The 55,254-nt window shown below is 41.4% G+C and carries 68 protein-coding genes and 2 tRNA genes (2 of these 70 only partly in view); 37 read left to right on the top strand and 33 right to left on the bottom strand.

What is annotated here, in order from left to right; genetic code table 11:
• Positions 1 to 235, bottom strand: the beginning of a protein-coding gene (gene tmk, locus HM003_01680) for a dTMP kinase (protein ID MBX5328053.1). Its footprint begins 368 nt before the window's first position; 235 of the gene's 603 nt are visible here — the first part of the coding sequence; the start codon lies at positions 233 to 235; its stop codon lies beyond the left edge, outside the window.
• Between the two features lie 86 nt (positions 236 to 321).
• Between tmk and HM003_01675 the strand changes: the two genes are divergently transcribed.
• The 5 genes from HM003_01675 (at position 322) to HM003_01655 (ending at position 4,061) form a co-directional block, all read left to right on the top strand.
• Positions 322 to 1,602 carry an HD domain-containing protein gene (locus HM003_01675; GenBank protein MBX5328052.1) on the top strand — a complete coding sequence of 427 codons (1,281 nt, stop codon included), beginning with the start codon at positions 322 to 324 and terminating at the stop codon, positions 1,600 to 1,602.
• 10 nt (positions 1,603 to 1,612) lie between these two features.
• Positions 1,613 to 2,041: a DUF126 domain-containing protein gene (locus HM003_01670; GenBank protein ID MBX5328051.1), complete on the top strand. Its 429-nt coding sequence runs from the start codon at positions 1,613 to 1,615 to the stop codon at positions 2,039 to 2,041.
• Positions 2,032 to 3,204, top strand: a complete 1,173-nt coding sequence (locus HM003_01665; protein ID MBX5328050.1) for a DUF521 domain-containing protein — start codon at positions 2,032 to 2,034, stop codon at positions 3,202 to 3,204. Before HM003_01670 ends, HM003_01665 begins: the two co-directional genes overlap by 10 nt.
• An 82-nt stretch (positions 3,205 to 3,286) precedes the next feature.
• Complete coding sequence (locus HM003_01660) at positions 3,287 to 3,853, top strand: glycoside hydrolase family 1 protein (protein MBX5328049.1); 567 nt, start codon at positions 3,287 to 3,289, stop codon at positions 3,851 to 3,853.
• A gap of 133 nt (positions 3,854 to 3,986) precedes the next feature.
• Positions 3,987 to 4,061, top strand: a tRNA-Glu gene (locus HM003_01655).
• 139 nt (positions 4,062 to 4,200) lie between these two features.
• Here HM003_01655 and HM003_01650 read toward each other — a convergent pair.
• Together HM003_01650 and HM003_01645 are read right to left on the bottom strand one after the other, a co-directional pair.
• A complete protein-coding gene (locus HM003_01650) occupies positions 4,201 to 4,452 on the bottom strand; it encodes a type II toxin-antitoxin system RelE/ParE family toxin (protein ID MBX5328048.1) in 252 nt (83 codons plus the stop codon).
• A complete protein-coding gene (locus HM003_01645) occupies positions 4,436 to 4,636 on the bottom strand; it encodes a hypothetical protein (protein ID MBX5328047.1) in 201 nt (66 codons plus the stop codon). The genes HM003_01650 and HM003_01645 overlap by 17 nt, the downstream gene beginning before the upstream one ends.
• 191 nt (positions 4,637 to 4,827) lie before the next feature.
• On the opposite strand from HM003_01645, the gene HM003_01640 reads away from it, so the two are divergent.
• Complete coding sequence (locus HM003_01640) at positions 4,828 to 6,363, top strand: carboxypeptidase M32 (GenBank protein MBX5328046.1); 1,536 nt, start codon at positions 4,828 to 4,830, stop codon at positions 6,361 to 6,363.
• Here HM003_01640 and HM003_01635 read toward each other — a convergent pair whose 3' ends face one another.
• The gene (locus HM003_01635; protein MBX5328045.1) at positions 6,364 to 6,567 is read right to left on the bottom strand and encodes a hypothetical protein; all 204 of its coding nucleotides are present in this window, start codon (positions 6,565 to 6,567) and stop codon (positions 6,364 to 6,366) included. It abuts the gene before it with no gap.
• 254 nt (positions 6,568 to 6,821) lie between these two features.
• On the opposite strand from HM003_01635, the gene HM003_01630 reads away from it, so the two are divergent.
• Entirely contained in the window at positions 6,822 to 8,228 is a 1,407-nt protein-coding gene (locus HM003_01630) for a bifunctional 5,6,7,8-tetrahydromethanopterin hydro-lyase/3-hexulose-6-phosphate synthase (GenBank protein MBX5328044.1), read from the top strand.
• A 31-nt stretch (positions 8,229 to 8,259) separates the two neighbouring features.
• On the opposite strand, the gene HM003_01625 is transcribed toward HM003_01630, so the two are convergent.
• A complete protein-coding gene (locus tag HM003_01625; GenBank protein MBX5328043.1) occupies positions 8,260 to 9,474 on the bottom strand; it encodes an MFS transporter in 1,215 nt (404 codons plus the stop codon).
• A 105-nt stretch (positions 9,475 to 9,579) separates the two neighbouring features.
• On the opposite strand from HM003_01625, the gene HM003_01620 reads away from it, so the two are divergent.
• From HM003_01620 to HM003_01580, 9 genes are all read left to right on the top strand, one after another.
• Positions 9,580 to 10,026, top strand: coding sequence for a 30S ribosomal protein S6e (locus tag HM003_01620; GenBank protein MBX5328042.1), 447 nt, complete (start codon positions 9,580 to 9,582; stop codon positions 10,024 to 10,026).
• Positions 10,027 to 10,101: 75 nt separating this feature from the next.
• Positions 10,102 to 11,352, top strand: a complete 1,251-nt coding sequence (locus HM003_01615) for a translation initiation factor IF-2 subunit gamma (protein ID MBX5328041.1) — start codon at positions 10,102 to 10,104, stop codon at positions 11,350 to 11,352.
• Between the two features lie 23 nt (positions 11,353 to 11,375).
• Complete coding sequence (locus HM003_01610) at positions 11,376 to 11,798, top strand: DNA-binding protein (GenBank protein ID MBX5328040.1); 423 nt, start codon at positions 11,376 to 11,378, stop codon at positions 11,796 to 11,798.
• Between the two features lie 4 nt (positions 11,799 to 11,802).
• Positions 11,803 to 12,402, top strand: coding sequence for a DNA-directed RNA polymerase (locus HM003_01605; GenBank protein ID MBX5328039.1), 600 nt, complete (start codon positions 11,803 to 11,805; stop codon positions 12,400 to 12,402).
• 11 nt (positions 12,403 to 12,413) lie between these two features.
• The gene (locus tag HM003_01600; protein ID MBX5328038.1) at positions 12,414 to 12,599 is read left to right on the top strand and encodes a DNA-directed RNA polymerase subunit E''; all 186 of its coding nucleotides are present in this window, start codon (positions 12,414 to 12,416) and stop codon (positions 12,597 to 12,599) included.
• The gene (locus tag HM003_01595) at positions 12,599 to 13,135 is read left to right on the top strand and encodes a DUF359 domain-containing protein (protein MBX5328037.1); all 537 of its coding nucleotides are present in this window, start codon (positions 12,599 to 12,601) and stop codon (positions 13,133 to 13,135) included. The genes HM003_01600 and HM003_01595 overlap by 1 nt, the downstream gene beginning before the upstream one ends.
• Before the next feature lie 40 nt (positions 13,136 to 13,175).
• Positions 13,176 to 13,487, top strand: coding sequence for a 30S ribosomal protein S24e (gene rps24e, locus HM003_01590; protein ID MBX5328036.1), 312 nt, complete (start codon positions 13,176 to 13,178; stop codon positions 13,485 to 13,487).
• Between the two features lie 2 nt (positions 13,488 to 13,489).
• A complete protein-coding gene (locus HM003_01585; protein MBX5328035.1) occupies positions 13,490 to 13,726 on the top strand; it encodes a 30S ribosomal protein S27ae in 237 nt (78 codons plus the stop codon).
• A gap of 45 nt (positions 13,727 to 13,771) precedes the next feature.
• Positions 13,772 to 14,197 (top strand): hypothetical protein, encoded by a 426-nt coding sequence (locus HM003_01580; protein ID MBX5328034.1) that lies wholly within the window; start codon positions 13,772 to 13,774, stop codon positions 14,195 to 14,197.
• Between the two features lie 16 nt (positions 14,198 to 14,213).
• On the opposite strand, the gene HM003_01575 is transcribed toward HM003_01580, so the two are convergent.
• Genes HM003_01575 through HM003_01555 form a run of 5 tightly spaced genes read right to left on the bottom strand, consistent with a single transcriptional unit; the run spans position 14,214 to position 17,507 of the window.
• The gene (locus HM003_01575) at positions 14,214 to 14,618 is read right to left on the bottom strand and encodes a 30S ribosomal protein S19 (GenBank protein ID MBX5328033.1); all 405 of its coding nucleotides are present in this window, start codon (positions 14,616 to 14,618) and stop codon (positions 14,214 to 14,216) included.
• Between the two features lie 49 nt (positions 14,619 to 14,667).
• Positions 14,668 to 15,408, bottom strand: a complete 741-nt coding sequence (locus HM003_01570; protein ID MBX5328032.1) for a 50S ribosomal protein L2 — start codon at positions 15,406 to 15,408, stop codon at positions 14,668 to 14,670.
• 20 nt (positions 15,409 to 15,428) lie between these two features.
• Complete coding sequence (locus HM003_01565) at positions 15,429 to 15,689, bottom strand: 50S ribosomal protein L23 (protein MBX5328031.1); 261 nt, start codon at positions 15,687 to 15,689, stop codon at positions 15,429 to 15,431.
• Positions 15,689 to 16,480 carry a 50S ribosomal protein L4 gene (locus tag HM003_01560; protein MBX5328030.1) on the bottom strand — a complete coding sequence of 264 codons (792 nt, stop codon included), beginning with the start codon at positions 16,478 to 16,480 and terminating at the stop codon, positions 15,689 to 15,691. Before HM003_01560 ends, HM003_01565 begins: the two co-directional genes overlap by 1 nt.
• A gap of 13 nt (positions 16,481 to 16,493) precedes the next feature.
• A complete protein-coding gene (locus HM003_01555) occupies positions 16,494 to 17,507 on the bottom strand; it encodes a 50S ribosomal protein L3 (GenBank protein MBX5328029.1) in 1,014 nt (337 codons plus the stop codon).
• Positions 17,508 to 17,704: 197 nt separating this feature from the next.
• On the opposite strand from HM003_01555, the gene pyrE reads away from it, so the two are divergent.
• Complete coding sequence (gene pyrE / locus HM003_01550; protein MBX5328028.1) at positions 17,705 to 18,328, top strand: orotate phosphoribosyltransferase; 624 nt, start codon at positions 17,705 to 17,707, stop codon at positions 18,326 to 18,328.
• A 117-nt stretch (positions 18,329 to 18,445) separates the two neighbouring features.
• Here pyrE and HM003_01545 read toward each other — a convergent pair whose 3' ends face one another.
• The 4 genes from HM003_01545 to HM003_01530 all read right to left on the bottom strand — a co-directional run bounded on the left by HM003_01545 (position 18,446) and on the right by HM003_01530 (position 21,631).
• Complete coding sequence (locus HM003_01545; GenBank protein MBX5328027.1) at positions 18,446 to 19,267, bottom strand: Fpg/Nei family DNA glycosylase; 822 nt, start codon at positions 19,265 to 19,267, stop codon at positions 18,446 to 18,448.
• 98 nt (positions 19,268 to 19,365) lie between these two features.
• Positions 19,366 to 19,917, bottom strand: coding sequence for an adenylyl-sulfate kinase (locus HM003_01540; GenBank protein ID MBX5328026.1), 552 nt, complete (start codon positions 19,915 to 19,917; stop codon positions 19,366 to 19,368).
• A 17-nt stretch (positions 19,918 to 19,934) separates the two neighbouring features.
• Complete coding sequence (locus HM003_01535) at positions 19,935 to 20,327, bottom strand: GIY-YIG nuclease family protein (protein MBX5328025.1); 393 nt, start codon at positions 20,325 to 20,327, stop codon at positions 19,935 to 19,937.
• 215 nt (positions 20,328 to 20,542) lie between these two features.
• A complete protein-coding gene (locus HM003_01530; GenBank protein ID MBX5328024.1) occupies positions 20,543 to 21,631 on the bottom strand; it encodes a phosphotransferase in 1,089 nt (362 codons plus the stop codon).
• Positions 21,632 to 21,713: 82 nt separating this feature from the next.
• On the opposite strand from HM003_01530, the gene HM003_01525 reads away from it, so the two are divergent.
• The 3 genes from HM003_01525 (at position 21,714) to HM003_01515 (ending at position 24,810) form a co-directional block, all read left to right on the top strand.
• Positions 21,714 to 23,069 carry an amidohydrolase gene (locus tag HM003_01525; protein MBX5328023.1) on the top strand — a complete coding sequence of 452 codons (1,356 nt, stop codon included), beginning with the start codon at positions 21,714 to 21,716 and terminating at the stop codon, positions 23,067 to 23,069.
• Between the two features lie 38 nt (positions 23,070 to 23,107).
• Positions 23,108 to 24,364 carry an adenosylhomocysteinase gene (locus HM003_01520; GenBank protein ID MBX5328022.1) on the top strand — a complete coding sequence of 419 codons (1,257 nt, stop codon included), beginning with the start codon at positions 23,108 to 23,110 and terminating at the stop codon, positions 24,362 to 24,364.
• Positions 24,365 to 24,438: 74 nt separating this feature from the next.
• Positions 24,439 to 24,810, top strand: a complete 372-nt coding sequence (locus HM003_01515) for a hypothetical protein (GenBank protein MBX5328021.1) — start codon at positions 24,439 to 24,441, stop codon at positions 24,808 to 24,810.
• A gap of 87 nt (positions 24,811 to 24,897) precedes the next feature.
• Here HM003_01515 and HM003_01510 read toward each other — a convergent pair whose 3' ends face one another.
• The 5 genes from HM003_01510 to HM003_01490 all read right to left on the bottom strand — a co-directional run bounded on the left by HM003_01510 (position 24,898) and on the right by HM003_01490 (position 28,532).
• Complete coding sequence (locus HM003_01510; GenBank protein MBX5328020.1) at positions 24,898 to 25,269, bottom strand: hypothetical protein; 372 nt, start codon at positions 25,267 to 25,269, stop codon at positions 24,898 to 24,900.
• A 78-nt stretch (positions 25,270 to 25,347) separates the two neighbouring features.
• Positions 25,348 to 25,635 carry a hypothetical protein gene (locus HM003_01505; protein MBX5328019.1) on the bottom strand — a complete coding sequence of 96 codons (288 nt, stop codon included), beginning with the start codon at positions 25,633 to 25,635 and terminating at the stop codon, positions 25,348 to 25,350.
• 198 nt (positions 25,636 to 25,833) lie between these two features.
• Positions 25,834 to 27,024 carry a hypothetical protein gene (locus HM003_01500; GenBank protein MBX5328018.1) on the bottom strand — a complete coding sequence of 397 codons (1,191 nt, stop codon included), beginning with the start codon at positions 27,022 to 27,024 and terminating at the stop codon, positions 25,834 to 25,836.
• A 50-nt stretch (positions 27,025 to 27,074) separates the two neighbouring features.
• Positions 27,075 to 28,292: a hypothetical protein gene (locus HM003_01495; GenBank protein MBX5328017.1), complete on the bottom strand. Its 1,218-nt coding sequence runs from the start codon at positions 28,290 to 28,292 to the stop codon at positions 27,075 to 27,077.
• Between the two features lie 54 nt (positions 28,293 to 28,346).
• The gene (locus HM003_01490; GenBank protein ID MBX5328016.1) at positions 28,347 to 28,532 is read right to left on the bottom strand and encodes a hypothetical protein; all 186 of its coding nucleotides are present in this window, start codon (positions 28,530 to 28,532) and stop codon (positions 28,347 to 28,349) included.
• A gap of 135 nt (positions 28,533 to 28,667) precedes the next feature.
• Here HM003_01490 and HM003_01485 point away from each other — a divergent pair, with 135 nt between their 5' ends.
• Positions 28,668 to 28,865, top strand: a complete 198-nt coding sequence (locus tag HM003_01485) for a hypothetical protein (protein ID MBX5328015.1) — start codon at positions 28,668 to 28,670, stop codon at positions 28,863 to 28,865.
• Positions 28,866 to 28,921: 56 nt separating this feature from the next.
• Here the strand turns inward: HM003_01485 and mvaD are convergent, their stop codons facing one another.
• The 3 genes from mvaD to HM003_01470 form a co-directional block, all read right to left on the bottom strand.
• On the bottom strand, positions 28,922 to 29,887 hold the full coding sequence (gene mvaD / locus HM003_01480) for a diphosphomevalonate decarboxylase (GenBank protein ID MBX5328014.1): 966 nt from the start codon (positions 29,885 to 29,887) through the stop codon (positions 28,922 to 28,924).
• A 36-nt stretch (positions 29,888 to 29,923) separates the two neighbouring features.
• A tRNA-Ser gene (locus HM003_01475) sits at positions 29,924 to 30,058 on the bottom strand.
• 41 nt (positions 30,059 to 30,099) lie between these two features.
• Positions 30,100 to 30,906: a nucleoside phosphorylase gene (locus HM003_01470; protein ID MBX5328013.1), complete on the bottom strand. Its 807-nt coding sequence runs from the start codon at positions 30,904 to 30,906 to the stop codon at positions 30,100 to 30,102.
• Positions 30,907 to 30,973: 67 nt separating this feature from the next.
• Between HM003_01470 and HM003_01465 the strand changes: the two genes are divergently transcribed.
• From HM003_01465 to HM003_01455, 3 genes are all read left to right on the top strand, one after another.
• On the top strand, positions 30,974 to 31,252 hold the full coding sequence (locus HM003_01465; protein MBX5328012.1) for a hypothetical protein: 279 nt from the start codon (positions 30,974 to 30,976) through the stop codon (positions 31,250 to 31,252).
• Between the two features lie 129 nt (positions 31,253 to 31,381).
• Positions 31,382 to 31,576 carry a hypothetical protein gene (locus tag HM003_01460; GenBank protein ID MBX5328011.1) on the top strand — a complete coding sequence of 65 codons (195 nt, stop codon included), beginning with the start codon at positions 31,382 to 31,384 and terminating at the stop codon, positions 31,574 to 31,576.
• Between the two features lie 71 nt (positions 31,577 to 31,647).
• Positions 31,648 to 32,868, top strand: coding sequence for a polymer-forming cytoskeletal protein (locus HM003_01455; protein MBX5328010.1), 1,221 nt, complete (start codon positions 31,648 to 31,650; stop codon positions 32,866 to 32,868).
• Positions 32,869 to 32,880: 12 nt separating this feature from the next.
• On the opposite strand, the gene HM003_01450 is transcribed toward HM003_01455, so the two are convergent.
• Positions 32,881 to 33,861 (bottom strand): phosphate uptake regulator PhoU, encoded by a 981-nt coding sequence (locus HM003_01450; GenBank protein MBX5328009.1) that lies wholly within the window; start codon positions 33,859 to 33,861, stop codon positions 32,881 to 32,883.
• A 96-nt stretch (positions 33,862 to 33,957) separates the two neighbouring features.
• Here HM003_01450 and HM003_01445 point away from each other — a divergent pair, with 96 nt between their 5' ends.
• Both HM003_01445 and HM003_01440 read left to right on the top strand, forming a co-directional pair.
• Complete coding sequence (locus HM003_01445; GenBank protein ID MBX5328008.1) at positions 33,958 to 34,545, top strand: DUF429 domain-containing protein; 588 nt, start codon at positions 33,958 to 33,960, stop codon at positions 34,543 to 34,545.
• On the top strand, positions 34,542 to 36,098 hold the full coding sequence (locus HM003_01440) for a DNA-directed DNA polymerase II small subunit (protein ID MBX5328007.1): 1,557 nt from the start codon (positions 34,542 to 34,544) through the stop codon (positions 36,096 to 36,098). The genes HM003_01445 and HM003_01440 overlap by 4 nt, the downstream gene beginning before the upstream one ends.
• Here the strand turns inward: HM003_01440 and HM003_01435 are convergent.
• Both HM003_01435 and HM003_01430 read right to left on the bottom strand, forming a co-directional pair.
• Positions 36,095 to 36,628 (bottom strand): DUF99 family protein, encoded by a 534-nt coding sequence (locus HM003_01435; protein MBX5328006.1) that lies wholly within the window; start codon positions 36,626 to 36,628, stop codon positions 36,095 to 36,097. The two genes, HM003_01440 and HM003_01435, sit on opposite strands and share 4 nt — an antisense overlap.
• On the bottom strand, positions 36,609 to 37,859 hold the full coding sequence (locus HM003_01430) for an ORC1-type DNA replication protein (GenBank protein MBX5328005.1): 1,251 nt from the start codon (positions 37,857 to 37,859) through the stop codon (positions 36,609 to 36,611). Before HM003_01430 ends, HM003_01435 begins: the two co-directional genes overlap by 20 nt.
• Positions 37,860 to 38,646: 787 nt before the next feature.
• On the opposite strand from HM003_01430, the gene HM003_01425 reads away from it, so the two are divergent.
• The 3 genes from HM003_01425 (at position 38,647) to HM003_01415 (ending at position 41,729) form a co-directional block, all read left to right on the top strand.
• Entirely contained in the window at positions 38,647 to 39,078 is a 432-nt protein-coding gene (locus HM003_01425) for a hypothetical protein (protein ID MBX5328004.1), read from the top strand.
• Between the two features lie 100 nt (positions 39,079 to 39,178).
• Positions 39,179 to 40,198 carry a hypothetical protein gene (locus HM003_01420; protein ID MBX5328003.1) on the top strand — a complete coding sequence of 340 codons (1,020 nt, stop codon included), beginning with the start codon at positions 39,179 to 39,181 and terminating at the stop codon, positions 40,196 to 40,198.
• The gene (locus HM003_01415) at positions 40,185 to 41,729 is read left to right on the top strand and encodes an ATP-binding protein (protein ID MBX5328002.1); all 1,545 of its coding nucleotides are present in this window, start codon (positions 40,185 to 40,187) and stop codon (positions 41,727 to 41,729) included. Before HM003_01420 ends, HM003_01415 begins: the two co-directional genes overlap by 14 nt.
• Before the next feature lie 2 nt (positions 41,730 to 41,731).
• On the opposite strand, the gene HM003_01410 is transcribed toward HM003_01415, so the two are convergent.
• A complete protein-coding gene (locus HM003_01410) occupies positions 41,732 to 42,412 on the bottom strand; it encodes a MarR family transcriptional regulator (protein ID MBX5328001.1) in 681 nt (226 codons plus the stop codon).
• A 328-nt stretch (positions 42,413 to 42,740) separates the two neighbouring features.
• Positions 42,741 to 43,220 carry a hypothetical protein gene (locus HM003_01405; GenBank protein ID MBX5328000.1) on the bottom strand — a complete coding sequence of 160 codons (480 nt, stop codon included), beginning with the start codon at positions 43,218 to 43,220 and terminating at the stop codon, positions 42,741 to 42,743.
• A gap of 115 nt (positions 43,221 to 43,335) precedes the next feature.
• Here HM003_01405 and HM003_01400 point away from each other — a divergent pair, with 115 nt between their 5' ends.
• Complete coding sequence (locus HM003_01400; protein ID MBX5327999.1) at positions 43,336 to 44,544, top strand: pyridoxal phosphate-dependent aminotransferase; 1,209 nt, start codon at positions 43,336 to 43,338, stop codon at positions 44,542 to 44,544.
• 5 nt (positions 44,545 to 44,549) lie between these two features.
• Here HM003_01400 and HM003_01395 read toward each other — a convergent pair whose 3' ends face one another.
• Positions 44,550 to 45,383, bottom strand: a complete 834-nt coding sequence (locus tag HM003_01395; protein MBX5327998.1) for a carbon-nitrogen hydrolase family protein — start codon at positions 45,381 to 45,383, stop codon at positions 44,550 to 44,552.
• Between the two features lie 16 nt (positions 45,384 to 45,399).
• Positions 45,400 to 46,215: an NAD+ synthase gene (locus HM003_01390; protein ID MBX5327997.1), complete on the bottom strand. Its 816-nt coding sequence runs from the start codon at positions 46,213 to 46,215 to the stop codon at positions 45,400 to 45,402.
• A gap of 122 nt (positions 46,216 to 46,337) precedes the next feature.
• Here HM003_01390 and HM003_01385 point away from each other — a divergent pair, with 122 nt between their 5' ends.
• The 5 genes from HM003_01385 (at position 46,338) to HM003_01365 (ending at position 51,509) form a co-directional block, all read left to right on the top strand.
• Positions 46,338 to 46,604 (top strand): hypothetical protein, encoded by a 267-nt coding sequence (locus HM003_01385; protein ID MBX5327996.1) that lies wholly within the window; start codon positions 46,338 to 46,340, stop codon positions 46,602 to 46,604.
• A gap of 15 nt (positions 46,605 to 46,619) precedes the next feature.
• On the top strand, positions 46,620 to 47,372 hold the full coding sequence (locus HM003_01380) for a geranylgeranylglyceryl/heptaprenylglyceryl phosphate synthase (protein ID MBX5327995.1): 753 nt from the start codon (positions 46,620 to 46,622) through the stop codon (positions 47,370 to 47,372).
• Positions 47,373 to 47,379: 7 nt separating this feature from the next.
• On the top strand, positions 47,380 to 47,691 hold the full coding sequence (locus HM003_01375) for a hypothetical protein (protein ID MBX5327994.1): 312 nt from the start codon (positions 47,380 to 47,382) through the stop codon (positions 47,689 to 47,691).
• Positions 47,692 to 47,789: 98 nt separating this feature from the next.
• Positions 47,790 to 51,194: a DNA polymerase II large subunit gene (locus HM003_01370; GenBank protein ID MBX5327993.1), complete on the top strand. Its 3,405-nt coding sequence runs from the start codon at positions 47,790 to 47,792 to the stop codon at positions 51,192 to 51,194.
• Positions 51,195 to 51,236: 42 nt separating this feature from the next.
• The gene (locus HM003_01365) at positions 51,237 to 51,509 is read left to right on the top strand and encodes an ArsR family transcriptional regulator (protein ID MBX5327992.1); all 273 of its coding nucleotides are present in this window, start codon (positions 51,237 to 51,239) and stop codon (positions 51,507 to 51,509) included.
• On the opposite strand, the gene HM003_01360 is transcribed toward HM003_01365, so the two are convergent.
• The 3 genes from HM003_01360 to HM003_01350 form a co-directional block, all read right to left on the bottom strand.
• The gene (locus HM003_01360) at positions 51,506 to 51,793 is read right to left on the bottom strand and encodes a nucleotide pyrophosphohydrolase (GenBank protein MBX5327991.1); all 288 of its coding nucleotides are present in this window, start codon (positions 51,791 to 51,793) and stop codon (positions 51,506 to 51,508) included. The two genes, HM003_01365 and HM003_01360, sit on opposite strands and share 4 nt — an antisense overlap.
• Before the next feature lie 89 nt (positions 51,794 to 51,882).
• Positions 51,883 to 52,047 carry a DUF488 family protein gene (locus HM003_01355; protein MBX5327990.1) on the bottom strand — a complete coding sequence of 55 codons (165 nt, stop codon included), beginning with the start codon at positions 52,045 to 52,047 and terminating at the stop codon, positions 51,883 to 51,885.
• Positions 52,048 to 52,331: 284 nt separating this feature from the next.
• Entirely contained in the window at positions 52,332 to 53,651 is a 1,320-nt protein-coding gene (locus HM003_01350; GenBank protein ID MBX5327989.1) for a serine hydroxymethyltransferase, read from the bottom strand.
• A 119-nt stretch (positions 53,652 to 53,770) separates the two neighbouring features.
• On the opposite strand from HM003_01350, the gene HM003_01345 reads away from it, so the two are divergent.
• Complete coding sequence (locus tag HM003_01345) at positions 53,771 to 53,944, top strand: preprotein translocase subunit Sec61beta (GenBank protein MBX5327988.1); 174 nt, start codon at positions 53,771 to 53,773, stop codon at positions 53,942 to 53,944.
• 7 nt (positions 53,945 to 53,951) lie between these two features.
• Here the strand turns inward: HM003_01345 and HM003_01340 are convergent, their stop codons facing one another.
• On the bottom strand, positions 53,952 to 54,239 hold the full coding sequence (locus HM003_01340; protein ID MBX5327987.1) for a hypothetical protein: 288 nt from the start codon (positions 54,237 to 54,239) through the stop codon (positions 53,952 to 53,954).
• 246 nt (positions 54,240 to 54,485) lie between these two features.
• Here HM003_01340 and HM003_01335 point away from each other — a divergent pair, with 246 nt between their 5' ends.
• Positions 54,486 to 55,254, top strand: the start of a protein-coding gene (locus HM003_01335) for a DUF2070 family protein (GenBank protein MBX5327986.1). Its footprint extends 1,064 nt past the window's final position; only the first 769 of its 1,833 coding nucleotides appear in the window; it begins with the start codon at positions 54,486 to 54,488; its stop codon lies beyond the right edge, outside the window.

Genomic DNA, 55,254 nt, shown 5'->3' with positions numbered 1-55,254 from the left:
CATGTTCAAAACGATCAGCGGCAAAAAGCAGAGCCTCAACAACAACAGACATTCGCTTGCTACCATGCAGACAGTACTTCCTTATAAAATTCCCAATCTTGCCACGAGTCGGTTCAGCCGTGTAAACCGCATCATATCCCAGTTTTCTAAGCCTTCTCACAAGAAACTTAGTTTGCGTTGTTTTTCCGCAACCGTCTAATCCTTCAACACAAACAAAAACGCCTTTTCCTTTCATGTTTCAATCCCAAGCGTTTTTAGACGTTAGGCATTATAAGAGTGAAGATGCATTAATAATTATTTAAAACATTGGAGAAAACGCCGATGCCCAAAAACTATTGGGGCGAAATAAAAGACCCAGTTCATGGATACGTATACATAACCGACGCAGAAAAAGAAATCGTAGACTCATACCCTGTTCAAAGGCTACACAGACTACGCCAATTAGCCGGCGCAGAATATGTTTATCCCGGAGCAAACCACACACGCTTTGAACATTCCATCGGCGTCATGTTCCTAGCTGGAAAAACCGTGAAAAGCCCCAGCCTATCACAGAAAATAAGCGAAGACGAAGCGGAAATGGTTAAAGTTGCAGCGTTGCTTCATGATGTTGGACACGGACCTTTCTCTCATGTTTTTGAGCATCTGCTGGATAAAGAACTTGGAAAGACACATGAAGACATGACAAAATGGATAATAACAAACAGTGAATTAAAAGACAAAATAACAAAAATCGGATATAAACCCGAAGAAATAGGAAAACTGGCAATAGGCACTTTGCACAAGCCCAAAAAGACGTTCTTAAACCAGATAATCAGCAGCGCAGTCGACGTGGACAAACTAGATTTTGTCGTAAGAGACACGCACCACACGGGCGCAGAATACGGCTACGTAGACGTTTTCCGATTAATCCATGCATTAGATGTTTTAGGCGAAAACCTAGCAGTAGACGCCGGCGCACTTTCAGCCCTTGAATCACTAATAATCGCTCGCATAGAATCCTTCAAAAGCATATACTTCCACCGCGTCGGAAGAGCCGCACAAATCATGCTTGCCATGGCAATGGAAAAAGCAAACGAAGAACTCGGGTTAACAAGTTTCAAAACTGCTGAAGAGTATCTTGCCATGGACGACTACACCGTGTGGACAATGCTGAAAAACTGCAAAAAATCAAACGAGATAATAATAAATCTGGAAAGAAGAAAGATACTTAAATGCGCTTACGAAAGAACATTCTACGAAAAAGACGCCATGATTTCAAACATTTTCAGCCAAGAAGCATACAGAAAACAAATACGCGCCGAAATTGCACAAAAAGCAAAAGTCGAAGTTGAAACTGTCATAATAGACGTGCCCACAGTGCCATCAGTCCCATATCACCATTCAGTTCTCACGGAACCAATGGAAATCCCAGTATTTTATCGAACAAAAGAAGGAAAAATGGTTCCTCAACGTTTAAGCGAAATCTCAAAAATCTTCGAAGTTCTAAAAGGATTCATGAACATACTGCGCGTTTATACGCTTGAAGAAAACCGCGAAAAAGTCGGCGACGCAGCGTCAGAAATTTTAGGTAAAATTCCAACAACTGCGAAAATATCTTACTAAAGGGGACAACATGCAACCAATAACATTAAAAGGACGTGGAATCGTCGAAGGACAATGCAAAGCAGAAGCTTTAGTGTCAAAAAAACCAATAAGCTTCTTAGGCGGAGTTGACCCAGCAGACGGAAAAATAATCGAGAAAAACCACGATTTATGCGGAGAATGCGTAAAAGATAAGGTTTTGTGTTTTCCTCACGGGCATGGCTCAACCGTAGGCAGCTACGTGATGTATTCTTTGGCAAAGAAAAAGTTGGCGCCAAAAGCAATAATTAACAAAACGGCAGACCCAGTCGTAGTTGTCGGCGCCATAATAGCAAACATTCCAATGATTGACCAAATAGACATCAAACAAATTGAAACAGGCGACTTAGTAGAAGTTGACGCTTGCGAAGGCATAGTTAAAATTTCGAAAAGAAAGGAGACTCAAAAGGCTTGTATTTGACAAAGGAAGAGGAGCGCATCTACAACGGTGAATTTGGCTGGGCAAACCAAATTTGCATGAAGATACTCGTGCGTTTGGGTGAACTCTTTGATGCAACAAAACTTATCCCGATAAGTTCCGCGCATGTTTCTGGAGTTTCATACAAAACGCTCGGTGACGCCCCCGTAGATTTTTTAGAAGCAATGGCAAACGCGAACGTAAAAACAAGCGCAAAGGCAACATTAAACCCGCACAGCATCGACAAGGAATATTTATGCAACAAACTGCCATCTGACATATGCAAAAAACAGTGGCAAATTCTAGAATATTTCAATAAGATGGGTTTCAAAAATTCTCTCACATGCACGCCATATTACTTGGAAAAACCGAGACGCGGCTCGCACCTTGCATGGGCTGAATCGTCCGCTGTGGTCTACGCCAATTCGGTTATTGGTGCATGGACAAACCGAGAAGGAGGACCAAGCGCTCTTGCCGCTGCCATTATTGGAAAAACGCCAGACCATGGTGTTCACAAGGCTGAAAATCGTCAGCCTCAAGTTTTGGTGAAAATAGAAAAGCCGCTGCAGAACGAAGTGGAATTTGGCGCTTTAGGAATATTTCTTGGCAAAATTTTGGAAGACAAAATTCCAGTGATACAAGGGTTACAGAGTGCTTCACAGGACAGTTTGAAGCAGTTAAGCGCTTCTCTTGCATCAACAGGAATGGCCAACATGTTCTATCGTAACAAAAAAAGAGTAAAAGCTAGCGAACTTGAAAAAGTAAGCGTGAAGACTGATGACATAAGGCGAACAATTGGAGAGCTAACGACCACTGCTATACAAAAGCCCGACTTAATTTTCATCGGATGCCCTCACTGTTCACTCTCAGAAATCAGACAAATCGCAGATTTCATAGGCACAAGGAAAGTCAAGGCTGGGACAGAACTGTGGATTTGCACATCACACTTCATAAAAGAAAAAGCACGAAAATACATAGAAAAAATAGAGCAAAGCGGCACCCACGTAATGACTGACACATGCGCTGTTGTCACATGGACTGACAAACTAGGAATCACAACTATAATGACAAATTCTGCCAAAACAGCTCATTACGCACCAACATTAAACAAGGCAGACACTTTACTTGCGCCATTAAAAGACTGCTTAAAAGTAGCTCTCGTATAATTGAGACTTACGCGATTAATACCCTCTCGGCTATAATAATCAATAAAAACGCGGCAAGTAAATAACTTCAACTGGTGAAGACATGAGATTTCCAGATAATTTTCTCTGGGGCGCAGCCAAGAGTGGATTCCAATTTGAGATGGGCAACCCAAACAGAAAAAACGTCGATTCCAACACAGACTGGTACGCTTGGGTGCATGACCCTTCCAACATTAACAAAGGCATCGTCAGTGGAGACCTACCAGAGAATGGCATAAACTACTGGAACCTTTACAAGCAAGATCACGCTCTTGCCAAAAAACTCGGTTTAAACGCTTACAGGATAGGAATTGAATGGAGCAGAATCTTTCCCAATAACACATTTGCCGTCGAGGTTGGAGTGGAAAGGGCATCTGATGGAAGAATTGCCAAAATAGACATTGATGAGGCGGCCATTGAAAAGCTTGAGAAAATAGCTAACAAAGAGGCGGTAAACCACTACAGAGCCGTAATAGAGGACTTACGAGCTAAGGACTTTAAAGTATTCGTTTGCCTAAACCATTTCACCCTGCCCTTATGGATTCACGACCCAATAACTGTTCACAAAACACGCATGCGCAGAAAAAGCGCGGAAATCTACAAAACGGTAATAAAAGGCGAACAAGCATAAAACGCGCGTTATAATCGAAATTTTATACACGTTAGGTTAAACAATCATAATAACTATCGAATACAATAATACAGCAAAAGGTAAGATTTATTCGAACGAAAAAACATCTTGCATGTTGCTTCAGCAAAAGAAAGCTCCGGTAGTATAGCCCGGTCAAGTATTCCGGCCTTTCGAGCCGGAGACGCGGGTCCGAATCCCGCCCGGAGCATTCCAATTTCAGGCTTGTTTTGAGCATATTTTGGTTAAAAAGGCTCAATTCGAGCAGTTTGGAAAAGAGGCTAAAATTGGAACACGAATTTGCTGGCAAAAACACCATCTGATTTGAGTTTGAATATTAGTCAAGTTTGTTAATAGACACGTTTGCGATGACCCACAACTAATAAGAATACTTCGTTTTTCTTAATTTGATAAAGAACTCTGTAATCCCCTATTCTTAAAGAGTAAACGCCTTTCCATTCACCGCGTAAAGGCTTTCCTGCAAAAGGGTCAGTCTTTAATATGCTGATCCCTCGAAGCATCCGCACTTGAACTCCTCTATCAAAAGCTTTAATTTTCTTCAAGAAACGCGGGGTAAACCGAATTTCAAATTTCGTTTTCAAGATTTAACTCTCTTATAAGCTCATCAAGCGGTCTAGCCTTGCCCTCTTCAACCTCTCGCAAGGCAATCTTCAAATCCTTAACAAGTTTCTTGTCTTGCATAATCTCAAGAGTTTCCAATAGCTCATTCATTAAACTGGCAGCCTTTGTTAGCAATTCTTTCTCTTCCGCTGTTAAGAGAGTCATTTACCTTTCGCAACCTTTCCAGAATATAAAATCTCTACAGACGTTTTAACTCTTACTCTCAAAATTGGATTAGCAAACGTATTTACTGGTAAATTTGTGCGCTATTCCCACTCGTAGCACTTTCTCAAGTTAAAGCTCATATATGCTTTTGCGCTTATTGAAACCATCTTTAGAACTTAATGGGGATAGAAATGGCTGAAACTTTACAGTCAAGTTATAAGAAGTTAATGGAGAAAATGAAGGAATTTCTCATTTTTCAATCTGCGGAATTTGTTGTTTATTGGGACATGGAGACTATGATGCCGCCTAAGGCGATTAATTTACGAAGCCAGCAGCTTGCTTTACTTAGTCGTATTGAATATAAAATGAGCACAGACCCTGAAATAGGAAGACTACTGGAAGAAATCATGCAGCATCCAAAATATGAAGAGTTAGATGCTGTTCAGAGAAGAAACGTGTATTTAACAAAGAAACGGTATGAGGAACAAACAAAGCTTCCAGAAGAATTAGTTGCTCAAATAGCAAAACAACAAGCCATAACCATAGACAAGTGGAAGAAGGCAAAAGCAGCCAAAGACTTTTCCATGTTCAGCCCAGAACTGGAAAAACTAGTCGAGTTGCAAAAGAAGGCTGCAGAAATTTTAATGAGCGTGAAAGAAACCGACACGCCCTACGATGCACTAATAGACATTTACGAACCAAAAATGACCACAAGAACCATAACAAAAATTTTTGATGAACTGCGAGAAGGATTAGTTTCAATACTGAAAAAATGCGAAAATTCTCAAAAACAACCCGACACGAGCATACTCAAACGCAAAGTAGCCATAGATGTACAGAAAAAAATCGCCAAAACCCTCGCCGAATTTGTCGGGTACGATGTGACATCAAAAGAAGCCGGCGGAAGAATTGATGAGACAGAACATCCGTTCACGGCAGGATATTATGATGACGTTCGAATAACAACCCATTACTACGAAGACTACTTCACATCCTCAATATTTTCAGTGCTACATGAAGCAGGACACGCAATTTACGAACAAAACATAAACCCAGAATGGATTTATCAACCAGTCGGAACGTCATGCTCTTCGGGTTTTCACGAGTCGCAGTCTCGTTTTGTAGAAAACATCGTTGGACGCTCACCAGAATTTTGGAGCTACTTCTTACCCAAACTAAAAGAAGCTATAGGCATAACCCTCTCGGATGTAAACTTAGACGCATTCGTCCGTGCCATCAATCAAGTTAAGCCTTCAAAAATTCGTGTCGAAGCAGACGAAGTTACCTATGGGCTTCATATTATCATAAGATTTAACATAGAACGTGACTTGTTTGCAGATAAAATAACTGTTAAAGAACTACCGGAAATATGGAACCAGAATTATAAAGAGTATTTGGGAGTGAAAATTGAAAACGATTCCGAAGGCGTAATGCAAGACACCCACTGGGCAGGAGGCTCATTCGGCTACTTCCCAAGCTACGCACTAGGCAACATCTATAGTGGACAGATACTTACCGCGATGGAAAAAGACCTGCCAGATTGGAGAAAGCAAATAGAAAAAGGAAACTTCACAAACATAAAAGGTTGGCTGGTGAAAAATGTTCACATCTACGGGAATCTTTACGACCCAACAGAACTCATGAAAAAAATTACAAAGAGAGATTTGAGTGTCAAACCTTTCTTGGATTATCTGCGACAAAAATACGCAACAATATACGAGTTCTAACTATTTAGTTTCTACATTTTTCTGTTTCCGATGCAATTTTAATGTTACAAACGCGAAAAAGCCGACAACCACAAGAACTACTCCAGTCCAACCAACTATTGCTTGATAATAATTGCTACCATACAAAAACAAAATAGCACCTACAACCATTAAACACAAACAGACGCCACTTTCCCGCAACACCCAAATCACTCCATAAACCAATTTTAACTTCTCACCTTTCAAAATATTTAATTTACTATTTACAATTCTCAACTACTTTATGAAAGTGTAGGAACTAACTAAATATCCAAAGCCTAAATCGGCAAACATTTAAAAACAATGTAGATTATTGCGCTCTAGAGGTTCGCTTTTCCGACAGTCTTATATAGAAGAGGCTCGGATTAAATTATCTGGTGACAAATATAATGTCGGAAACAAGCCTAAAAAAGCCCGAAACACGAGAAGAATTTGTAAAAATGTTGACAGACGCTGCCAAGAAAGAGGCGAAAACCCGGAGTCTTCTGAGAGGAAAACCGACAAAGCCTACAATTTCTGGGACAGCACAAATTCTGAACATTCATAGGGACACGTTATACGCGTGGCTTAAGGAGTTTAATGTCGATTTTGATAAAGTTACTGAAAGCATATCCGCAGATTTATTGTCGGAAGCTGCCGAAGTGCCTCAAAAACACACCTACCTAATCGGCGAAGCACTCATTGGAGAAGGCAACGAAGTTTCACACATCGACCTTCTAATAGGCGACAAAGACGGACCTGTCGGAGAAGCATTTGCCGCAGGACTTTCCAACCTTTCAGCGGGACACACACCACTTTTGGCGGTTATAAGACCTAATCTTCCACCAAAACCACACACGTTACTTGTGCCAAAAGTCACAGTGAAAAATCTCGAAGACGCAGGCAAAATTTTTGGTCCCGCGCAAGCCGCAGTTGCGAAGGCTGTGGCAGATGCAGTTGAGGAGGGCATTATCCCTAAAGATAAGGTGGACGACTGGGTCATAGTATGCAGTGTCTTCATACATCCACAAGCAAGTGACTACCGCAGAATATACCACTACAACTACGGCGCAACAAAACTGGCTTTGAAAAGGGCTCTATCAAAGTATCCAACACTAGAGAAAGTCTTCTACGACAAAGACAGAGCAAAGCACCCAATCATGGGATTCAGAGTACCCCGCCTTTGGAGACCACCCTACGTGCAAATCTCGTTGGACATACCAGAGTTTGAAAAGACAAAGAAAATTATAACGGAGATTCCTAGAAGCGACAGAATAATACTTGAAGCTGGAACACCGTTAATAAAAAGATATGGAACAAAAGTGATAAGCGACCTAAGAGAAATTGCCAAAGACATATTTTTCATTGCGGACTTGAAAACTTTAGACGTTGGGAAAGTCGAGGTTGACTTGGCTTACGAAGAAACAGCAGATGCAGTTATCGCAGCAGGATTGGCACCAGCCGAAACCCTTGACGCTTTCATTCACGAAGCAAAAAGACTCGGAATATACGCAATGGTAGACATGTTGAATGTGGAAGACCCCATCAAAAAACTCAAGACGCTCAAGCAGTTCCCAGACGTAGTCATCTTGCATAGAGGAATAGACGAAGAAACTGGAAGAACACTTGGCTTGGAGCTTATCCAAGAAATGCGACACACCTTCAGTGACAAAAAATTCTTAGTCGCTGTCGCTGGCGGAATAGTGCCAGAAACAGCCAAAGAAGCATTAGAGAAAGGCGCAGACATAATTGTTGTTGGAAGATACGTAACGCAGTCAAAAGACATTGAACGTGCTGTAAGAGACTTTCTCGAGTTGACACCAGCAATGCGTGAAGACGTAGACCTATTCAGAGTTCATGTAGAATAACCATAATTCTCCCTTTTTCTGTTTGCTAAAATTAAGCGAAGACCTTGAAAGCAATAGAAGCAAACAAGAAAATTAGACCAGCAACCAGAAACACCCAAGTGAACCCAAACGTTTCGGCAAGAAAAGGTCCAATAAACGAGCCCCCTGCTCCACCTAAACCTATGAGAACATTGAACAAACCAGTTTTTCCTTGAGGCATAAGCTCCATGGACAATGAAAGAGTGAACACCAAGAATAGCGCGTAAGCAAAGCCCATTAAAACAAGTATAAGTGTCGCCAAAGGCAAAGTATATGGGGGCATCCAAATAAGCAAAAACAGTGAAAAAGCAAGCATACTTCTGAACATTACAATTTTGCTTAACGCAGACTTTCCTGCGCCTATATTCAATCTGCCACCTGCAAGAAAATAACCTGTAACACCCGCAGCAGAATTCAACGCATAGACCACAAAGACCACACTAGTGGAAAAAGCTAAATCACGAGAAAAGAACACGGGTAACGGCGTAAAAAGCATGCTTGTAGCTAGCGAAAATAGGACAAGCCCAGCAAAAAACGCGTACTGATTTTCTTTTTTCAATCTCTCATCTAGAAACAAACCGTCTAAGATTTTTGTTGCAACCATCACACCTTCATGAGCGAAGCCTACAGCCTTTTCTATATTAACTAAGCTTCTTTCAAAGATTAAAAGAGGGTCCGTTACAAGAAATAACGAAATAATAAACGCGGCCAAGTTTAAGCCACTACAAAGCAACAATATACATGCTGGAGCAACGCTGTAAGTTGACGTTAAAAACCCTAAAAGTAATCCGATGAGCCATCCAGTTTCCGTAAAACCCTCATAAAAGGCAAATGACTTTTCCCATTCTTTCCGCGTGTAGAATTCTGCTATCAACACGTTTTTAGGAGCTTCATGTGCTACGTGAAAAATGGACATGACCGCGTAAAGCATTATCAAAAATCCTATGGTGGTTGTCAAGGTGAAAAAGAAAAGAATAACAGTTGATGACAAAAACGAGATTAGAATATAACGTTTGTAGCGCCTTGTTTTATCGCATAAGTATCCCCAAAAGAAGGAAGCAGGAATTGCCAAAACCAAAGCTGTGGCGCTCATTATTCCAACTTGTACAAGCGACCCCTCAATGGAAACAATGTACAATGGAAGAAAAATCGAAAGCAACCCAAATGCCATCTCATGAAAGAAGAACCCTAGACGCCACATAGCCACAAAACGATTTAACACACGCATTAAAACTTTTACTTGCTATCTCTGAAAAATCAAGACATAATTTCATAAATCCTTAATAGAGAGATGCTCAAATTTCATAACACTAACTCGGAGAGTCCATTGGTAATGGCTAAATTCAAAGTAATCATATCAGACCCAGAAACTGGAACCTCAAAAGTGGTCGAACTTGAAGAAACGCGAGCTGCCCCGCTCATTGGAAGAAAAATAAGCGACGTAATAGACGGGTCAATAGTAGGCTTAGCGGGACATAAACTACAGATAACGGGAGGTTCAGACAAAGACGGATTCCCAATGAGAGCAAACGTTCACGGCGGTGTACGCAGACAAGTAATACTAAGCGGTGGAGTAGGTTTTAACCCTCAAAATAAAGGACAACGAAGACGTAAAACTGTTCGCGGGAACATAATCACGGATGAAATTGTGCAGATTAACGCGAAAATCGTGGAGAAACCGAAACAAGCAAAAGAGGGAAAGAAACCAAAAGAAAAGAAGGAAAAAGAAGACATAGAAAAGGAAGACAAAACCGAGACCCAAACAGCCACAGATGCTTAAATAAAGACTTAACGTTTATTAACTCGCTTAGTTTTAATCCTTCAATAATTCGTAAATGTTATGGGAAATGAAGAAATGAGCAGCGAAAAACGTGCACCATTACCAAAACAACCAGAAGTAAACATTGGCACTATAGGGCATGTTGACCACGGAAAAACAACCTTAGTACAAGCGTTAACTGGCGTTTGGGCTTCAAGACACAGTGAAGAATTGAAAAGAGGCATAACAATAAAATTAGGCTACGCAGACATGCCAGTCTACAAATGTCCAAAATGTGAAGAACCAAAAAACTATTCTACACAACCAGTCTGCCCAAACTGTGGCTCAAAGACAACATTTGCCAGAGCAATAAGCTTTGTAGACGCTCCGGGTCATGAAGCTTTAATGGCAACTATGCTTTCTGGTGCAGCAATAATGGATGGGGCTATACTGGTTATCGCAGCTGATGAACCTTGTCCCCAACCACAAACAAGGGAACATTTAGCTGCTGCTGAAATTATTGGCATTAAGAACGTTGTTATTGTTCAAAACAAGGTTGACATTGTTGACGAAAAAAGGGCGAGAGACAATTATGTGGAAATTAAGAACTTTGTTAAGGGAACGGTTGCCGAAAACGCGCCAATAATTCCTGTTTCAGCACAACGCATGGTAAACATAGATGTCCTTATTCAAGCGATTGAAGAGTTCATACCAACACCGTCAAGAGACGAAACAAAACCGCCGTTAATGTACATTGTCCGCTCATTTGATGTAAACAAGCCAGGCACTCCACTAGAGAAACTTGAAGGAGGAGTAATTGGAGGCACAATAATTCAAGGCAAATTTGTGGTTGGAGAAGAAGTAGAAATCCGCCCAGGGATAAGCATGGAAGAAGGAAAAAGTGCTTATCACCCGTTAGTAAGCGAAATTGTAAGCTTACATGCAGGCGGGAAAAACGTGAAAGAAGCCTATTGCGGAGGATTAGTTGGCGTGGGCACTCTATTAGACCCATCATTTTCAAAGGCTGATGGATTAACGGGCAACATGGTTGGAAGAAAAGACGCCCTTCCACCAACACAGTCAGATTTAACCTTAGAAACGCATATTCTTGAACGAGCAGTTGGAACAAAAGAACTCGCAAAAATCGAAAACATAAACATCGGCGAAACATTACTTTTACACGTGGGTGCTGCAATAACCGTTGGGAAAGTCACCTCAATAAAGAAAAACGCAACCACGATTAAGCTTACAAGACCAGTCTGTGCACAAGTAGGCTCACGTGTTGCATTAAGCAGAAAAATGACGGGCAGATGGAGACTGATAGGATACGGAGTTCTACGCTCCTAAAAGCTGCGGAATGAAATAACAATATGACGACAGAATCCGCGCATAAAAAGAAAGCGTTAAAAATAATTTTGGATTCAAACGCCTTTTTTGTTCCACTTCAATTTAAAATCGACATCTTTGAAGAACTAAAAATATTGTTGAAAGTTAGATTTCAACCTGTTTTGCTTTCTTCAGTTCTTCGCGAACTTGAAAAAATCGCAAGAGAAGGGTCGCCGAAAATGAAAAAGCAAGCTTCTTTCGCTTTAAAGTTGGCTGAAAAATGCGTGTTAGTTAACGTAGAGCGAGAACACGGCTCCCTTGATGACGTTTTATTTGAAATCGCCCAAGAATGGAAAAGCCCAGTTTTTACAAATGATAGACAGCTTAGAAAGAGGCTAAGAAATATAAATGTGCCAGTTATTTATGTGAGGCAAAAGTCGCGTCTAGAGATTGACGGGAGGATATAACCAGTTGTTTAAACTTGTAACCCTTGAAGATACAATTCGCATACCGCCAGAAACCTTCGGCAACCCATTAGAAAGCGTGGGACACCAGCAGGTCAAGGCAAAATATGAAGGCGTCGTTAGCGAAGAATTAGGCTACGTAGTAGCTGTAACCGACGTAAAAGTAAGCCCCACCGGAAAAATAATCCCCGGAGACGGCGCAACCTATCACAAAGTAACCTTTTCACTGTTAACATTCTACCCGAAAATTCAGGAAGTAGTGGAAGGAGAAGTAGTGGAAGTAGCTGATTTCGGAGCCTTCGTACGTATAGGACCAGTAGACGCGTTGCTTCACGTTTCACAACTCATGGATGACTTCATTTCATACGACGAAAAGCAAGGCGTCTTATTAGGCAAAGAATCAAAAAGAAAACTTATGAGTGGAGACCAAGTTCGTGTTCGAATTACCGCAGTTTCATTGGGCAGGGCAGGAAGTTCTGGAAAAATAGGGGTAACGTCTAGACAACCATTTCTTGGCAAATTAGAATGGATTGAACAAGAAACACGGAAAATAAAGGAAACACTTGAGAAAGCGCCTACCGAGAAAGAGGAAACTGCTAAAAAATAGAGAGGGGTTAGATGAGCGAAAAAGCTTGCCCAACATGTAGAATCATAACCAAAGAAAACATGTGTCCAAAATGCAAATCATCCTCTCTAAGCGATGATTTCGGCGGATTAGTGATAGTTTTTGACCCAGAAGGCTCAGCAATTGCAAAGGCTATGGGCATCAAAGAGAAAGGGCACTATGCGCTAAAGGTTAGATAATGATGCCTATCAAGTACAGTTTGACGCCAGAACTACGCATAAGACTCAAAAAACCTCTTGGCACTCTAATCCGAGGCTCATTTGCTGAAGCAATGACGAGATTCAAAGAGATAGTGGACAAAGAAAAACCAGCAAGTGTAATATCTGTGGGAGATACAGTTTCAAGAAATCTTTTAGAAAACCGCATACTTCCTCAGCTTTCTATTGTAGATAACAGGGTCATGAGAAGAATAGCACAACCTCTTCCACCAACAGAACACAAAACTGTTAATGTCAAAAATCCGCCGGGAACAATAACTGAAGAAGCAGTTATAGCAATTCAAGACGCTTTAAAGAGCGCTTGGAAAACCAAAATAGTTGTGGATGGAGAAGAAGACCTACTGACACTAATTGCCGTTTTATACGCGCCAGAAAACGCCTTTGTCGTGTATGGTCAACCTTATGAAGGAATCGTGGTGGTCAAAGCAACATCAGACAAAAAAGAAGAAATCGCTAACATTCTGAAAACAATGGAAAATGTTCGAAAAACTAAATAAGAAGGTATGGCATCAATCACTCCGCACATGAGGAAATGTCATGGAAATCAAAATAGTTTCAGAGAAACAGAATCCAGTGCTGAAGCGAATTGAAGTTTGCTTCCACGTAGAGCACGACCAAACAGGCAGTACACCACCACGGCTAGAGGTCAGAAAAGCCGTTGCCTCTGCCTTAAAAAAGAACGCAGAGTTAGTTTTCATTAAAAAATTAGAAACAAAAACAGGAACGCATTTCGCCGTTGGCGTTGCGAATGTTTATGACTCAATTGAACAAGCAAACCTTATCGAACCCAAATATATTATCAAGCGAAATATACCACCAGAAAAACCTAAAGGAGAGGAAAAGGGATAAACATGTCTAAAACTCCAAAAGAAGCTCCGAAAGAGAAAGAAGAAAAGAAGGAAAAACCAGCAAAAAAGAAAAAAGAAGAAAAAGGCGCATTCGCCTTCTATAAGGTGGAAGATAAAAAAATCTCGAGATTGCGTCCTGTTTGCGAACGTTGCGGACCTGGATATTTTATGGCTGACCACGGCGATAGATATACTTGTGGGCACTGCGGTTTTACACGGTACAAAGTTACTGAAAAATAAACAACTTTAAATCACGCTTTGGCGTGATACTCCTTGATGAGCTAAATGATAAGAGTGAATGTTTCCGTCTCTAATGTCTCTGCCGACCGCTTCTGGGACATTAGAAAGCCTATTCCACCAATTCAGATAAACACAAATCTCAATCTTGTAGGAATGGAGAAGAAATCAGATGATTCTATAGAAGTTCCTTTTGTTTTGACAATAAATTACAACCCTTCAATAGCGCAGATAAACCTTAAAGGGAAGGCTTACGTAGCTGGAGAGAAGAATGAAGTTGAAAAGATTTACAAGGAATACGAAGAGAAGAAGCCACCACCGCCCGTTATAGTGCAGTCAATATCAAACGTCGCCTTTGTAGAATCTATATTAATATCAAGAACTTTGAATATCCCACCCCCAATTCCACTACCGCAAATACCCCAAACTAAGCCGCCGAGTAAAAAACCTTCAGACATGGACTATAGTGCTTGAAAAATTTCCTAAACTGTTACTTTAGCGGAACATACATTGAAGAACGTGAGGCACCTATACCCGGAGTCCCATGTTTTACAGGTTTATTTGTGATAGCAAATTCGCCTAGGTAATGCCCAATCATTTCAGGCTTAATTTCAACAGAAACGAATTCTTTGCCATTGTGCACAAGAATTGTAACACCAACCATTTCCGGAAGAACAACCATGTCCCGAACGTGCGTTTTTACCGTGGCATTGCCTCCTTTCCTTAACGCTTCCTTAGCTTTTCTTATGTTCTCAAGCAGTATCCTTTGTTCTACCCTGAGACCGCGATGGAGACTTCTTCTTTGTCTCGATGGAAGCAAGTTGATGAATTCGTCCATTGACATACTTTGCAGTTGGTTAAGCGTATATCCGCGATATGTAAACTCTTTGGGCATTTCTCCTCAACTCATTGGTAACTCTAAACGCTATAAACTTTCTGCTGCACTATTCAGCTAACTTCTTCTTTTTCTGCCCAGCACCTCTAGCAGCAATTAACCCAACCTTCTGTCCAGGCGGTGCACCATGCGAGGTAGTAGTGACTTTTCGTGCACTTCGCTTGCTGCTTCCATACGGATGCACAGCAGCAACCATAGCCCTTCCTCTAGTTCTTGGATACTTACGTCCTTTAGCTCTCATTAAGTGGAATTTTGAACCAGACTTCAAAAATGGTTTTTCTGTTCTGCCAGCGCCAGAGACTACTCCAATTGTTGCCCTACAATAGTCACTTACATACTTTGTTTTTCCTGAGGGAAGCCTAATTATTGTCCCTTGAGGAGTGTGTGTTGCAACTATTGCATATGCTCCAGAAGATCTAGCAAGTTTGCCACCATCTCCCGGACGTAGTTCCACATTACACACCATCGTGCCTTCTGGAATTCTTCCTAGAGGAAGAATGTTTCCAACCTCAACTGGAGCCGTTCCGCCTAGTTGAATTTGTTGTCCTTGAAAAACTCCTTCTGGAACAATAGTGTAACATTTTTCTCCATTTTCAAATCTAGTTAAGGCAAGTGGAGCCCCTCTTCCAGGGTCATGGGCCAACATTTCAATAATGCCTTTCAATGATTTTTCGAAATATTCTTTCAGCATTGTCAAAGGATACTGTGCAGGGGCTAGTCTTTTGTGAGTGGATGCCCTAAAGGTTGGGCCACCGCGTCCTCGTCTTTGAACACGAATTCTCTTTCCCATTAATCATTCCTCAACATGGTTTACAGTATTCCAAGCTTGATTGCAACGTCTGCCGCTTTGTAGTCGGGATGGAGCTTTACAAAAGCCTTTTTTTCTCCTTGTGGTGTTATTAAAAGGTTAACTTTTTCAACTTTAACCTCGTAAAGCTCCTCTACTGCTTTTTTTACGTCGCTTTTATTTGCCTTTAGACTAACGGCAAAAACCAGTTTGTTTTCTTTTTCAACCATTAGGCTTGCGGCTTCGGTCATTAACGGGTAAAGTATAACATCATAAGGGTCCATTATGCTTCAATTCCTCCTCCATAGAACTTGTTAAGCTCTTCAATCGCGCTGTTCGTCCATATTGTTAATCTTCCAGGATGCGTTCCGGGAGCAAGAATTTCTGCGTTTAAATCTCTAACGCTAACTACATCTAAACCCGGTATGTTGCTCGCGGCGTCAACTATTCCCTTGTTCTCTGTAATAACTATCAATGGACCAACTGCCTGTTTGATTCTTCTTCCTCTACTCTTACCTCTTCCTGCACGAACCTTTCTACTCTCCCTCACTCGGTAGATGTCTGAGAGCACGCCCAACCGCGTAAGTGCCTCCTCAACTTCTTTTGTTTTCTTTAATTCTGCCAAATCATCAGTAACTATTAACGGAACCCCTGGGACATCCTCAATAGAATGCCCACGAGATGCCACCATAGTCTTAGATGCCGTTGCAGCTATCGCAGACATCAAAGCAAGGCGTTTTTCCTTCCTAGGAATCTGTTTAATGATTTTCTTCTCAGAAGTGGGCGGATGTGCCACTCTGCCGCTTACGGTTCCCGGTGCAAAAGCGGCTCTTCCTGCCGGACCCTTTGTTCTGGGTATTCTAGCTATGCCTAAACCAACGCCTCTAGATTCTGCTGAGGTTCGTTTTCCAGCCATGGGATCTCTGCCTTTTGGTTGGAATCGGCTGGATTGGATGGCTAGAACTGCCCGTTTTATAATATCTGGTCGCAGTGGCGTTTCAAAAACTGAAGGAAGTTTGATTTTTCCAACGGGTTTGCCCTCGAGATTGAAAATTTTGACAGTTTTCTTGGCCATTTGCGTTCACCAGTTACTTGCCTTGCGGAGATTCAAGAGATACTGATACGATTTGAGGCGGTTCTTCAGCAACTTGTTTTGGTGGACGCGCCGGATATCGCAAGCGTATCGGGCGTTTTTCAGTGCCAGGCAAGCTTCCTTCCAGCAGAATGTATGGACCACGTACTACGCCGTATCTTAGAAAACCTCCTTTTGGCGTTATTTCTTTTCCATCTGTGCCTATTTTTAGTATGCGCTTGTTGTATTCTGTTCTTTGGTGGAAACCCATCTGTCCTGCTCTGGGGATGCTGTACATTACGTGGTGGGGATTCCACGGGCCTAAGGTTGCTATTCCTCTTTTTGTTTTTCTTCCTTTATGTTGGAGCATCGTTACTCCCCAACGTTTTACTGGTCCTTGGAAGCCTTTTCCAGTTGATACAGCTATGATGTCTATGTATTGACCTTCTTTGAATGTTTCTGTGGGCGATGTTGTTTTTCCAAGCAAGCTTTTTGCGTATTCAAATTGCTGTTTGATTGTGCCTCCGCCTATTTCGATTTCTGCTACGTCTGGTTTTTTCTTTGGAACGCTTGATTGTTTGGGTTGAGTTGAGGCAATAATGCGAACCCTTGCTATTTTATCTATGTTTTCTTCAATTTTCTTGAGTTGTTCTTCGGTGTTGAAGTTTTCTGGGAGAGTAAACACTCTTTCTAGTTCGTCTGGTGGGTCCTTCATCCATGCTTCAGAAAAAGGTTGTAGGCCATAGTGGTTTTTTGTATAAGCGCGTATAGCGCATACGAGCATGGGAGTTGCATCTATAACTGTTGCCGAGCGCATTACTTCTTTTCCAAAATTTGGCGAACGCTTCCGGTCTTCTATCGTGAATACATGGGTCATTCCAGCTTTATAACCAATAAAACCTAGAAGCCTTGGAGTTTCCGCTTCGATTTTTGGCCAGAAGCGAATTCTAGCCAGTAAGCGTTTAGCGCGTTTTCTAGGTAAGTAAGCAAGTGAACCATGTCTTGGCGCATGTGTTTTTCTATGTCCCATTGTTTTTCCGCTTCGCGTCTTTTAGGAATGAAAACAATGAGTTATAAACGTTACCGTTAATGTTTAGGTGTAACCAATAATTTGTGCGTTTACTAACACATGTTTTGTTGAAAAACTAGTCTAGTGCAAGTTGCCTCAATAATATTGGTAAGTGTTAAATCTGGAAAAGCGTAATCTTTGCGAAGGAGACTCTGAACATGAACGATAATACGTTAAAGGTTGCAGAGAGCCTTTTCAGCGCTGGATGTTTGAAGTTTGGTAGTTTCAAGATTAAGTCAGGTGCGTTAAGCCCCTATTATATAGACCTTGCATGTTTACTGTCTTCTCCAGAAGCTTTGTGTAATATTGCGGATGCTGCGGCTTGTGAGATAAAGAATCTTATGGCGGTTGAACGAATAGACAAGGTAGCATCCATTGAACTGAAGGGTGCGTTGATTCTGCCGAGCATAGCATGTAAAGTGAACTTGCCATGCGTTATCGTGCGAAAAGAAGAGAAAGCCTACGGAGTGACTGGTAGAATTGCCGGTGCAGAAGTTGCTAAAGACGACAGAATACTATTTTTTGACGATGTCGTTTCTGAAGGATCATCAAAGATTGAAGGAATAAAACCTCTTGAAGAAATGGGAGCAAAAATAAAACATATCATGGTTGTTGTTGACCGAGAACAAGGCGGAAAAGAAAACCTTGAAAAACTAGGGTACAAGGTACATGCCCTTTCCAAAGTTTCGGATTTAACCCGCAGACTTTTCGAATTGAAAATGATTTCGAAAGAGCAAGCAGAGGCTGTATGGAATTATATTAGAGGAAAACAGCAGTTATAGAAAAAGAAGAACGACATTGTTTATCTTGCCTCGGGGTCTCGTTGAAAGAATCCGAAAATATTTCCTTCAGTATCTTTGCAGTATGCCGAATAACCTCCTCCGGGAATTGACACTTTCTCATTTTATTTGTTGACATTTTGGACAAATGTAAGAGGATGTGCTTCCTGTTTTGATTTTCTCTATTGTCGTTTTACATAAGGGGCATGACTTTTCAGTTTTGTAGCCTACGAGAAATTCGTCGATGGTGAATTTGCCGTTTTTTCCATAAAAGTCTTTTTCGTAGGCTAATCCGCCTAATTTAATGCTGTGGTTTAGTGTGCTGATGATAGCTTTGTAAAGGTTTTCAATTTCTTTTTCTGACAGCGTTGGAATTTTTCTGTTTGGATGTAGTCTGGCTTTGAAAAGGATTTCTTGAGCGTAAACATTTCCTATGCCCGCAATGTTTTTCTGGTCAAGCAAGAACTCCTTTATTCTTCCTTTCTTGTTTGCAAGTAACTCCTTAAACTTTTCTACCGTGAACGATTTGTCTGTTGGCGATGTTCCAAGCTTGGCGGTAAGTTCATGCTTACACAATTCTTTCTCGTGTATCAAGTGAATGTAACCAAACCACCAGAAATGAATCGTAAATCCGCTTTCGTCAGAAAACATCATTTTAAAATGATATTTCTCTGGAAGAGCCTGATTTGGAGCAAAGCAAAGAAGTTCAGCTCCCATTCCAAGGTTTACGAGCAAGTAGTAGGCTGAGGTTAGTTTTATGAAAATCCATTTTCCTCTACTAAAAACCTCGGTTACAGTTTTTCCCTTGATTATTTTCTCAAATTCGGCGACTGGAATGTTTAAGTTTTTAGGCTGTCTTATTTCGACGCTTACTATGTCTTTTCCTGCGATTTCCTTATTCATTTGTCCAGCAATGACGGTTATTTCGGGAAGTTCCGGCATAATTTTCACGAACCACAATTGCCTTAAACGAAGAAATTGAGACTATTAAAGGCGCGCCTAAAAAGGAAAACCGTATTTTGTAGCATTAAGCGGTATGATTATGAGAAACGTTCAAAGATGGTGTTCAATATTTTTTTGGCGCATTCTTCAGGGTTATGCGTTGTAGTGTCTAAGGTTATTTCTGGGTTTAATGGTGGCTCGTATGGTTGCCCTATTCCAGGCACTGTTGGTGCTTTGCCTTCCAAAGCTTTAACGTAAATCTGCTTTGGCGCATGGTAGGTTTTTCCTCTTTTTGCCTCACGTTCCATGCACGCTTCCAATGGGCACTCGAGATAGGCTTCTATAAACTTTGGAATCTGGGCTCTTGCATTTTCGCGATAACATCGCAAATTGCCTGTTGCATCAATCACAACGTTTACGCCATTTTGTGTTAACAGTTTAGCGATGTAAACAAGTGTAGCGTAGACTATGTCACGCTCTTCAAGCGAATAAGTGGGTTTAGGGGTTAGAATCTTGCGCAAAGCGTCAGAAGACAACAATTCTGCATGGATACCATTTCGGTTCAGAAGCCTTAGCAAAGCCTCTGAGACAACAGATTTGCCGCTTCCTGGAAGCCCTGTAATCCAGACGCACCAACCATTTTGAGGCATAATGCTCGCTCCATGGGTCATACTTTCATTGAGCGCATACATTCTTTTAAAGACTGATAATCGTCTAATTGGAACAAGTGGCTTTTGCAGTTGCAGTCGGAAGAACCAAAACCGTTTATCGCAGTTCCTTTTCTACTCATTTCTTCAGCCAACTTGCATTCATCGGATTTTCCAGTCGCTTTGTAAAATACTTGTAAAATCTTCACATTTTCATTCTCAAGCAAGTAATCAATGTGCCAAAATTTTCGCTTAACCTTTTTTAGATGCCGTTCTACACGTTTTTCCAGGTTGTTTTGGGCAGAACCTACATATGCATAGACGCCCTTTGCAAAAGAGATGTTACCCAACGCACCAACGCGAACTTGCATTGGTTTAGCGATTGAAACGATTAAAAGGTAAACGCCTTTCACGCGACTCATCCTTGTTAGGAGCTGCGCTTTTGGTACCATTTCAAAATTTCTTCTACCGCCTTATCAGAATAACCAATTTCTTTAAGTGTCCGCTTCAAATCGTTAATAGAGTTAACCGCGTCCAACCACAGCCACCACAGACGAACAGATGTAGTTGAGAAACTATTTATTCTTTAACTCTCATGTTAGCCACGCAGGCCTAGCAGCGGTATAAGCTATTTGAAGTAGAAATCGACAGTTTCAAATTCAAACTCCTTAGCCTTCAACACACGAGTGGCAAAACGGAAAATCTTCTTGCGCACATCCACAGACAAATTCGGATACCACACAGGCGAAGCCAACACGAGACTTCGCCAAGCGTAAAATGGCTGAACAACACTTAAAATCTCCTCATCACCTGTCCTATCTAAGTAGTTTCGCCAGAAAAGCAGGAATAACCTTTCAAAGGGCCCCTCAATCTTTCCAGAACCTTGCAAGGCATAAAAGAGATAATTAATTGTCATAGCGCTCACATCATCTGCAGGTTCGCCCCATTCGCCTCTACTGCGATCCAACACTACAAAATCTAATCCTTGTTTGAACAAGACATTCCACGGGTGAAAATCACCATGCACTTGAGAAAGCCTATGCGTCTTGCGTTTAAGCCGCCAACGCCATTCCAAACAAGCCTTTTCGAACTCGACAAAAAATTTCTCGTCCACGTAGCCTAAACCGCTTGGGTAGCTGTCAGTTAACCCGAAAATGCCTTCGCCGTGCCCAAGCAAGTCACGAATACGCCTTACATAAAGCCCAGAAGCATCCTTCTTCACTGAATGAATTTCAGCGAGATACTCAGACAGCGCCACGCACCGTTCTTCATCCGAATCTCTCATGAAGCCCGATTCCTTAATGCGGTCCAAATCATTATGATAAAGCACACCGTCGCCTACAAATTCAGTTAACAAGAAAAATTCGCTGCAATCGCCAACCGATTTTAACGTCTCTCCATCAACTGTGAATGCGCCCACATCAACTGAACGCACATGCCTAGGCAGTTTGTTAAAGGTAGAATGTTGCCAAAGCAGAACAGCAGCTCTGTCAGAAAAGTGGTCATGTCCGAAGCCTTCTGGGCGCATTGTCTCCAAAACAACGCGTTTGAGCTCTTTATCAATGTTAAACTCTATAAGCCATGGCACACCGTATCCAAAACCTTTCAAGTCAGTAATTCCCACACCACCGAGAGGAGCAACACGGGTAACCTTTACAGGCTTTTTATAAACACTTGATATATACTCTTCCAGTCGCTCAACCTTTAACTCTGGCACGAAACCACCAAAACGAAAGGTGTCGATTATAAGTTAAAAATATAGCGATGCAAACAAAAATAAACAAAAGAAGTGCTCACGCATGAACATTCTCATACAAAACGGAACAATACTCACAATGAAAAACCGAAAAATAATCCGCGAAGGCGCAATCGCAATAGAAGAACAAACCATAGCAGACATGGGGAAAACACATGAACTAAAAAGAAAATATGGAAGAGGCTACGAAAAAATAGATGTAAAAGGCAAAGTGGTCATACCAGGACTTGTGAACACACATCAGCATGCCGCCATGAGTTTACTACGAGGATACGCAGACGATTTGCCACTTCAGGAATGGCTTGAAAAATGGATATGGCCCATAGAAAAACACATGACACCCCACGACATTTACGTAGGCGCCTTGTTAACGGCGATTGAATCAATAATGGGTGGAACAACCACCGTCAACACAATGTATCATTATACGCCAGAAGAAAATGAAGCAAAAGCATTCGCTGATGCTGGTTTACGTGGCATAGTAGGGCATGTGTGTTTTTCGTGGAGAAAAAACGAAGACAAAAAAGCATTAGAAGATTTGGCAAAGAACTGGCACAACAAAGCAAATGGCACAATACGTGTCAGCGTTGACCCCCACGCGCCGTATACTGTAGACCCAGAATACATGAAAGAACTAAAAAAGATAAGAGAAACCCTAAATGAAAGGTATGGCTCGCGGGGCGCACCGGTAATTTGGCATATTCACGTTGCCGAAACAGAAGATGAAAAAGAAAAAATCCGCAGAACCTTTAATGTCAACGTAAAAAATGGAATCATGAAGTATTTGGACTCATTAGGAGTTTTAGATGAGCATGTCATTGCCGCGCATTGCGTGGCGCTAACAGATAGTGACATGAGAGTAATAAGTAGCAAAAATGTAAAAGTTTCCCATAACCCAATCTCAAATCTTAAACTTGCCTCGGGCATAAGCCCAGTCCCAAAAATGCTTGAGAAAAACATAACAGTTTCACTCGGCACCGACAGTCCTTGCTCAAATAACACTGCAGACATGTTTGAAGTTATGAAAACAACCGCTCTACTACACAAAGGAGTCAACAAAAATCCAACAGTAATGCCCGCCGGAAAAGTTCTGGAGATGGCAACAATAGAAGGAGCCAAAGCCCTCTCATGGGAAACGGAAATAGGCTCAATAGAAACCGGAAAAAAGGCAGATTTGGCAATTGTTAACATGGACAGCCCGCGTCTTTATCCAATCTACAACGAAGCAAGCCATCTGGTCTATGCTGCAAAAGCCTCAGATGTAGAAACAGTAATAATAAACGGAAAGATAGTAATGGAAAACAGAAAATTACTAACATTAAACGTTGAAAAAGTAATCGAAAAAGTGAAAAAAGCCAAAAACAAACTTCTTGAAAGATTAAACGCCAACGTTAAATAGGCAATTTTTGAATGAACATTGGAGAAGGGAAAAATCGAATGGGAAATTTCAAAGTAAAAGACTCAACTCTAGCTTCGAAAGGACATCTACAAATAGAATGGGCTTCAAAACATATGCCAGTCCTAAACCAAATAAAAAAGAAGTTCAACAAAGAGAAACTCTTCAAAGGCCTAACCCTAGGCGCATGCTTGCACGTGACGAAAGAAACCGCTGTTCTCGTTGATGCTTTTCTCGCTGGCGGAGCAAAAGTTGCGTTGTGCGGTTCCAACCCTCTTTCTACACAAGACGACGTAGCTGCAGCCCTGGCAGAAAAGGGCGTTAATGTTTTTGCATGGAGAGGACAGACAACTGAGGAATATTACTGGTGTGTTGAAAAGGTAATAGACCAGCAGCCTATGATAACGCTTGATGATGGAGCAGACCTTGTTGGGACAGTTCACAGCAAAAGAACAGAAGCATTACCAAACATTAAAGGCGGAACGGAAGAGACAACGACCGGTGTTCTAAGACTGCGGGCTATGGAGAAAACTGGTGCACTAAAATATCCAATTATAGCCGTGAATGACGCCTACACTAAATACTTATTCGACAACCGCTATGGAACAGGACAAAGCACAATAGATGGCATCCTCCGAGCAACAAACATTCTCCTAGCAGGCAAAAACTTCGTGATTTGCGGTTATGGATGGTGCTCAAGAGGAATTGCCATGAGAGCACAAGGAATGGGAGCTAACGTCATAATAACAGAAATAAACCCGCTCAGAGCACTTGAAGCCGCAATGGATGGACTACGCGTAATACCAATAACCGAAGCCGCCGCCATCGGCGACATATTCGTAACAGCCACAGGCGACATCAACGTCATAAGAAAAGAACACATGCAAAAGATGAAAGACGGCGCAATACTAGCCAACAGCGGACACTTCAACGTAGAAATAAACATAAAAGACCTAGAAGAGCTATCAACATCAAAAAGGAATATCAGACCAAACCTTGAAGAGTACACACTCAGAGACGGAAGAAGACTATATCTTCTAGCTGAAGGAAGACTCGTGAATTTAGCAGCGGCGGAAGGACATCCCTCAGAAGTCATGGACATGTCATTTGCAAACCAAGCTTTGTGCGTGGAACATTTAGTCAAAAGTGAAAAGATGCCGCCAAAAGTTTACTTGGTTCCAAAAGAAATAGACGAAACCGTGGCAAAACTGAAACTTGACGCAATGAAAATAAGAATAGACGAACTAACAAACGAGCAGAAAGAATATCTGGCAACATGGGAAATGGGAACGATATGACAACACACTGAAAACAATGGTAAACTTTAAAAGGTGTAAGAAGGTAAACATGGCTTACATATGGTGATGTAAATATGGTTAGTAAAGACCAATCAATAGGCGGAATAATATTCATAGTCTGCTTTGTGATTGCAATTTTCTATATTCTGACATTATTCTTCCCACAATGGCTTTCAGTCTTTGGAGTATCAACAGCAGAGGCAGATTTAACTGCAATACGCTTCTGGGTTGTCGCAGTGCCCGTTTTCATAGCCTTCATTGCCATAATGGCCATAGGTGCATGGATAGGATGGACCATGGCGACGACACCACCACCAAAACCCATAGAAGAGATAACTAGTGAAATGGAAGAGAAAAAGGAAGAAGAAAAGCCATTAGAGCCACCACCTCCCCCACCACCTGAAGAAGAGAAAAAGCCAGAAAGGAAGAAGAAAAGCGAAAAGTAACAGCAACCCTCAAAAACTTGTTAGCTAGGAACACGGCTTCTATACTTATTTTATATTAAAGAATATTAACTTACTAAAAGTCGTATTTTATAGCCCGAACATTTTAAACACAAAATGAAATGCGACATAAACGGTTGCCGCAACGCCAAATACAACAACTATGACTTTGGGAGAAATCGAAATAAAAGGAGTTTCTTCACCCTTTGGTTGTATTTCGTATTCTTTAATTTCATGCGTCTCAGCGTCAATTCTCACGAGGGCAGTAAGTTTTTTCATCTCTACCTCAACAGTGTAGATTCCTTCTTCTAATGAAACCCTTTTAGGTTTCAAACCGCCCTTGTGCCCAATTCGTTTAAGAAAACTCGTAGCGATGCTCGTCACTGTTTCAGCGTTCAGCGTCTTCGATTGAGGAAGAGCCGATGTGACTGTGCCGGTGCGTCTCTGCAAAGTTGCTGCCAATTAATACTGTCCCCTACACATTTTGTAAAAAGAAATATGACAGCTTAAAAGAGCATGTGCGTATCATTGATAACCAACTTAACCTGTCACGTTTTTGAGCATACACTGCACTATCTTTTCACACGTCATGCATTCTTCCGGAATTTTTTCTTTTGAGGAACGCTGACTAAGATATCCAAAATGGTGTTCGCAGCCCGGTTTTTTTATTGGTTTTTCGGGAGGAAAGGGCACCGTGGGTTTTTCAATTTCTAGTTTCTTTACTTTCTGTTCTTGTTTCTCTTCAGGGATTAACGGAGTTTCTTCTACTATTATTTCCGTCAAGCAATAGGGGCATGCATCGTAAACTTCAACCTTTTTTGAACCCAAATTTTCAGCTTTTATTGGATTAGAGAAAGTTCTTCTGCAAGAAGGATTTGGGCATGTAATGCTCTGAGTTTCTGTAATTGATTGTTTCTTTTTCGTAGTTAACAGCCTCCTTTACATTAAATCGGATTCCGAGTTTATAGTATTAGCGAATCCAAAATAAGTATCCTAACTAACTACCTAACAATTGAACAGTACAAGTCATGAAGAAGCCAATTTTTTTATGTCTTCCTCCCCACCAGCATAACCAGAAGCAATCAAAACGTCACCTACTTCAATTTTCGATTCTGGCCTTGGTCTTATACACTTGTCTCCTCTTCTTATCGCCAAAACCCACATGCCTGTTTCTTTCGGAATTTTAGCATCCCTTAAAGTCTTATTTGCTAAAGAAGAGCTTTCGGTGACTCTAACAAAAGTAACAGTTTCTTCAGCTTCTTCTATGGTTATTTTAAGAATGGGATGTGGTTCAATGCCTCTTAAAACAACCTCAGCAATCTCCGCTGCGGCATCCGCTATTTTTTCAGTTACAACGCCTAACCTTATCAGCCCAAGGAAGCCTTTAGCTTCTTCTTTTTTGAAGGAGCTAGATAAAACAAGCAGTTCAAATTCTGTGTGTAGTTTATCGACGCACTCCTCGAGCCTTTGAACTTCATCTGCTAATTCTTTACTATTCAGCAATAATGAAGAGTAGGCTAAATCCATCATTAATTCGGAAGTGTCTTTTAATTCAACAAAGCGATTAACGATTTCCTCGAATTGTTTTTGGCGCCGCTTTTCCATCATCGTATCTCTAGCATCCATCGTTCTTCCTTCGATGAGCTCTTTAAATTCTTTGACGCCTGTGGGGGCGCCACGGACTATAAGGATATCATCGTTTTGAATGCGCTCAGTTTCTTTAGGGTCTATTATCCAATCTTTATTTCGGCAAATTGCAATTATGTCGACACCCATTCTCGCCGCCAAGTCCAACTCGCCTATACTCTTTCCAATAAGCACAGACTCCTTAGCTACCTTAGCTCGTGTTAAGCGTTCTTCAACCCTTTCAAAGATTTCACTCACAACGGGATGTACGCCAATATTTTGTGTAACTATCGCAGCGATATCAGCAGCAGCATCTGAAATCTTGTCTGCAGCCGCAGCTACAGTAGAAACGCCAACCAAAGCTTCTGCGTCTTTAGAGTCTCTCGCAGCTATCATAACAGTCATGTCTAAAAGGTAAGCAAGCGTGTCAACGTGCCCTTCAAGTTCTAGTATGTCCTTTGCAAGCTCTTTATCATTGAATAAGGCGGCAGAATAAGCCAAATCAATCATCAATTCAGAAATGTTCTTCATCTCCAAAAGTAAGTCTCTAACCGGTATGGGTTTGTATTCGATTTTTTCGAAGTGAGGCATACTTTTAAGGTCGCTCCAAGGCAAAGTATAAGGTAAAGAATATTTTAACCCTATCCTCCAAAAAGAAAGCCAACCAAAAATAAGGCAACAAGCAATGCAATAGAGGTCATGCTATCAGCAAATGAACTTTCAATGGGAATAACGAAATTATCAGGGTCCAGACCTTTTTGAAATGTTAAGATTGAAAGGGCATATGACACTAAAATTATCGCTGCAACTGCAATCATATTCGCTACTAATAAAATCAAAATCAAATTGAAGAAGTTAAACAATAGAAATAGGCCGTTTATTGACAAAGATAAAACACCAAGAAGGACGAAATATAAGATTGACGCTAACCAAGCACTGAAAATCTGGGCACTATGCTGTTTTATGGAAGACATAGACGATTTAAGCATACCCAAAGCAAGCTTTGTCATTGCAGTTGAGCCGACAACAGATCCTACATCACCTACTAAATCTATCAGCGCGGGATAAACTGTGTAAATTTCCCTTCTATCCCCTACAATACTACTTATTCTCTTTAGAACAGTCCCGGTAACATTAACGATGATTGCAACAAATAACATTGTAAACATAGACTCTTTAACAGTTTTCATGAACTCCTTACTATGGACATTCCGAGGTATAATGTAAACAATTAGAATCACAGGAATTAAAGTGATAAAAAGTAGAGCGTAGACGCCAAACGCGCCAGAAAGAAAGAACAAGGTTAGCACGAGAATATAGAATATTGTTATGAGTATGTCAGCAACAGTCGACATTACAGGGTATACAACAACATCAGGGTCTATGCCTTTCTTAAAAGTGATAAACGCAACCATCATAGTAATCAAAGTGATTGTTAATCCCAAAGTCATAGTAGCTACAACCACCACTAAGATTGCCGGAAAATCTGCAAAAGAGATACCCCAGAAAAGAAGACCAAAAACTAAGGAGAACATACTCATCACTATACTAGTGACAAAAGTGATGACTACAAGAGCCGCATACAACTTGTAAAAACTCTCAGTGTTTTTGAGAAAGCGTGGGTAAATTGTACCGATGTGTAATGCTGTGCTTAAACGTCCACTAAGCAAACCTCCAATAACACCTTTTGCACTTACAATAATAGAATACAGCGCAATAGCCCAAGGAGACTGCTGGAAAACGCCAAGTTGAAGAGCGACAAAGAAGCCAGCAAGTAACCCGCCGACATCAAAGGAGAAGGCAATTAGAGTTTCTCTAAACGTCTTAAGGAAAGGCTTTGCGTTTACAGTGTGATTCATCGGCGTGATGCCTCCTTCTGGAAGATATTACACAAGAAGAGATTTTGAATTAGTCTAAAAGTGAAAACTTGTTGGGTGTGTTTTCTTGCTGTACGCGTTGTTAATGGAAACTCCTCGTAAGTGCAGTTTGGACTGTTGGCTAGCTTCACTTTGTTCACCTTCTTCTGAACTTTCTGTGTCTCCGTTCATCCATAGGCACCCCTTCAACATGGCTTTTCCAAGTGTACCTTCAATTTCCACCCAAATAGTCGCTCCTAAACCCTAACGATTGGTACAGCATCCCTTAAATAAGTTTCCAAAAACTTAACAAAAATCATTACTAAAAATTCATAACTGTTTTAATTACCAGAATTCTAACCTTTTCCAAGTCTAATAATGGTGAAGCATTTGTACGCAGTATGGATAAAAGTTGATGATACTTTACCGTGGATTGAATTAAAAGGAGAATACCCAACAAAGAAAGCGGCAAGAAAGGCGGTAGAAGAAATTCTAAACAATGTTGGCGTAAAATTTGTTAAGATACCAGAGAACAAACGGAATATCAAGGCAGTAGTAACAACGAAGATAGCGTAGTAATAAAAGAGCTTGTTGAGCAGACAGTAACATATTTTTGGGGTAAAGCAACTGCATCAGAAAAGGTGTTCTTTGCTAAGAAATGGTTTGCCACCGACTTTACTGACTATAACCTTAGAAAAGCCTATTTCACGAAGCCTATCAGCTATGTTTTCCATATGGTTGGCGTAAGTGTTAATGAATACTGATGGCCCTGTATCCATTGAAAACCACGCAGGTATGCCTTCACATCGCATTTTCTGCACTTCTTTTATTATTCGCACAGTTTCAGGCTCCCAAAGAATCATGTGCGCTTCGCCAGTCATGGTGCTAGCGTGAAGATTTAAGCTGTCTTCTTCAGCAAGCTGTCCTATTGTAGCAATATCGCCCACTTCTATAGCGTGTTTCATTGTTTTGGCGATTTTTGTCACGTATTTTAATCTAGCCTTGAATAATGGGGAGCTGAGGACTTCGCTGTGTGCTTCGTCTGTTTTAATCGCAGAAAATATTGGAACAATAACCATGCCCAAATTCACAGTTTCTGGCTCTACAATTGGCTCAGCATATGATTTGCCATTCTTGTTTGCGTACCATATTGCGAAGCTTCCGGCAAGACTTTTTGTGGCGGAACCCGCGCCGAGTCTGACCAATTCAGAAAGTGAAATATAATCAATCTCAAAGCTTAAGGCGGCGCAAGTAGCAGTGCCAAGAGCGGTGAAAGCGGAAGCAGAAAAACCCAACCCTTTTCCGCCAGTTATACTGTTTTGGGACACAACTTTGAAACTTCCCGAATAGCTGGTAAGGTTTCTTAACTTGTTTAGAACAGCTTCGACTCTTTCAAAATCTTTGCCCACAGCCTCTTTTCCATTTATTATCACAGAGTCTTTCTTTGACGAATTGACCGTCTCAACCGTACTCGTAGTGTGCAAGGCTTCGATGCAAACAGATATGCTATCGTGAAAGGGAATTCTCAGCTTTTCATCTCTTAATCCATGATACTTGATTAAGCCTTGAATAGGATGCGCAACAGCAGTCGCTTTCATACACTTAAACTCTGCGCAATCAATAGTTTAACATTATGGCGCCGGGGAAGGGATTCGAACCCTTGCGAGCCCGAAGGCCCACTGGCTTGCTTGTGCTTTTTTCTCCTAGCCCCCTTATATATAGGCTGGTGGATCTCGAGGCCAGCGCGTTAACCGCTCCGCCACCCCGGCTTAATTAGGTGAAGCGTGTTTGTCTTCTAAAAGAGTTTTCATTATTCGGAGAGAAGCGATGGGAAAAACCATTGTTTTTTGCGTTTATGTTTTGTTTTGTCCCATTCATTAAGTATTTTTACTGCTTCGTTTGCGATTTTTATTGCGGTTTCTTCGCCTGCTTGTGGTTTAAATTCGTTTGTGCATCTGTTGGCGTAAACAGCGCATATTGAACCTGCGCGTAACCCGAGAAGACTTGCAAGAGTGTATAACGTGGCGGTTTCCATCTCGAAATTTAGCACTCCAGCCTTTTGTAATGCCAGTAGTAGACTGCCATTTTTTGCTGTTTTTGTTGGGCGGTCTTGTCCAGCGTAGAAATCTGCGGTTGTTGCTGTCACGCCCACGTGATAGTTGCTTATGCCCAAGCATTCAGCCGCTTCAATCAAAGCCAATAAGACTTCGTAGTTTGCAACAGCGGGATATTCGGGCATAATGTAACAGTTGCTTGTGCAGTCAAGGCGTACAGCAGCAGAGGAAATAATCACATCGCCACATTCAATGTGTTTTTGTATCGCGCCCGTGCTGCCCACACGAATAAATGTCTCCACGCCTACGCGAGAAGCCTCATTAGCAAGTATGCTCATGCAAGCAGGACCAATACCGCTGGACATGGCAGAAATTGGAACTCCCTTGTATTTTCCTGTGAAACTTCGAAACTCACGGTGGCAAGAAACTTCATGAGCAGAATCCCAGAAGCGGGCAATTCTCGGAACGCGGTCAGGGTCGCCGGGTGCAAGTAAACATTTGGTTAAGTCGCCTTTTTTGCATGCAATGTGGTATTGTTTGACGCCGAAAGGTGTAGAATGCAATAGGCATCACCAAAATTAAGATTAAGCATGCAGCATTTAATAGTAACGTAATTTGAGGAAGCAACCATTGTCAAATGAACAGAGAAGAACAAAGTACGATATTTACGCAAATATCATAGAAATAATAGCGATGAAGGGACTATGTTCCTTAACAAGAATCTCTTACGGCGCCAACATGCCCGTGGACAGAACAAAGAAGATCTTGAATTTTCTGGTCTCTCACGGATTTGTTCGCGAAGTAACAGTAAACGACGCAAAGAAGTATAGAGCAACAAAATGGGGTTTGGAATATTTGGAAACATTCAAGAGAATGCGAAAGTTCTTCGCTGCTTTAGAGGAACAGTAACAAATTGTAACTACCGAATGTGTTCTCTTTATGTGCGTCGCCTTTTAAGAGGTGAAGAAGGTTATCTGGTTTTAGTTAAAAAAGCGAGGTGAATGAAAAATGGTACGTCATATAAAGAATGAGGTAAGTTTGAAGGGAGAATCGCAGAAGAAAGTTACTATAGGAGCAAAACTGTTTGGGTTCATTAAAAACATCAATATCAAGTTAACCAAGTCAAATTCTGCATTATTAATTAGAACTGAGACAGATGAAACCTGCAAGGCAAAGGTAGAAATGGAAAGAGCAAAAGCAACATACTGCAAACTAAGAACAACAACCAATTGAGACAAAAACTAGTCACTACATGTGAGTCCCCTTTTTAAACATTGTAAAAAAGATTAAGGTGAGGATTTAAAATGAGTGAAAAAATAACTATCCCGTCAAAAAGCACTGTAACTTTAGATGTAGTAAATGCTGACCTAAGAGTTGGCAGAAACTCAATCATAAAAGGAAAAGGAACACCTCCTAAAGTAAACGTTCTCGGCAACATTTACTGCGAAGGAAACAACACTTTCGAATGCGACCTATCAGCGGAGAATCTAGAAGCAGAAGACGACGTGACTATTCATGGAAACTTGGAAATAAAAAATTCAGTTGAAATTGAAGATGGACAACTGAAGGTCTACGGAAAAATGGCCGCAAAGCATGTGGACATTGACAAGGCATTACATGTCAGCAAAGACTTGGTCGCAGAAAAAATAGATGTGGGTGGAAGCCTAAACGTAGAAGGCGCACTAAAGGCAGAAGGCATAGATGTCGGCGGAAGTTTCAGAGCCAAAGGCGAAGTCGAAGCAGCCGACGTTGACGTGGGAGGAAGACTCCTCATTGAATCAAAAAGTAACATCAAAACACTTGAGGTAGGAGGAACCGCCAAAGTAAAAGGAGGAAAAATAGACGAAATAAATGTCGGCGGAAGCTTTGAGTCAGATGACCAATTAGAATTTGAAGAAATCGATGTTGGCGGAATCGCCTGTCTCTCCAACAAAAACAAGGGACGCAAAATAGATGTAGGAGGCTCATTAGAAGTTAAAGGCGACCTAAATTTTGAAGATATTGATGTTGGCGGAAAAGTAAAGATAACTGGAGCAGCAGAAGGCGTGGAAATCGATGTAGGTGGCAGATTGGAAGTTGGCAAATCTTTGAAGCTTTCTAGTGAATTGGAAGTAGGAGGCATAGTCGAAATAGGCGGGGAAATTACCGCAAAAGATATCGAAGTGGGCGGAGCATTAAGTGCAAAAAAAGTTACGGTAGAAGACCATGTGGAAGTTGGTGGCTCGATAAGAACAACGGAAGGCGTGACAGCGCGTTTTGTGGAGATCGGCCATAGAGGCAAGGTTCACGGGCCAATAAGAGCAGAGCGAGTTGTTATCAACAAAAATGCTAGTGTGGGAGATCTCTTTGGAAAACAAATTTTAATGAGAGAAGGAGCCTACGCAAGGAATGTTTACGGCGAAAATGTTGTTATCGAATCTCATTGCCGCATAGACGGCGAAGTTCACTACTCCCGTGAATTAAGAATAGAGGAAAATGTTTCGTTGAGCAAAGCTCCACAAAAAGTAGAAAAACTTTCTTTCTAAAGTAGTTAGACTTTACCTTTTAGGCATGACCAAATCCGCTATGTCAACACTATGTTCATAGATTTGTCTTAAGAACGAAGCCGCTGCTAGAATCTGTGGCACAACATCGAGCGACTGAGCCCGTGCAACCCTTTCAATGTTAGTAAATGCTTTGTCAATTTTTTCTCGCATATTCCGCACATTCTCCGCCAAGGCGATGTCACCCACAAAAAACGAAGTTAATGCGTTTTCGTGAGCCTCAAAACAGAGCATGTGAAAGTCTACAAACAGTTTCTTTAAATCTTCAGCAAGCTTCGTCTCTTTCAACTCAACAGTTTTCATTGCCACGCGCACACATTCATCTCCGATTGCTTCTACAAGGCTTGCCGCTAACCGGTAATCCAAGCACTCAATTGGGCTAACACCTAGTTTGTCGCTTAAACTTGGATTCTGAATTATTGTGCGCAAGATACGTACTAAGAGAAAATAAAGCCTGTTACTTTCGTCGTCGCGCGCAATGACGCTTTTAGCTAGCTGTACATCTCCGTCAGTAAAAGAGTTAACAACATCTCGGTGCATGCTCGAAACAATCGCATAGCCGCGACGGAGAATTTTCTCAGGCGGAAACCCCGACGGCTCAAGCAAACATTGCAAAACAATTTTTGCGTAGTCCTCTTCAATAATTTCTAACCCAACCAAACGACTAACAGTTTTTTTGACAGCATCCCGCACCTCAAAGCTAATACGTTCCTTTGACTCAACACGAATAATGTCAAATCCAAGTAAATATTTGCCAATAATCTCACGCCCCAAGTATGGTCCAGGCTTCAAGTTGGCAGTAAGGGGAGAAGGCTCCACATTGTACTTGGTGTCTATCAAGAGCTTGCCATCGGCAGTTTCGCTAATGGCTACGATAGACCCTTTTTTCAAACCATACTGTTCCGCCCAAGTGCGGGGTAAACACACGAAAAAGGTTCCGGTTGGAGTACGTTGGACTTTGCGTAATTCGCTCATACGTATCGCCATACTCTCAAAGTTAATGTTCAGACTTCGAATATTAACATATCTAAACAAAACGCCAATTTATAAATCTAAGCATGTGTGTTGAAATTGAAGAAAGAATGTATAATTGGTATAGATTTAGCTGGAACACCAAAGAATCCTTCAGGATGGGCGTTTTGGAAAAATAAGAAGATTAAGGCATGTTTGTTGTACGATGACCAAGAAATTTTGGAGAATATTACTAAATATGATCCAGTCCTCATTGCAATAGATGCTCCATTTAGTTTTCCTCGGAAAGGATTATTGAGAAAAGCAGACAGAGAAATGATAAGGAAAGGGTACCGTGTTTTTCCGCCTGTTTTGACATCAATGAGAATGCTTACATTACGTGCCATTAAATTGAACAAATTAATAGGGGAAAAAGGATATAACGTAATAGAAGTGCATCCTACTTCAACACGTAAAGCCTTGGGGATGCCGCTAAAAAATTGGGGAGAAATTCAAACAGCTTTCAAGAACATGGGATTAGAAGATGACATAAGAACTCGCGTGTTAACACCGCATGAGCTTGACGCCATAACAGCCGCTTTAACAGCCTATCTCCATATACATAACCACACAGAAGCTATAGGAGACAAGGCGGAAGGCTACATAATAGTGCCCAAAAGGCAAGATTGGAGAACTATGCACATATGAGCGGAATAGAAAAGCTACAAAAAGCCGTTGAACTAACAATTTCGGCAGGATACCAGCTAAATAAGGAAGCGTTCGAGTTTTTAAGCACGTTAGCAGCAACAGAAGACCCAACAGAAATCATAGGCAAGTTATTAAAGAAAATAGAGACTCAAAAGGAAAAGCCCCTGTTTATTGAAAAAAGTTTTTTGGAAGAAGTGGTCAAAAAGCCGGAGTCTGCAAAAGAAATTGTAATTCAGCTGCCAGAGGAAAAGCCACAAGAACTAAAAGAACCGCAAATAACTGAAGGGAAAAAACCGTTCCATGCCTACGCGAAGGAAGTTGACGCTCAAATAAAGGTTATTGATGACCCGACTGGCAAGCTGAGCTCAAATGGAACAGTAGAGGATTATCTTGGATATTTTCGTGACCGATTTGAACGAATAGGAAAGTTGCTGAGGCAGCGAGTGGACGTTAAAAGTGCAGCGTCTGTAATTGATGCTTTGAAGGCGCCTCCAAACGCTAAACTCAAAGTAATAGGGATAATAACAGAAAAGAGGGAATCCAAACAGAAAATACTACTGACAATTGAAGATTTACATGCGAACACGATGGTGCTCGTGCCTCAGAACGCGCCAGAAGAGTTACAGAAAAAAGCACGTTTACTCATGCTTGACCAAGTTGTTTGTTTAAGTGTCGCAAAGACCAGAAGCAACCTCTTAATTGCTGAAGATATTATTTTACCGGACATCGCCCAAAAACCTCAACGCAAAGCCCCAGTTCCAGTTTATGCCGTTTTAACTTCAGACATGCACGTTGGTAGCACAAAATTTCAAAGAGAAGTGTTCAGTCGTTTCATATTGTGGCTTAACGGCAAATATGGAAATGACGCTATGAGGGAAATGGCAAGCCACGTTAAATATGTTTTAGTTGCGGGGGATATTGTAGACGGGATAGGAGTTTATCCTAACCAAGTGAAAGAGTTGGCTGTGCGTGATGTGTATGAACAGTATAAACTTGCTGCAAATTATATTGAGCAGATACCAGACTACATAGAAGTAATAATTATACCCGGAAACCATGACGCCCCAAGAAAAGCCTTGCCCCAACCGGCAATTGCAAACACTTATTTGAAAACATTAGAAGAATCACGAAATGTGCATTCGTTTGGAAACCCTTGCTTCTTAAGTCTGCACAATGTAGAATTATTGTTATACCACGGACGTAGCTTAGATGACATTACCTCCACAATTCCCGGAATGGATTTTAACCACCCAGAAAAAGCCATGAAACTACTATTACAGAGCCGCCACTTAGCACCAACATACGGTGGAAAAACTCCGCTTTCCCCAGAAAACAGAGACTTCCTCGTTATAGAACGCGTCCCAGACATTTTCCATGCTGGTCACGTGCATGTTTTAGGGCATACAAATTATCGGGGAGTCTTAGTTGTAAATTCAGGCGGATGGCAAGAACAAACAAGTTACATGCGCCGGCTCGGGCTGGTTCCTACTCCTGGAAAAGTTCCAGTAGTGAACCTTCAAACGCTTGAAGTCACTATTATTCCATTTAACTAGGAGAGCCCTCGTGCAATTAGCCGCGCAACGCGAATTGGCTCCGGAACACGACCGCAAACACACAATGTTCTAACGAGTTTACATGCCCAACTGGGGTTTTCGCCTATTGTTGCAACGTAAATTGGTTGCTTACCAACAGAGGTAACAATCCCAAGAAAAGGTCCCAATTTCACAAAAACATCCCACCGTGTCTCCCAATCTTCAAAATGACGTTGGAGAGCCCTTTTCACTGCCATATTGTCAGGTTTGGTTCGCGTTACCACAATAACAGGCGTTCTAAACTGTTCATGAATCTTCTTCGGGTCGGCAACATTGAAACCAGCAAAAGAAATGCCGGCGAGAAAAACAACGTTAAACATCCATCCACGCAAGAGTTTTATGAGTTTTTCTGTTGCGTCTAAGCCGTCAACAAGTATATCAGCTGTTCGTACATCTTCAAGAGCATATCTCTTAAGCAACACTGCAGCAAGAACCGTTTTTCGTGTTATTCCCTTTTGGAAACTTCCATCCTCAACTCCGACCACTGGCATGTTTTGTAAGGCATTTTGCTTCATATTCAACCAATCGCCCGAGCCTACCGTCATTAGCAAAAACATCTCTAATACTACTGCGGGCTATCTCTAATCTAATCTTTTTTGTGCGTCCATATCTTCCCATACTTACGACCTTGGTGTTTAACAAGCCCATAGAATCCAGTTCGCTTACCAGTGTGCCTAAACGTCGTTGTGTCAATGGCGCAAGCCCTAGCTCCCCGCAGAGTTCACTGTAAACATCATATATTTCACCAGTTATCGCACGCTGAGCGTCTACTTTAGTTAAATGGTAAACACTCAAAAGCACCAATTTAGAATGCAAAGTTAAATTCTTAAGAGTTTCAACCACACGGTTATGCTCGATGCTTTTCTCTGCCTCCCTAACATGATCCTCAACGACTACCATTGCACCTTGTCTTTCTGCAATTTCTCCGGCAACACGCAACAAATCCAACGCACGCCTAGCGTCACCGTGTTCTGCAGCTGCCAAAGCAGCACAGAGACTTAATGCTGCATCTGATAGGACATTGTCAAAAAACGCCAGCTTTGAACGTTCAAACAGAACGTTTCGCAGTTCACTTGCATCGTATGGTTTGAAAACAATTTCTTCTTCACTAAGTGAGCTTAAAACGCGAGGGTCAAGATACTCCTTCAACCGAAGATCATTAGATATGCCAACAATTGATACTTTACTTTTAGTTAACGTTTCATTTATTCGTGTTAACTCGTAAAGAACACTGTCACCATGCGCCTTTATTAAAGTGTCAACCTCATCCAGAACTATAATTAACATTATCCCCGAGGCATCCAAGCCATTCTTAAATCTATCAAAAACTTCCCCAACAGAAAGACCAGTAAAAGGAACAGCTACGCCCACACTTTGGCATAACGCAGCAAAAATACGATACTCTGAACCCGCCATTCTGCAATTCAAGTAACAAAATCTTGCAGGGGCATGAAATTCCTTAGCCTTAACTTCAAGATGGCTAAGCACATATTTTGTTACGGCTGTCTTCCCTGTTCCCGTTTTTCCATAGATTAAAACGTTGGAACTTCTTGCTCCTTTAAGAACAGGAGCTACGGTTTCCCCAAGCCGCCGGATCTGTTCTTCTCGGTGAGGCAGTCTATTTGGCAGATAGTCGTGGCGTAGCACTTCTCTGTCCTTAAAGATTTTTGCGTTCGTAACAAATTTTTGGAATACGCTGTCAAGTATGTCTGCTTCGTCCATTTCATCCCCTCACACTGTTTCAAAGGTAAAGCCCCATTTTCCAGTGGAGAAAATAAGCTCTACCGTACAAAAAACTAAATTAAACAATAACATTTCTAAAAATTAAAGATGGCGCTAAAATAAATATGTGTGTTTTACACAGTCACCCCAAAGTTTCCAGTGGAAATCTGATTTATTTTTAATAAGTAATGTTGATTTCTTCAAGAAAAGAAATATACTCTGAAAGATGAAATGTAAAAAAGAATTATAATCATTATTATTAAACATTTTAAATAACAACTTAAAAATTTTATTTTAGCACAAGTTTTTTCAAACCCACAGTAATGCATTCCAAAGGAAACAGAGGGGTGTCAGTAAGTTATTGCTTAAGAGTAGTAAACTCTACTAAACAAGATAAATCCTCTCATGCCGTTTGTTGATGTGTAGACTTAAGATTGTTTTCCTTTGTTTTACGCTTATTCTTCACAGTTTTGTGAAAGTATTGTGAAATTAACTTAATAATGCAGCTTTTTCAGTCTCTATTCATAAAATATTTACTTTTTTATGTTTCTGCTTTGTGAATAAACCACCTCTATCCTTCCACTGGAAAACAACACTTCCCCTACATTCTTTACCGTTTTCACTATTTTGAAACTTTGTGAAACCTGTAAAGCTAAAAGAAATGAAAATATCCTTTTTTTTCCCTATTTACCTCCTTTAAATGACTTTTTCTTTTTTCATTTTAACCATAACACCTATAACTTGTGAATTGTTAAACTGTGAACACCACATGTGGTGCATGCTACCAATGCCTGCAAGAAAAATACGCGTTGAAGTGTTCGATAGTGAAGGCAACAAGTATGCTGTAGCCTTCGAGGGACAAATAACTAGAGAGAAGGCCCAGCGGCTTCTAGATTTGGTGGAACTGTTAGGCGGGATGCCAACCGAGCCAGCCAATCCAAGCAGCAATCCGGCAGGTATTGGCAACGGGCTCACTAAATATGAAAAAGTTCGTACGTTAATTCAGAAGCATTTTCCTATTGTGTGGTTCTCCTCAAAAGATATCCAAACTGTTTACGAACAAGAATTTAAAGAGCCTATATGCCTCAGTACCGTGGCAACTTATCTTACAAGGTTAACAACTAAAGGAATACTCATGAAAACGGGAGCAGCCAACAGCTTAAAATATAAACTGGTGCTGAGTGTTCCTCAAGCCGCACTTAAACAAAAGATACTATAACCTTGAATATTTTCCTACAAAAAAGATAATTAACAAAAACAAACAACTATTTTAATGAAAAATTTTGCAACATAAGCAACACGATGAGGAACGGTCGCAAGTGAACAATGTAATAAGATTGGATTTGGACGAAATGGAAAAGAAACTCAAGGGGTACCTTGACAAAGGAAGAGTTACCAGCGTAACTGAGATAAGAGAGGAACCAGTGATAGCCGCCAAACCAGACGCGTCTTTAATAAAGCCCTTAAAGAAAATGAGCACCTTTTCTGGAAGATTTATTGCTGTCGATTGTTCTACAAGGACGCTTAAGAGAGCAAATAACTGGGGAATCTACCTCATGCGAGTTGCCTATGCCTCAGTAAAAGAACGGGATGTTGACTGGGGTTACCGTGAAAGGGTATGCACTGTGGTTGGCGATGCGCATACTCGTAGTAATTTCCTCACAGACGTAAGGATCGAGTTAGAAAGTCAAATGGGGCTCGATCTTTTTCAAGGCGAAACCAACTTTTCATACTACGAGCATAGCGATCCTCGTAGTAATTACCTTTTGCTTGATGGCGGCGGCTATTTCGGTGGGGAACGGAAGTTTCGGGTGGCTTTATATGAAAAATGCGAAAAAGAAAGGATTACGCTGTTAGCTATTAGCAAAAATTCTCCTTCTCTTCAAGACGAAAAAGGCAGAGATCTTATAGCTACTACGAGTATTCTTTCCCCTTACGACCTATGGGTTTTTCATCCAGTAAGAGAAGCAGATAAAGATCAGAGCTTGTATGGTGACATAGCACTTGTTAAGTTGTGCAAAGAGAGTTTTCGTGTTTTTCGCTGTGATATCATGGAGTACCTGACTGAGGGTGACGTAAGTGAACTGCTTGCACCTCTAACCGTTGTGGCTGAAGACCCTCGCTGTTTAGGATATCCTATTCCTCTTTTGCTTGCTCATGAATTTTCAAAACCTTCTGATTCGATGCTCTTGGCCTACCATGATCAAGTAGAGGGTGTCCTTGCTGAAGCGGGCTTATTGGAGGCATTGCGTAGAGAAGAGTTTTCTTGTCGGTTTGCAGACGAACTGCATGGAATAAAACACGCGTTTGAGTGGGAGTGGTGGGATGGGCAGTTCTAACTCTATAGGGTTTATATGTGGAACAAAAGGAGACTCGGTCTCTTTCTTCCTCAATAAGGGAGTAACTCTTTCTTTTGGGCAGATAGTTCGCATAGGCTCAGGCGAGAGAAGTTTCTATGCGAGAATTGTTAACGCTGAAAGCAACTCAACTCTTGACACTATTGAACAACTGCGTGAAGCAGAAGGTAAAGAGTCCTTTGGACCATACTCTGCCTATCGTTGTGTCGAGGCTATTCTCTTCTTAGAGAAAACAGCTGGTAAGGTGCGCTCTCCAACGTTTAACCCAAACTATAGAGACAAAGTATACGCAGCGAGCGAAGAAGATTGCGCTGTCCTTAAACTTTCTGGAGAATTAGAGTTAGGGCGACTGCGTTCAGGCGAGCAATCTCTTGGCTCCGTAGGTATAAATATTGAGGCTATACCGCTGATGATGGGCATGTTTGGAATGACTGGCTCTGGGAAAACAAATACCGAACTGATTTTAAATGCTCAGATAATTGACAACAGCCCAAAGACAGTGGCCTTAATTTTTGACTTTGCCGGGCAACTTCTCGAAGGAAAAGGCATCAAACCCCAAAGAGGTTTAAAAGATCATCCGCTTTTTCACAGCAAAGTTCAATACTATTCTTCACGCGATGGAAAAATGGCTGTAGGTTTACGTACAATAAGCCCAGAAAAACTTCTCACACTTTTTCCTGACATAGGGCTTCCTCAGCTTAGGCTTGCAAAGAAGCTCTATAAAAAGCTAGATAAAAGCTGGATTGAAGAAACAAGAGAAGTTTATGGCGCTGAAGGGCATGTTGGAGTTGGGCGCGTTGCGGATTACAAAATGAAACATGTAATTGATGCTCTAATGCTTAAACTGTCTTCTCTTTCTTCTGACCTATTCCCCGTTTCTGACTACAGTTTCGTTGACAACGTAACCCAAAACCTATGCAACGGAATCACTTGCCTCATAGACATTTCCGGAATAAGCTCAGAAGACCAGAACAAAATAACTTGCCTTGTAGCGTCGACTGTTGCACGCCATTACAAGCGCTTGTGGGAAGAAAACTACGCAGAATGGCAGAAACTTCCAACACTTCTTATTACGCTCGAAGAAGCACACGAATTCCTGGACCCTAACAAACCAAGAACAATATTTTCAGACATCGCCCTGACATACCGCAAATACAGAGTTGGACTTAACGCTGTAACACCACGTCCCTCAAGGATTAACTTTGACGTTTTCGCTGAACTATGGACAAAAGTTATAATGAAAACCGAGCTGCGAAAAGATAGAACATATTTAACTGAAAACACGCCTTACCTGGAATACAGCGATACCGAAATCAAAATGTTAGATGTAGGCGAGGCTCTACTTATATCCGAACCAAAAATTCGGTTTGCCGTACCAATAAAAGTTACACATTACCCCGAATATTTACAGAGAAGAGAAAAAGAAGATTATGGACTTGCTGAAACAAAGAATCTTTCAGAGATGGATGAGCGTCTCAAGAGATTACGTGAGCAAGAATCTCCTTCCTTATGATATCACGTTGCTTCGCTTTCTGTCTTTTTCAAAAGTTTCTCCATTTCCTTCTTGACACTGTATCTAAATGGAATCTTGTTCGTGTCCCTTTCCAGATAACCTTCCTCATACAACTTCTTCATTAACCGCGCCGTATGCTCCCTGCTCAGTTTAACTCTTTCCTTAATCTCCGGAGCAGTCTTTGAACCTTCCATTGCAAGCATTTCCAACACAGCAATTTCAGTTTCAGTCAATGGTGCCATAGCCTTGTCTCTCTTTATTGGTATTACCGCCTCGACTTTTGCTTCAGGTATTGCAGTGAAGTGACGAGCTTGTTCTTCTATGGTAGAAACTTTAGTGTTTAATGTCTCATGTGACACAACAATATCACACAGTTTCTTGTCAACCTCTTCTAGTCTTGTTAACACTTTATCCTTATCTTCTACAACGCCATTGAGCTTTGTTTCTAAAACACGTAACTGTTTATCAACATTTTCTGCCTTGCTAAAGGCACTGTCGCTTTTTGAAGAAACCGAATGAACCTTATATGCAACAGCCTCCAATTTTTCTGATTCTTGTCTAAGTTGTCTATTAAAACTCAGAACAATGTCTTCGACAACCTCTCGCGCCTTTTCATATTCTTTCTGAACTCTACGAAGTTGCCTATAATACTCAACTGCAGCGCCTACAGTCGCAACTGACAACATACCCGCCAGAATTAACAAAATGTCAGTCAGAAGAATCCCTCTGTGATTCACATGTGATTATGTGTGATTGAGTCATGTTGCATCACACATCACATTTTTACCATAAAAGATTTAAAGATTATGGTTCTACGCATATATCCCATGCCCCTATGACGTCACACATCACAGTTTATTGTAACACTCACACCAAACGTCATCGTTGCTATGAAACCATAAAACGCCTTAATTATGGGTTATTTTCGAATTTCCAACTGTTTTCTTCGGCTAAAAGATTTTGGGTTTCACGCCCTAGAAGTTAGGTTACTTTTTAGTGTGATTTGTGACGTCACACTAAGCCTTCCGAGGCGTTTGAAAGCTGTTTTAGGCTTGTTTCAAGCTCTTCTCTTATGATTTCTATGACTTTTAGGTGCTCATTTAATTCTCCGCTTTTGTTTGGTATGTTCTTGTACGCGTCAATGTATTCTTGTAACTTGTTTGCTATTTCTAAATACGGGTCTAAAGTTGTGGTTTCAAAGACTCCTAGATATCCTAAAAGTAGTACCGTGTAGATTGCTTTTATTACATTTCCTTTTGCCTGTTTTAAAGTCCTGTTGAAGGCTCCGCGACTTATTTTTGCCTTCATTAGCCGTAAATTGGCTTTTTCATCGTATTTTAGCGGTTTGCCTGCGATATTTTCGGATAAAATGTCTATGAGCAGTGTTTCAAGTTGTGTTTTTGTTAAGTGGCTATTTTTAGCGAGTATTTTCACAACGGGGTCGTTTAAGGAACTTGTAAGCCATGATTGCACGCTTTCTTTTAACTTCACACTTTTCCCTCTATGGGTTCTTGCTAATGAATACAGTTTTGTATACGAGGTAACCCTTTTAAGTCTGTCGAATATTCTTCCATCCTACTAGCTGATTTACGAACGTAAACATTTTATGTTGAAGAAAATAATGCATACTGAGGATTACCTCTTGGTTTCACACTTCGAACCCGCAAAACGCCTAAAAGCCATAAAAAGTTCTGGAATACGCCGCTTTTTCGCTTTAGCGCAAAAAATACCTGGAATTATCAATTTAACCGTTGGAGAACCCGATTTTACACCTTCGCCTCATGTTTTAGAGGCGTATTCTCGGGCTGCAAAAGAAGGAAAAACACATTACACACTAACCAACGGCATTCCAGAACTTCGAGAAGCTCTCTCTCAAAAAGCCTATAAAGACTACAATCTCCGTTACGACCCAGACACTGAAATACTAGTCACAGTTGGCGGAACAGAAGCAATCTTTCTTGCGTTGTTCAGTTTGGTAAACCCCAGCGATGAAGTGTTAATTCCGAATCCTGGATTTGTGTGTTATGAACCAAGCGTTTTGCTGGCTGGCGGTGTTCCTGTTTCTGTTCCTCTTTTTGAAGAAAATGGGTTTAAGCCGTTAGTTGAAAATGTGACGTCACTAATCACGAAAAAGTCACGTGTGATAATTTTGAACTATCCCAACAATCCCACGGGCGCCGTTCTTTCGCATGATGAGGCTGCCGCGCTGGCAAAAATCGCTGTTGAGCATGATTTGATTGTGATTTCTGATGAGGTCTACGAGAAGATTCTCTATGACGAAGCGAAGCATTGTTGCTTTGCTACTTTTCGTGGGATGCGCGAGCGTACGTTAGTTGTTAACTCGTTTTCTAAAACTTATGCAATGACTGGATTGAGGGTTGGGTATGTTTATGGGCCAAGGGAACTTGTCGCTCCTTTATGGCTAGCGCATCAGTATACAGTCGCTTGTGTAAATACTCCTACACAGTACGCTGCGTTAGCTGCGGTAAATGGTCCTCAAGACTCTGTCGCGAGCATGGTTCAAGAATTTGATAGACGACGCCACCTAGTACACGATAGACTTAATGAGATTGAAGGCTTTGCTTGTAAACTTCCGAAAGGCGCGTTTTACGTTTTTCCAAACATAAGGGACTTTGGTATGTCCTCTGAGGAAGTTGCAGAGTTTCTTGCCAAAGAATCCCGTGTAGCAACAGTTCCTGGCTCTGCCTTTGGCAATCATGGCGAAGGGTACTTACGTATTTCTTACGCTGCATCCTATGAACAATTAGAAGAAGCATTAACCAGGATAGAAAAAGCAGTGGAAAAGCGTAGGTAGCTGTTCTAAAGGTTCTCTGAGGCTTCCTTCAGTTTGTCAAAAAGTTCTGGGCGTAGGTCTTTCAATGTTGGAACAAATGTTTCCACTGGTCTTATGTCCGTGTAGTCCACATCACATGTCACAAGGTCTTCGTCATCATATTTTGCTTGGGCAAGAATTTTTCCGTTAGGTCCTATTAGTCTACTTCCGCCCCAAAACTGCAAACCATCTTCTATGCCTACTAAATTTACGTACGCTAGAAAGACTGTGTTTTCTATGGCTCTGGCAATTGTTAATGCTTCAAAAAATGCTTTCCGCACCGCTGGTGAAGCTGAGATGCAAACTATTAGCTGAGCACCAGCAAGACGTGCCAGTCTGCTCACTTCTGGAAAGAAGATATCGTAACATATGATTAGACCTACTTTCCCGAGTTTAGTGTCAAACACTGCTGCTTGATATCCAGGTCTAAAATACCTCTTTTCTTCGAAGACGCTGTGAGTTGGAAGGTACATTTTACGGTATTTTCCAATAAATCCGTCGGGGCCTACAAGGACTGCTGAATTGTAAACGGTTGCTTGTGCCTTTTCACTTAATTCTGGCATGCCGAAAACCACATGTACTTTTGCTTTTCTGGCGATTCCTTCGATGATTTTGGTTGATGGTCCTGGTATTGTTTCTGCTAACTCGTAAATTTGGTCTCTTACAACGTAACCAGTTAATGAGAGTTCTGGAAAAATCACAAGGTTCGCCGCTTGTTTCTTTGCTTTAGAGACCAGTTTTTCTATTTTCTTTATGTTCGCTGCCTTGTCTCCGCATTTGCAGCTTATTTGTGCAAGAGCTACTTTGAATCTCTCTTTCATGGCAATCCTCTCATGATTAAGGCGTGTTCCGTGGGAGTCTAAAATCTGCTCCCACCGTTCGATATTCAATCTTTGTTGTTAACAACATCCGCCTTTTATGTTCTGTGGCAAGCCATCTGCGTTTTACCTTTTCCACTAGTTCTTTTTCTATGTTTAACTGGTTTGCTATTTCTTCGGTTTTCATGAAATGTTCCAGTCCATAAAGAATAAGGTCAAGCTGCTCATATTTTATGCCAAGCTCTGTTTCTGCAAACTGTCCGGGCCACAATGCTGGCGAAGATGGTTTTTCAACAATTTCTTTTGGTACCCCTATATGATACGCAAGTTTTCGAACTTGAGTTTTGTAGAGGTCCATTATTGGTGATATATCTGCGGCAACGTCACCCCACTTCGTAAAGTAGCCCATCATTGTTTCTGATTTGTCTGAGCTACCGCAAACGAGCATGTTGAGCTTGTTTGCATAATAGTACACGTAAATCATTCTGGTTCGTGCCTTTATGTTGCCTTTGCAAAGGTTGTCTGCTGGAGCGAATATTGGTATTGATTTGTAGAATGCTTCTAAAACAGGAGTGATGTCAACCCGTTCTTTCTTTAATCCGAATTTTTTAGCGACAAGCTCTGCGTGTTTGACATCTTTAGCGTTGTAGGCTTCCTCTTCTGGTAGCATGAGCCCCAAAACTTTGCCTTTTCCGATAGCTAACGCTGAAAGCGCTGCGACGGTGCTGCTGTCAATTCCACCAGATAGCGCTACAATAATGCCCTCAGCTTTGACTCTCTCAAAGTAATCCTTGATAAACCTGGTTATTTTGGTCTTCACTTCTTGCCAGTTCAAATCCAGAACCGAAGGCGTCAACTCCAAACAGCTACACCCTCAGTGTCTTATGCTTATAGGCAAGTATTTAAGGACAAATGTAAATATGAAAAGGGTGTACTCTATAATTTAGGCGGATGCAAATGGGGAGAAGAAGACGAAAAGTTGTTCGCATTCCAAAAAAACGGTTGCCTAAATTCTTCTCTTGTCCAAGATGCGGAAAGGAAGCCGTGAGAGTTGAAATTTTCCGAGAAGAAAGTCGTGCAGTGGTTGGATGCGGTAGCTGCGGCTTGAAAGAGGAGTTCCCCGCGAAACCCGCACAGGGAGAAATTGACATTTACTGCATGTTTACTGACAAACTTTATGGAAGCTCACGAAAAGCTTCTTTGCCTGAAAGTAAAAATGTTTAGCTGAGCTGGTTAGCCATGATAGGGCGTGTTGAAAAATATCTTCTTGAAAAAATTGAGTCGGAAGGGTCAATTCACATAACCCTCATAGACCCAGAAAAAGTGACGCCCCCTCAAGCTTCTAGAATTGCCGCCAAAGCAAATTTAAGCGGCACCTCTGCTATAATGGTTGGTGGCTCAACGTTCACCTCCAGCACACACTTGGACCACGTTGTTAAGGCTATCAAACGCACAGTAAAAATTCCAGTAATCCTTTTCCCAAACAACGTAACAGGCATAACGCGTTACGCTGACGCTATCTGGTTTATGTCTCTCTTAAACTCTGTTGACCCCTACTTTCTAATGGGCGCACAAGTTTTGGGGGCTCCCTTAGTTAAAAAGCATCGGTTAGAGCCTATTCCCATGGGGTACATAATTGTTGGTGAAGGCGGCACAGCCGGCATAGTTGGCAGGGCAGTTCCAGTTCCATACAATAAGCCTGAACTCGCAGCGGCGCATGCATTAGCTGGACAATATTTGGGCATGCGCTTTATATATTTAGAAGCAGGATCTGGCGCCAAAAAATCAGTTCCTCCCGAAATGATTCATGCTGTTAAACATTACATAGATGTGCCCCTAATTGTTGGAGGCGGCATAAGATCCAGATCACAAGCTTTAGCTGCGGCCTCGGCTGGGGCGGACATAATCGTTACTGGTAATGTGGTTGAAAACAACGAAGTTAAGCAAAAAGTTTCTGAGATTGTAGAGGGCATAAAACAAGGCAAGATGTGAAACGAGTTTGACAGCCTTTGGAAACTATTTTTCTGCTTTGAAGAAAATTTTTGAAAATGAAAATGTCTATGAGGTGTGGCCTGATTTTGAGCCGCAATATGATGAATATGAGTATGTTTGGGCTACACTGAGAGGTTTAGGTGAAGTTTTGATACTTAACTGTGGCGTTTGTGATGGTCCTTCTGATTTGAGGCATGGTCGCTGTAAGGGGTGTGTTGAAAAGCGATGTAAACTTGCAGGGGACGCTTACCATAAAGCCACGGGACGCACAAAAGAAAATTGGTCAACAGTGTTTTTGTGTAGAATTCACAAGGAGTAAACGTATTCTGCTCTACTATTTTTGCGTTTTTTGTGTTACAAAACCAAAATATACCATGGCAAAAAGAATTGTAGACGGGAGAAAGTTTGAACGGTCCAATGAGCGAGGCCTATCGGCGATATGTGGAAACTTTAGAAAGTAAACTGAACCAATTATACACCATAAGCGAAAAAGCCAGAGCAAACGGTCTTGACCCAACACTAAAACCTGAGTGCACAATTGCGAAAGATTTAGCCGACCTCGTAGAAGGTCTCGTTGGACCGAAGGGTGTTGCAGAAAGCATAAGAGAGTTAAGCAAAAGGTTGCCCAGAGAAGAGATAGCCTTTAAGATCGCTGAAGAAATCGTTTATGGCAAATTTGGGCACATGGAAGCTGAAGTAGCAGCAGAGCAATCAATACGCACGGCACTTGCAATTCTGACAGAAGGACTGACGGCTGCTCCTCTCCAAGGAGTAGCAAAAGTGAAAATTAAAACAAACCGTGACCGAACACAGTATCTAGCAATTTATTTTGCCGGTCCCATCAGATCGGCAGGCGGGACAGACCAAGCTCTCACACTAGTTGTTGGAGATTTTGTGCGGCGATTGTTGGGTCTTGATCGTTATAAGCCTACTGAAGAAGAGATCTTACGTTTCATTGAGGAAGTTAGACTTTATGAACGCTCTGTAAGCCGCTTTCAATTTCATGTTTCGGATGATGAATTACGTAAGGCGCTTCAGTGGCTTCCTGTTGAAGTAACAGGCACGGAATCTGACCCTGTGGAAGTTTCTTCTTTTAGGAATCTTCCGCGGATAGAGACTAACCGTGTAAGAGGTGGCGCATTAAGAGTTGTGAATGACGGCGTGGTTGGGCGTGCGCTTAAAGTTTTAACAATAATTGAGAAACTTGGGATTCAAGGGTGGGACTGGCTTAAGGAATTTCGTAAAAAATCCGAGAAAAAGTCTGCGGGGTTTATGGATGATGTTATTGCTGGGCGTCCAATCTTTTCATTTCCATCAAGACGTGGAGGTTTTCGTTTAAGATATGGTAGAGCTCGGAACACAGGTTTGTCTGCTGTTGGTATTCACCCTGCGACTATGCTAGTTCTTCAAGGTTTTCTGGCAGCGGGTACTCAACTCCGTTTGGAACTTCCTGGGAAAGGCGGCATTGCGGTTCCTGTGGACACTATGGAACCGCCTATTGTTCGGTTAAAGGATGGGTCTGTTATTCGAGTTACTCTTGAAAATTTCAATGCCATAAAAGGTAACGTAGAAAAAATTCTGTTTTTAGGAGACATGTTGATTGGCTATGGCGATTTCTTGTACAGCAGTAAACCTCTTGCGCCTTCTGGATACGTTGAAGAGTGGTGGGTTGAAGATTTACGAAAGGCAATTGCTGAACAGTTTAATGGGAACTTGGAGGTTATAACGGAAACTACGAAGATTCCTCTTGAGAGGCTAGCGGCTTTCTTGGCAGACCCATTTTATTGCAAGCCTAATGTTAAAGAAGCTATTGCGTTATCGTTGGCTTTGCGCGTGCCTTTACACCCGTCTTTTACATTTTTCTGGTCATACCTCTCATCAGTTGAAGAGCTTAAACTGTTAAGAAACTGGCTTCATAAAGCAGAAGTACAATTTGAAAATGGCGTTTGCTGCAAAGTTGTTGGAGAAATTGAGGCAAATATCAAACAGGCTTTGGAAACAATCTGTTTGCCACATGAAGTTTTTGATGGCAAGGTTCTCATTAAAGATGAAGATGCTCATGCATTTGCGTTTTGTCTTGGCTATGGAAAATCTTTTGATGAGAATTTTTCATCCGCGCAAACTGTTCTTGGAGTAGTTAGCTTACTCTCTGACGTGCAAGTAAGGGAAAAAGCTCCAACTCTTGTTGGTGCTAGGATGGGGAGACCTGAGAAAGCAAAAAGGCGGGAGATGAAACCTCTTGTCCATGTGCTCTTTCCTATAGGTTTGTCTGGCGGTTCCCAACGAGACCTTGTTGAAGCAGCGAAAAAGGAACCGGCATTTGTAGAGGTTGTAAAGCGTAAATGTCCTATTTGCAAGACTTTCACATTTAGAATTGTTTGTCCTGTGTGTGGCTCTGAAACTGTTCTCGAGAAAAGTTGTCCTAGATGTGGACGAGTTTTGAATGCAGAAGAATGCCCAACATGTAAAGTGCCCGTGCAGTTCTCTCAAAAGCAAGTAATTAACTTTAGAGAAATGCTTGAAGGCGCGTGTAGTCGTCTAGGTGTTTCCGCACCTAAAATATTGAAAGGCGTCAAGGGTCTAACGAATGAAAAAAAAGTCCCTGAAATCCTTGAAAAAGGCGTTTTGCGTGCGAGACATGGGTTGTCAGTTTACAAGGATGGAACAATCCGTTTTGATGTTACAAACGCTCCTTTGACGCATTTTAAACCTTCTGAGATTGGCGTTTCTGTTGAGAAGCTTAGGCAATTGGGCTATACTCACGCAATTGATGGTGCAGAATTAACCGAGCCAAATCAAGTGTGCGAATTGAAACTACAAGATGTGGTAATTCCAATGAAATGTGCGGAGTACTTTATGCGTGTTGCAGACTTTCTCGACGAACTCTTAACGAAAGTCTATGGGCTTTCGCCTTACTACAACGTTAAGCGGGTGGAAGACCTTGTTGGACATTTAGTTGCCGGTTTAGCTCCACACACTTCTGTTAGTATTATAGGGCGCATTGTAGGCTTCACCAACTTAAACGTGTGCTATGCGCATCCAATTTGGCATTCTGCAAAGCGTAGAGACTGCGATGGTGATGAAGACGCTTTAATGCTTGCTTTGGATACCCTGCTTAATTTTTCCAGAGAGTATTTGCCTGCACAGATAGGTGGAATAATGGATGCTCCGTTGCTTCTGATTCCAGTTGTTAATCCGCAAGAGGTGCAAAGGCAAGCGCATGATGTGGACGTGGCTAAAGCTTACCCCTTGGAATTTTACGAAAAAACATTGGAGCATACAGAGGCTAAACAAGTAAGCCATCTCATTGACATCGTCGAATACCGTCTTGGTTCAGAGGCGCAATTTGAAGGGTTCGGCTTCACGACTCCCGTGTCAAATGTTAACATGGGAAATGTTGATAGCGCGTATAAATTGTTCAAAACGATGGTTGAAAAACTGAACAGCCAGCTTGAGTTAGCTGAGAAAATTGAGGCGGTGGACGCTAGAAAAGTAGCCTTAAAGGTTTTAACTAAACATTTTATTCGAGATATTGCAGGAAACTTACGTGCTTTCTCGACACAAGGGTTCAGATGCAAATCGTGTAACAAACATTTTCGCCGGTTGCCTCTTCGCGGTAAGTGCCCCTCTTGTGGAGGACAATTAACTCTCACCGTCTATCGTGGCGGGATTGAGAAGTATCTTGAGGCGGCTGAACACCTTGTCAAGAAGTATAGGTTGCCGCGGTATTATTCTCAGAGAATTCTGCTTGTGAGAGAGGAAATTAACGCTTTGTTTGAGGGGCAAAAGCCGAAGCAGATAAGCCTAATGGATTTTGCCTAAGAAACTTTTTCTATTTTAAAGGTTTAATTATATGCGGTGGACATGTTAAAAGAGATTTATCATCCTAATGCTTACTTGGCACATATAAGAAACGTCAAGCTTGGTCTTAAGGCTAGAACGCGGATATTAAATAGTCTTGAGGGGCGCTCCCTCGATGCCAAGACTATTATGAAAGAAGTAGGAATGCATTATGGCGTTGTTATGCATCATTTGAAGCTTCTTGAAGCTGAAGGGATAGTTGAGAGAAAAGGCAATAAACCATGTGTATGGGTTCTCACGGGTTTAGGACAGAAACGGTTAGAAAATTTGGGTTAAAAGACACAGTTGCACGGCGTGTGTCTACATTTTGGGCATTGATTAGGATATTTGCTGAGTGCTGCTTTTTCTAGGTCTACGTTGGCGATGTTCGCAAGTGAGGTCAACCATGCGATGACATCTGCAAATTCGTTTTCCAAAGCTTTTTTATTGCTTGCTTTTAACGCTTCACCTAATTCTTTCACTTCATCTACAAGCCAATTATACGTTCCATCTATTCCACGTTCAGAATCTCTGTGAAAGTATATTTGGCGCATCATTTTTTGGAACTCTGATATATGCAAATTTTTTCACCTTGTTTCGTGTGGAAAGCGCGTGTTTCATTTATTAAAACAGAGAAGATGAACCTATTATAGATAAAATTAGCGTATGCTCAAGTTGTAAGACTTTTTTGTTCCTTTTCGGTTATGTGAATTACCTTGGTACCTTTTCTTTCTAAATTGGCGGAGACAAATCGGCGATGGCAATATTTTGGGTTTATTTCCATACACATAAGGCAAACACGCTGTTTCGCCGCAAGTTCACAGAGTTTTTCAATCCTTCCTTGAAAAGTTTAGTTCGCATATGCTTTTTATATCCACCCTGCCGGTATCCGCCTAATTCGTTGCCAATCCAAACATATTCTATGTCATGCCCCGGGAGCCACTTTTGCAGTTGTTCTTTTTTTGAAATGTTCAATTTTTGATGTTGGAAATCTACGAATGCCTATGAGCACCTGAATTTGGTGTTCACTCAGCAATTCAAGAAAGTGTCTATTAAACGGTTGCCATGACCAATAGGCCATACTTGTATTTTCGCTTTTATCATGAACATTGAACGCGTTTACCGAATTTTTATGTACTTGTAGGCTTCTGTTGCGTTTTCAAAGCAGTAATGCACTTTTTGGTAGTCTCGTCGGAACTCAGCAACATCCATCTTCACTTTTTCTAGAGGCTCCTTGTCCATTATCACGCGTTTAATGAACTCTGCTATTTCATCCATTTCAGATTCTTTCATTCCAAGTCTTGTAACTTCTGATACGCCCAATCTTATGCCGCCCGGGTGCATGAAGTGGCGTCCTTCTTTAATGTCCCATGGCAGCAAGTTTCTGTTAATTATGATATTCGCTTTTTCTAAAGTCTCTTCAATTGTGCCGCCGTCTCCTTGTTTTGTTATGTCGATTAGAATCACATGTGACTGCGTGAAACCTTTATGCTCTGCTAAAACATTGAAGCCTCTCTCGTAAAGTGCTTGTGCCAAAGCCTTAGCATTTTTCACTATTTGGCTTGCATATTCTTGTCCGAATTCGAGCATTTCCGCGCATGCAATTGTGACGCCTGCAACTGCATGTAAGTGGTGATTGCTTACCATTCCGGGAAATGTTGCACGTTTTATCTTGTCCGCGTATTTGGTCCACGAAAGAACTCCGCCATGTTGTGGTCCAAAGAATGTTTTGTGGGTGCTTAAGCTTACTACATCTGCGCCTTCTTTCAGAGGATCTTGAAATTGTTTTCCCGCGATTAGTCCTGCTACGTGGGCAGCGTCATATGCTACTGTTCCACCTACTGAACGAATTGTATCTTCCAGATCCTTAATTGGATGCGGAAATGGAAAAACACTTGCGCCGAACATGACAAGTTTAGGTGGTCTTCCTTCTGCTGCTAGTTTTTGAATTCTCTCCTTTGCCTTGTCAACGTCAATATTTAGTTCCTTGTAATCCAACGGGAGATATTCAACTACTAGACCGCGGACAGCTCCTGCCGTTCCTCCCAGCTCCTTCTTGCCTGTTGTGATGTGTCCGCCGCACGGAATGGACAAAGCCATAATAGTGTCGCCAGGTTCTGTAAACGCTGTGTACACAACCAGATTTGCTACAACGCCAGAAATGGGCCTGACATCCACAAACTCTACATCAAAAAGCCTTTTCATAAGTTCAATACATTTGAATTCTACTTGGTCTATAAAGCGGCACCCGGCGTACACGCGTTCTCCAGGCCATCCTTCTGCGTAGCGGTTTCCAAAGTCTGACATTATGGCTTCGCGGACGGCTGGGCTTGGAACATTTTCGCTGGCTATGAGTGGAATGCTTTCTTGGAACCATTTATGATGCTGTTGTAGAAGATTAATCACGTGATTATATTCCTCTTGGGGGGTCGTCATCATCCACACCTTTTGCATCACAGTATCCTTTAATCACAAATAAAAACTCTTTTGAGACAACATAACATTAATAATAGAGAAACTTGTAAAGTTACTTACACTCTTGAGAAAGGTTGGCTCAGATGAGCAAGAAAAAGAAGAAGAAAGAGTCAGCGCCAATGCCTGCTGCAAGTGCGGGGTTACTTCGGTTCTTTGAGGAAGAGACGGAAGGGGTTAAGGTTAAACCTGAGATACTTGTGGCTTTAGCGATAACCTTAATCGTTGTTTGTGTTTTGGCAAACGTCTTTTTCAAATAGTGCTATTCTAGCGTCGAGAAGGCGGATGCAAAATTTCGATTCGTTGAACAGAGTTAAGGTGAACGAATATTTCGCTTCTTTCTTCCCTTCCAGCAACTTGTGGTATGGGTTGCGCAATTGTTGCACGCAATATTATAGCTTCAGCATCGGAAAGCCATATCCCAGCGGGCTCTCGCGTGATCGCTGCTAATGTTCCCTCAAAACCATATGCTGGATCTAAAATTACGCGAATTTGTTTACCCAGATTTTTCTCAAGCATATGAAATATGGTTGGGGGAACATTTTGTTCTGGCATAAGGTTCGCAAAATCCTATAATAGATATTTGGTAAATAAAACCGTTGCCCCTGGTGAGGTAATGTTAACTTACCGGTTTCGCCATGATAGCCTTTTAGTTTATGATTTCCCATTTTTCAGTGTTTATGTAAAAATTTTAGTTCCAACTTGTGAATGATTATTCCTAAGAGTGTCTTAACTCTCCGTGGTGATTATGCGGAGCTTCGCGACACTTTAAAATATGCCTAGTAATGTTTCATAGAAAATTTGAACGAGAGGATGACTGTGGCAAGCAGCGATTCATTAACTATTTCCATGGATAAGGCGGTTAAGCACTATTCTTCGTTGTTTAAGCTTCCGCCATATGGAAAGATGGTTTTGCTTCTTGCCTTGCTTTGCATTAGCAGTGGTGTACTTTCCGCAATTATCCTTTTCCCTTCTCTTTATGGATTAATTGTAGGAATACTTCTTGGAGTTTCTTTGTTGCTTACAAACATCGTTCTTGATCATGCTATAAGTGCTCTAATTTTGAAAGGAGACCCTATTTACGATTTAAGAAGAACCACTGGACTTTCACTTTTCAGTTGGGTTTTTTGGCTTTTTTTCATTTTTATAGGAACTGTTCTCACTGTCTGGTTTGGTTCAATTTGGTGGGTTAGATTATGCCTTTTGGGATTTTCTGCCGTGCTGATTTTTCGGTTAACAGTTCTTAACGCAACATCATTCAAAAATTACAGCAAACTCCTCGCAGCCTCTTTCCTTCAACCAATCCCTTGCGTACTTCAACTGATGATAATTTGGACTGAAATCGATTATCTCTTATTTTTGTTTTTAGTATTCGCGTCTGTTGTAAGCATTATTTCAAGTTGGCTTTTCCTTTCTCCTTTGAATCGCGTGGGCAAAAAAACGCTTAAAGTTCCTTCCTTGTCTCTTTTGAAGGCTTTCCTGTTGAATTGGGTCGTAGACTTGAATGCTCCGTTTGAAAGTTTTCTTGAGCAGTTGGGCGAAGAACAAAACGTGGAAGTTTCTCTCATAA

Source organism: Candidatus Bathyarchaeota archaeon A05DMB-5, from assembly GCA_019685655.1.
Lineage (GTDB): Archaea > Thermoproteota > Bathyarchaeia > Bathyarchaeales > Bathycorpusculaceae > DSLH01.
Note: the sequence above shows the minus strand (reverse complement) of the source record. Positions and strands in the feature narration are given on the sequence as shown.

Bases quoted from the DNA above. Each gene is read 5' to 3' on its own strand.
- rps24e (MBX5328036.1), top strand. From the start codon at position 13,176: ATGGAAATCAAAATAGTTTCAGAGAAACAGAATCCAGTGCTGAAGCGA.
- HM003_01425 (MBX5328004.1), top strand. From the start codon at position 38,647: ATGCCTGCAAGAAAAATACGCGTTGAAGTGTTCGATAGTGAAGGCAAC.
- HM003_01485 (MBX5328015.1), top strand. From the start codon at position 28,668: ATGGTGAAGCATTTGTACGCAGTATGGATAAAAGTTGATGATACTTTA.
- HM003_01525 (MBX5328023.1), top strand. From the start codon at position 21,714: ATGAACATTCTCATACAAAACGGAACAATACTCACAATGAAAAACCGA.
- HM003_01380 (MBX5327995.1), top strand. From the start codon at position 46,620: ATGATAGGGCGTGTTGAAAAATATCTTCTTGAAAAAATTGAGTCGGAA.
- HM003_01385 (MBX5327996.1), top strand. From the start codon at position 46,338: ATGGGGAGAAGAAGACGAAAAGTTGTTCGCATTCCAAAAAAACGGTTG.
- HM003_01565 (MBX5328031.1), bottom strand. From the start codon at position 15,689: ATGGACCCTTATGATGTTATACTTTACCCGTTAATGACCGAAGCCGCA.
- HM003_01585 (MBX5328035.1), top strand. From the start codon at position 13,490: ATGTCTAAAACTCCAAAAGAAGCTCCGAAAGAGAAAGAAGAAAAGAAG.
- HM003_01670 (MBX5328051.1), top strand. From the start codon at position 1,613: ATGCAACCAATAACATTAAAAGGACGTGGAATCGTCGAAGGACAATGC.
- mvaD (MBX5328014.1), bottom strand. From the start codon at position 29,887: ATGAAAGCGACTGCTGTTGCGCATCCTATTCAAGGCTTAATCAAGTAT.
- HM003_01520 (MBX5328022.1), top strand. From the start codon at position 23,108: ATGGGAAATTTCAAAGTAAAAGACTCAACTCTAGCTTCGAAAGGACAT.
- HM003_01340 (MBX5327987.1), bottom strand. From the start codon at position 54,239: ATGCCAGAACAAAATGTTCCCCCAACCATATTTCATATGCTTGAGAAA.
- HM003_01615 (MBX5328041.1), top strand. From the start codon at position 10,102: ATGAGCAGCGAAAAACGTGCACCATTACCAAAACAACCAGAAGTAAAC.
- HM003_01675 (MBX5328052.1), top strand. From the start codon at position 322: ATGCCCAAAAACTATTGGGGCGAAATAAAAGACCCAGTTCATGGATAC.
- HM003_01660 (MBX5328049.1), top strand. From the start codon at position 3,287: ATGAGATTTCCAGATAATTTTCTCTGGGGCGCAGCCAAGAGTGGATTC.
- HM003_01625 (MBX5328043.1), bottom strand. From the start codon at position 9,474: ATGCGTGTGTTAAATCGTTTTGTGGCTATGTGGCGTCTAGGGTTCTTC.
- HM003_01555 (MBX5328029.1), bottom strand. From the start codon at position 17,507: ATGGGACATAGAAAAACACATGCGCCAAGACATGGTTCACTTGCTTAC.
- HM003_01645 (MBX5328047.1), bottom strand. From the start codon at position 4,636: ATGACTCTCTTAACAGCGGAAGAGAAAGAATTGCTAACAAAGGCTGCC.
- HM003_01440 (MBX5328007.1), top strand. From the start codon at position 34,542: ATGAGCGGAATAGAAAAGCTACAAAAAGCCGTTGAACTAACAATTTCG.
- HM003_01560 (MBX5328030.1), bottom strand. From the start codon at position 16,480: ATGGCCAAGAAAACTGTCAAAATTTTCAATCTCGAGGGCAAACCCGTT.
- HM003_01350 (MBX5327989.1), bottom strand. From the start codon at position 53,651: ATGATGACGACCCCCCAAGAGGAATATAATCACGTGATTAATCTTCTA.
- HM003_01365 (MBX5327992.1), top strand. From the start codon at position 51,237: ATGTTAAAAGAGATTTATCATCCTAATGCTTACTTGGCACATATAAGA.
- HM003_01400 (MBX5327999.1), top strand. From the start codon at position 43,336: ATGTTGAAGAAAATAATGCATACTGAGGATTACCTCTTGGTTTCACAC.
- HM003_01630 (MBX5328044.1), top strand. From the start codon at position 6,822: ATGTTGACAGACGCTGCCAAGAAAGAGGCGAAAACCCGGAGTCTTCTG.
- HM003_01545 (MBX5328027.1), bottom strand. From the start codon at position 19,267: ATGCCGGAACTTCCCGAAATAACCGTCATTGCTGGACAAATGAATAAG.
- HM003_01450 (MBX5328009.1), bottom strand. From the start codon at position 33,861: ATGAGCGAATTACGCAAAGTCCAACGTACTCCAACCGGAACCTTTTTC.
- HM003_01495 (MBX5328017.1), bottom strand. From the start codon at position 28,292: ATGAATCACACTGTAAACGCAAAGCCTTTCCTTAAGACGTTTAGAGAA.
- HM003_01455 (MBX5328010.1), top strand. From the start codon at position 31,648: ATGAGTGAAAAAATAACTATCCCGTCAAAAAGCACTGTAACTTTAGAT.
- HM003_01640 (MBX5328046.1), top strand. From the start codon at position 4,828: ATGGCTGAAACTTTACAGTCAAGTTATAAGAAGTTAATGGAGAAAATG.
- HM003_01500 (MBX5328018.1), bottom strand. From the start codon at position 27,024: ATGCCTCACTTCGAAAAAATCGAATACAAACCCATACCGGTTAGAGAC.
- HM003_01540 (MBX5328026.1), bottom strand. From the start codon at position 19,917: ATGCCTCAAAATGGTTGGTGCGTCTGGATTACAGGGCTTCCAGGAAGC.
- HM003_01600 (MBX5328038.1), top strand. From the start codon at position 12,414: ATGAGCGAAAAAGCTTGCCCAACATGTAGAATCATAACCAAAGAAAAC.
- pyrE (MBX5328028.1), top strand. From the start codon at position 17,705: ATGAACGATAATACGTTAAAGGTTGCAGAGAGCCTTTTCAGCGCTGGA.
- HM003_01620 (MBX5328042.1), top strand. From the start codon at position 9,580: ATGGCTAAATTCAAAGTAATCATATCAGACCCAGAAACTGGAACCTCA.
- HM003_01435 (MBX5328006.1), bottom strand. From the start codon at position 36,628: ATGCCAGTGGTCGGAGTTGAGGATGGAAGTTTCCAAAAGGGAATAACA.
- HM003_01575 (MBX5328033.1), bottom strand. From the start codon at position 14,618: ATGCCCAAAGAGTTTACATATCGCGGATATACGCTTAACCAACTGCAA.
- HM003_01515 (MBX5328021.1), top strand. From the start codon at position 24,439: ATGGTTAGTAAAGACCAATCAATAGGCGGAATAATATTCATAGTCTGC.
- HM003_01570 (MBX5328032.1), bottom strand. From the start codon at position 15,408: ATGGGAAAGAGAATTCGTGTTCAAAGACGAGGACGCGGTGGCCCAACC.
- HM003_01580 (MBX5328034.1), top strand. From the start codon at position 13,772: ATGATAAGAGTGAATGTTTCCGTCTCTAATGTCTCTGCCGACCGCTTC.
- HM003_01345 (MBX5327988.1), top strand. From the start codon at position 53,771: ATGAGCAAGAAAAAGAAGAAGAAAGAGTCAGCGCCAATGCCTGCTGCA.
- HM003_01370 (MBX5327993.1), top strand. From the start codon at position 47,790: ATGAGCGAGGCCTATCGGCGATATGTGGAAACTTTAGAAAGTAAACTG.
- HM003_01415 (MBX5328002.1), top strand. From the start codon at position 40,185: ATGGGCAGTTCTAACTCTATAGGGTTTATATGTGGAACAAAAGGAGAC.
- HM003_01395 (MBX5327998.1), bottom strand. From the start codon at position 45,383: ATGAAAGAGAGATTCAAAGTAGCTCTTGCACAAATAAGCTGCAAATGC.
- HM003_01610 (MBX5328040.1), top strand. From the start codon at position 11,376: ATGACGACAGAATCCGCGCATAAAAAGAAAGCGTTAAAAATAATTTTG.
- HM003_01595 (MBX5328037.1), top strand. From the start codon at position 12,599: ATGATGCCTATCAAGTACAGTTTGACGCCAGAACTACGCATAAGACTC.
- HM003_01430 (MBX5328005.1), bottom strand. From the start codon at position 37,859: ATGGACGAAGCAGACATACTTGACAGCGTATTCCAAAAATTTGTTACG.